Raw genomic sequence first — 57671 nt, 5'->3', positions numbered from 1 at the left:
GTGTCGCCGTCGGCGAGCACGTATGCCCCGAGCACCGGGTACGGCAGCTTGGCCGCGATCGGGCCGACCGCCGCGCGCCGGGTCTCCCAGCGGCCGAACCGATGCTCGATCGCGCCGGGCGAGGACTCGCTCAGGTGCACCCGGCCGACCACCGTCACCGTCCCGGCGGGGGCGGCGGGCACGTCGGGCGCGGCGGTGATGCCCTGCGGGTTGGGCTTGACCCAGCCCCGGTTCACCAGCAGCGCGGTGCCGTCAGCCAGCCGCAGCGGGGTCAGCACCTCGTAGCCGACCTCGCCCTCCACGGTGCGGTTGCGCAGCAGGATCTCCTGGCTGGGGTCGTACTGGCCGGTGGCGCTGACGCGGGTCCAGGCGTGGTCGTCGTCGGGGGCGGTGCCGGGCGGGCCGAGCACGTCGCGCACCGGCACCGGGGCGACCACGGTGCTGGCGTCGATGCGGTCGTTGATGGCCGAGCGCAGCTCGTACCGGCTCCACTGCCATCGGCCGAGCAGCACCATCACGAACGAGGCGAGCACGGCGGCGAGGAGGATTCCCAGCCAGCGGGGGGTCAGGAGGGAGCGCACCCGGGCAGTCTACGGGTATGCCCGAGTTGTGAGTTCTATCACGCCCAAACGGCTGACCCGTCACTCAGACGACCGTATGGTCCACCAGGTATGGTGCAACTTCGAGTCGCCCCGGGCGCTCTACCTGATGCAGGTACGCCCAGGGCAGGCGCGCACCCCCGACGATGGAGTCAGCATGTCGAGCCTCATGACCGCAGGTGTGGCCGGGCGAGGCAATCTCGCCATTCGCCGTTTCCCGACGCTTACCGTGCAGACGCCCAGGCTGGACGTGCGGCCGCTGACCGTCGCCGACGCCGATCCGGTGACCGACATCTTCGCCGACAAGCAGACCCAGCGCTGGCTGCCGTTCCCGCAGGAGTTCGGCGAGATCGAGGGCCGGTCCTGGTGCACCGAGATGGCCGCCGAGCGGCGCGACAGCGGCATGGGCGACCACTACGGCATCGTGCGGCGCGAGGACCAGCAGCTGGTCGGGTGCCTGTGGACCAAGCGCACCGACTGGGTCGGGCGGGTCACCGAGATCTCGTACGCGGTCTCGCCGGACGCGCGCGGCCTGGGCATCGCCCCGGAGGCTGTGGACGTGCTGGCCCTGGCGCTGGTGCTGGAGCACGGTTTCCAGCGGATCGAGCTGCGGGTCGCGCCGGGCAACACCGCCTCGCGCCGGGTGGCGGAGAAGGCGGGCTTCACCTACGAGGGCCTGCTGCGCAACGCCGGATACGTGCACAGCGGCCGAGTCGACCTGGAAGTGTGGTCGATCGTCGCGGCCGACCTGCGCTGACATGCGCCACTGACATGCGCTGCTGACATACGCCGAAGGGGCGCCCCGGTGGATCGGGGCGCCCCTTCGGCGTATCCGCTACTTGCTGCCGAGGATCGAGTCCGGCGGCGGGGTGAACTGCTTGACCGGCTTGCCCTCCAGCGCGTCGCGCAAGGTGTAGGACACGGTCTCGATCGGCTTCCAGGAGTTCCAGTCGCCGGTCACGTGGAACGGGTTGTCCGGGTCGGCCATGAAGCTCGCCGCGGCCAGTTCCTTGGTGAAGCCGACGAACCAGGCGGCGCGGGTGTCGTCGGTGGTGCCGGTCTTGCCCGCCACCGGCCGCTTGACCATGCCGTACACGCCGGGCGCCGTCGACCAGTTGCCGCAGGAGCCCTTGGCGGCGCCGTAGCCGGTGACGCAGCGCATGGCGTCGGTGGCGGCGCGGGCCACCGCCTTCGTGACCTCCTGGCGGCAGCGGGGCGTGGCGACCGGGACCTGCTTGCCCTTGACGTCCATCATCGCCGGGCTGCCGTCGGGGTTGGTGATCCCGATGACCGGCAGCGCCTCGCAGTACTTGCCCTCGGCCGCCATGGTCGCGTACGCGTTGGCCATCTCCAGCGGAGTGGTGTCGGCGACGCCCAGGGTGAACGAGCCCCAGCTCTTGGCCTTGGCCGGGGACGCCTGCAGCTTGTCGATGTCGGTCCGCCAGTGCAGGCCCAGCCGCTCGGCCATGCGGACCGCCTTGTCGGCGCCGACCTTCTGCTCCAACTGCACGAAGTAGGTGTTGACCGACTTGCCGAAGCCGGACCACATCGCGTGCTTGCCGGTCATCGCGCCGCTGGCGTTGACCGGGCACCAGTGGCCGCCGCCGCAGGAGCCGCGCTCGCCCCAGCCCGCGAAGTAGATGGAGCGGTAGCGGTGCGGGGCGTAGAACCAGGTGTTCATCTTCAGGCCCGCGTCCAGCGCCGCGACCATGGTGAAGATCTTGAACGTGGAACCGGCCTGGTAGCCGGGCAGGTTGCCGCCGCCCAGCAGCGGGTTCACCGTGTTCGGGTAGTTGCCCTTGATCTTCCCGCCCCGGGCCGGGTCGGTGTGCGCGCCGTTGTTGGCCTGGTCCAGCGAGTAGTTGCGGTTGACCGCCATCGCCTTGACCAGACCGGTGCCCGGCTGCACCACGACCTCGCCGAGGGCGTACGAGCTGCCGATCGGTTGGCGCTTGGTGACGTGGTCCATCGCGATGTCCTGGACCTTCGGGTCCAGCGACGTCACGATCTTGTAGCCGCCGCGGCGGAGGTTGTCCTCGCGCTCGCCGGGGTTGGCCCCGAACGCGGGCTGCGCGATCCACCAGTTCTTGAACATGTCGCAGAAGAAGCCCCAGCTGTTGTGCTGGGACGACACCGAGGTGCAGTCGTTGGGCGGATCGGTGATCTTGAGGTTGATCGGCTCCTGCTTGGTCTTCTCCGCCACCTCGGGCGTGATGTAGTTCAGCTCGCGCATCCGGTCGATCACGTAGTTGCGCCGCTGGGTCGCCGCGCTGCGGTCGGTGCCCGCCGGGTCGTACGCCGAGGGCGCCTTGACCAGGCCCGCCAGGGTCGCCGCCTCGGCCAGGCTGAGGTCGGCGGGCAGCTTGGAGAAGAAGATCTGCGACGCGGCGAAGATGCCGTACGCCCGGTGGCCGAAGTAGGCCACGTTGAGGTAGCGCTCCAGGATGTCGATCTTCGACATCTGCTGCTCCAGCTTGATCGCGAGGCGGGCCTCACGGATCTTGCGGAGGCTGGTCTGCTCGGTCGCCGCCATGACCTCGCTGGGGGTCTGCGCGCCGTCGCGCAGCGCCATGCGGACGTACTGCATCGTCAGGGTCGACGCGCCCTGCGACACCTCGCCCGCGGTGTGGTTGGCCACGAACGCGCGCGCGATGCCCTTCGCGTCGACGCCGTTGTGCTGGTAGAACCGCCCGTCCTCACTGGCCACGATCGCCTTCTGGATGTTCTCCGAGATATCGGCGATCGGCGCGTACTTGCGGTGCTCCTCGTAGAAGAGCGTGATCAGGGTCTTGCCGTCGGCGGCGTACACGTAGCTCGTCTGCGCCGGCGGCACGGTCTTGAGCTGCGACGGCAGGGAGTCGTAGAAATCGGCGCCGGCCTTGACGCCAAGGCCGCCCACCGCGGCCAGTGGATAGGTGACCGCGGCGACGACGACCCCCGCGATCAGCCCGGAGCGCATGATCGGCGCGAAACGTCCCGTGGCGGAAAGGGCCTCTTTGAGGCGGCTGAGCGGCTTCACCCCATAAAAGTAGAACAGCGTCCCCTTTATCCGGATTCAAAGCGGTAAAAGACGCGGCGTTTTCTCCCCCCGAGTCGGCAAGGCGACACGGGACGTGATGAGCTGGCAAGGTGACGAGTGAGCTATTGGGCCTAACGATCGAGTCCGTACGTCCGCTCGACGGTCCCGCGATCGAGCAGGCCCGCGAGCTGCAGGCCCGGCTGACCAAGCCCGCCGGCAGCCTCGGCGCGCTGGAGGAACTGTCCGAGCGCCTGGCCGGACTCGCCGGGTCCTGCCCGCCGCCGCTGCTCGAACCCGCCGAGCTGGCCATCTTCGCGGGCGACCACGGCGTACACGCCCAGGGCGTCACGCCCTGGCCGCAGGTGGTGACCGCGCAGATGGTGGGCAACTTCCTGGCCGGGGGCGCCGCCGTCAACGCGCTGGCCCGGCAGACCGGAGTAGGGGTCACCGTGGTCGACGTCGGCGTCGCCACCGACGTGCCGCCGGCCAAGGGACTGATCTCGGCCAAGGTCCGGGCGGGCACCCGGGACATGACCGTCGAGCCCGCGCTCACCCGCGCCGAGACCACCGCCGCGCTGGAGGTGGGCATCCAGATCGCGCACCAGCTCATCGACGGCGGCGCCCGCATCCTGCTCACCGGCGACATGGGCATCGCCAACACCACCGCCTCCGCCGCGCTCATCGCCGCGTTCACCGGCCGCGAGCCGGGCCTGGTCACCGGGTACGGCACCGGCATCGACGCGCCCACCCACCTGCGCAAGGTCGAGGTCATCGGCAAGGCGCTCAGCCTGCACGGCCACCTGTGGCAGAACGACCCGGCGCGTGACCCGATCGCGGTGCTCGGCGCGGTCGGCGGGCTGGAGCACGCGGCGCTGGCCGGGTACATCCTGGGCGCGGCGTCGCGGCGGGTGCCGGTGATCCTCGACGGCGTGATCGCGGCCGCCGCCGCGCTGGCCGCCGCGGCGCTCGCCCCCGACAGCCGGGATGCGATGATCGCGGGGCACCGCTCGGTCGAGCCGGGCGCCGACGTCGCGCTGACGCGGCTGGAGTTGGCACCCCTGCTCGACCTGGGCCTGCGACTGGGCGAGGGCACCGGCGCCGTGCTCGCCTATCCGGTGGTGGCCTCGGCGGTACGCGTACTGCACGAGATGGCCACCTTCGACAGCATCGACATCGCCCCCGCACCCTGAGTCCTCACCATCCGCCGACGCCGATCCGACCCGGTTCGTTCGCAAGTCTTAAAGGCTCGCGGGCCCCGTGACGGCGGTGAAGGCGCGACGCTTGAGTGACCCGGCGAGCGCGGCCGGGCGGAAGGCAAGGGGTGGACGTGTCTGAGTTGTACCCGCTGGGGTTGCGGTTGGACGGGCTGCCGGTGCTCGTGGTCGGCGGCGGCGCGGTGGCCACGCGGCGCGTGCCCGCGCTGCTGGCGGCCGGAGCGCGCGTGCGGCTGGTCGCGCCGGAGCTGACCCCGGCCCTGCGCGGCCTGGCCGACGCCGAGCGCCTGGACTGGGCCCCGCGCGCCTTCACCGAGGACGACGTCGAGGGCGTGTGGCTGGTGCAGGTAGCCGTGGACGACCCGGAAGCGGCCCAGCGGGTGTCGGCCGCCGCGGCGGCGCGGCGGATCTTCTGTGTCCGCGCCGACGACCGGCACGCCGCCACCGCGTGGACCCCGGCCGTGGCCAGGCACGGCGCCGTCACCGTGGCGGTGCTCGCCGGGGGCGAGCCGAAGAAGGCGATGGCGGTTCGCGACCGGGTGGCCGAGCTGCTGGCCACCGACGCCGAGACCGTGTCGGAGTCGTACCGGGGGACCGTGGCCCTGGTCGGCGGCGGCCCCGGCGACCCGGAGCTGATCACCGTCAAGGGCCGCCGCCTGCTGGCCGCCGCCGATGTGGTGGTCGCCGACCGGCTCGCGCCCGGCCTGCTGCTCGACGAGCTGCGCCCCGAGGTGGAACTGGTCGACGTGGCGAAGCTGCCGTACGGTCCGGCCGCCCAGCAGGAGGAGATCAACCGCATCCTGGTCGAGGGCGCCAAGGCGGGCCGGTTCGTGGTGCGGCTGAAGGGCGGCGACCCGTACGTCTTCGGCCGCGGCGGCGAGGAGGTGCTGGCCTGCGCCGAGGCGGGCGTATCGGTGACCGTGGTGCCCGGCGTGACCAGCGCGATCTCCGTCCCGGCCGCCGCCGGGGTGCCGGTCACCCACCGCCGGGTGGCGCACGAGTTCACCGTCGTCAGCGGCCACATCCCGCCGGACCACCCGGACTCGCTGGTCGACTGGCCCGCGCTGGCCCGGCTGCGCGGCACGCTGGTGGTGCTGATGGGGTTGAAGAACCTGCCCGCGATCACCGCGACGCTGCTGGCCCACGGGCGCCCCGCCGACACCCCGGCCGCGCTCGTGCAGGAGGGCACCACCGCCCACCAGCAGGCCGTACGCGGCACCCTGGCCGAGCTGCCGACCCTGGCCGAAGGGTTCCGCCCGCCCGCGATCGTCGTCGTCGGCGACGTCGTCGGCGTCCTGCCGGACTGATCAGCTCCCCTGGTAGATCCGGGTCAGGTCGACCAGTACGACATCGTCGCGGGTCGCGGCGGCGGCGTGCAGGTCGGCGGTGAACCCGGATCGTCCGAACAGGATCAGCCGGACCGGATCGGGCGTCGCCTCGGCGGGCAGCATGCCGCGCAGATGCTCCAGCCGCTCCAGCTCCGCCGGACCGACCGGACCCTGCCCCGCCTTCGCCTCGCCGATGGCCAGGATGCGGTCGGCCTGGCCGGGGCGGGCCTCCCAGACCACGGCGTCGAGTTCGTGGCCGGTCTGGTGGGTGCGGCAGGCGAGCTGGCTGGGCAGCACCCGGCCGGCGACGCCGCCCAGCGTCTCGGGCGAGGCGTGCCGCAGGCACCACTGCCGGGCCAGGTCCTCGAAGTGCGGCCCGTAGATCTTCGACTGGACGGTGTCGGCGTTGCGGGCCCACACGTCGGCGGCGCGGCCGCCCACGAGTTCGGCCTCGTGCCGGGCGCTGATCAACTGGTACAGCCGGACCACCGGTTCGGTGATGCGGTAGACGGTGCGCCTGCTCCGCAGCGCGTCGTCCACCGCTTCGACCAGCCCGATGTCCTGCAGCCCGTCGAGCAGGTGCGCCAACGACGTCGCGGGACGCCCGAGGTCGGCGGCGATCTCACTGCGCCGCACGTGGCCCACGCTCAACGCGGTCAGGATCGCCGCGTACGACGTCGGGTCGGCGATGGACGGGTCCTCGCGCAGCAGCAGGCTGCCCTCGCGGAACATGGCCGAGGCGGGGTTGATGATCCGTCGCTGCACCCACCGGTCGAAGTCGCCGCGGTCGCGCGGCCCCGTCCCCCCGCTCATCTCCAGGTAGGCCGGTGTCCCGCCGATCAGTGCGTGCACCTTGAACGCCAGCTCGGGATCGTCGAGCCGCCAGAACGCGGCCGCCTCGCGGTAGCCGAACGGCCGCACCACCAGCTCCAGCACTGCCCGGCCGCGCAGCGGTGCGCTCGCGCTGAGCAGGGTCGCCATGGTCGTCAGCGCGCTGCCGCAGAGGACGAGCCGCGCCTGGGTGTGCTGCTTGGCGTGGCCCAGCGGGCTCAGGGTCTGCTGCAGGTAGGACGGCAACCCGGGGGAGGACGCGACCAGGTAGGGAAACTCGTCGAGGATGACGGGACGCGGGCTGTCCGCGCCGAGGCGCACCAGTTCGTCGAGGGCTTCGGGCCAGCTCTGCGGCGCCAGTGGGGCACCCAGGCCGCGGTGGTCGGCGATGGCCCGGCCGAGGTCGGCGAGGTTCTGGTGTTCGCTCTGCTGGGTGGCGCCGAAGAAGAAGCCGCCGGTCTGCCGGGCGAGCAGTTCGAGCATGAGGGTCTTGCCCTGGCGGCGGCGACCGTAGACCAGCCCGAGCGTGGCGCCCGCGACCTTCGCCGAGACGAAGTCGGTCAGCTCCTCCCACTCGGTGATCCGGCCGTGCAGCTGGTCGGGCTTGGTGAGGTCCATCCGCCGCCTCCAGGCTCGCGATAATTATAGCTAAAACTATAATAGGCGAGACTATAACTTTCGACACGCTGGGTGCGTTAAGAAGGGCCCCGTCTACCTCGCAAAGCGATAAGAAGGGGCCCTTCCTTACCTCAGGGTTACTGGGACAGGAGCTGGGCGCAGCGGATCAGGCCCAGGTGGCTGTAGGCCTGCGGGTGGTTGCCCAGGCCGCGCTCCAGGTCCGGGTCGTACTGCTCGGGCAGCAGGCCGGTCGGTCCGGCGGTGGCCAGCATCTGGTCGTAGAGTTCCTGCGCGTCGGCGCGGCGGCCGGTACGCAGGTACGCCTCGATCAGCCACGCCGTGCAGATGTGGAAGCCGCCCTCCTTGCCGGGCATGCCGTCGTCCCACTTGTACCGGTAGACCACCGGTCCCGAGCGCAGTTCGGCCTCGACCGCGAGCACCGTGTCCAGGAAGCGCGGGTCGTCGTCGGCCAGCAGCCCGGACAGGCCGATCCACAGGCTCGAGGCGTCCATCTCCGGGAACCCGTACGCCACCGTGTACGCCTTGGTGCCCTCGTGCCAGCCCTGGTGCAGCACGTTCTCGGCGATCCGGTCACGCAGCTCGACCCACTCGGGCCGCTCCTCGTTGGTGTGCCGCTCCAGCACCTTCAGCCCGCGGTCCACCGTCATCCAGGACATGACCTTGGAGTACACGTGGTGCCGCGGTGGGAGGCGAGCCTCCCAGATGCCGTGGTCGGGCTCGTGCCAGCGCTGGCTGACCGCCTGCACCATGGCCTCCATGACCCGCCACTCCTCGTGGCGGATCTTGCCCCGGCGGTCGGCGACCGCCATCAGCACGTCGGCGACCGGGCCGAACACGTCGAGCTGGAGCTGCTTGTTGGCGGCGTTGCCGACCCGGACCGGGCGCGAGCCCGCGTAACCGGGCAGGCTCTCGATCACGGCCTCGGGGCCGAGCTCGTAACCGTCGACGGTGTAGAGCGGGTGCAGCCGCTCCGGGTGCCCGCCGGTGCGCTCGACGACGCCGTCGACCCAGCGCAGGAACTGCTCGGCCTCGGTCAGCGAGCCGAGGTCGACCAGCGCCTTGACGGTCATCGCGCCGTCGCGCAGCCAGCAGAAGCGGTAGTCCCAGTTGCGGATGCCGCCCAGCGTCTCCGGCAGCGACGTGGTCGCCGCGGCGATGACGCCGCCGCCCTCGAAGTGGCACAGCCCACGCAGCGTCAGCGCGCTGCGCAGCACGACATCGCGCTCGCTGCCGTTGGGCAGCTCCAGCGAGGCGGCCCACTCGCGCCACGGCTGCTCGACCGCCTCCAGGCGGTCGGTGGTGCTGCGCGGGTGCGGGGTGAGGTCGTGGCTGCGCATGCGCATCTCGAGCAGGGTCTCGCCGCCGAGCTTGGCCAGGTCGATCACCGCGCGGGCGGTGTCGTGCCCGCCGTCGTCGATGACGTCCCACTCCACCCCGGGGGAGTACAGGCTCAGGTGCTCGCTGGTGCCCAGCACCAGCAGCCCGTCACTGAGCGCCTGCAACTGCACCGGCACCTGCCCGAACTCCGGCCGGGGCGCGAACTCGACCCGGACCACGGTGTTGCCGGACAGTCGCCGCATCAGGCTGTCGCCCTCGAGCCAGTCGGTCACGGTCAGGCCGGACCAGCGGGTCTCGATGGTCATCGTGCCGTTGCGGTAGCGCTGGCCCAGCGGGTGGCCGCCGCGCTGCGGGCCGACGCTGAAGTGACCGGCCGGAGCGCCGCCGAGCAGGTCGGCGAAGATCGCCGCCGAGTCCGGGCGCGGGTGGCACAGCCAGCTCATCCGGGCGTCCGGGCTGATCAGCGCCACGGTACGGCCGTCGGCCAGCATCGAGTGGCGCTCGATCGGCACCGCCCGCTCGCCGAACAGCCAGTTGCGGCGGGTGTCCAGCAGCAGCCCCAGGATGCGCACCGCCTGCAGCGGGTCCTGCACCCGGTGGGCCGCCGCCGTCTCGCCACTGCCGACCTTCACGCCGATGTCCTTGCCGGACAAACTGCGGAAGGCGTTCTCGTCGGTGACGTCGTCGCCCATGAACAGCACGGCACCGGCCGACACCTGGCGGCGCAGCTCGTCGATGGCGGTGCCCTTGTGCGAGGCCAGCACCGACAGTTCGAGGACCTCCTTGCCCTCGGTGGTGTGCACGCCGGGCCAGGCGGCCGGGCCGCAGCGCACCGCGTCGGTGATCGCCGAGGCGACCGGGCGGGAGGCGGTGCGCAGGTGCACCGCGATGCTGGCGGGCTTGTTCTCCAGCCGTACGCCCGGATGGGCCGCGGCGATGCGCTCCAGTTCGTGCTGCAGCCGGGTGCGCAGTTCGACCTGGTCGGGCGCCAGCCGCTGCACGAAGCCGACGTCGAACTCCGAACCGTGGCTGCCGACCAGATGGACCTCGCTGGGCAGCCGCGACAGCGCGGCCAGATCCCGCAACGCCCGGCCGGAGACCACCGCCACGGTGGTCTGCGGCAGCGTGGCCAGCGATCGCAACGCGGCGACCGCCTCGGGCAGCGGCGCGGCCGCGGCCGGGTCCTCCACGATCGGCGCGAGCGTGCCGTCGTAGTCGCACGCCACCAGCAGTTGCGGCACTCGGGCCAGCTGGGTCAGCGCGGAGCGGAGGGCGGGGTCGAAACCGTCGCGATCTAGATCGACGGTGGTGCCCAGGGTCATGTTGTGGCTCCCAGTTCGGTCAGGAAGTCGGATGCCCAGCGCGCGACGTCATGGCGGCGCAGATGCCGCTGCATGACGCCCATTCGGCGCCGAGCCTCGTGTTCGTCGACGGTGACCGCCCGCATCAGGGCTTCCTTGACCGCGTCCAGGTCGTGCGGGTTGCACAGGAATGCCTGCCGCATCTCACCCGCAGCCCCGGCGAACTCGCTCAGCACGAGCGCCCCACCGTGGTCGAGGCGGGCTGCGACATACTCCTTGGCCACCAGGTTCATGCCGTCCCGCAGCGGAGTCACCATCATCACGTCGGCCGCGCAGTAGAGTGCGGCCAGCTCACTGCGACTGTACGACTGGTGCAGGTAATGGACGGCAGGCACGCCGACACGGCCGAAATCACCGTTGATCCGGCCCACCTCCCGCTCCACCTTGATGCGCAGCGCCTGGTAGTGCTCGACCCGCTCGCGACTGGGCGTGGCGACCTGGACCATGACCGATTCCGGCACGGTCAGCTTCCCCGCGGCCAGCAGCTCCCGGTACGCCTTGAGCCGGTGCTCGATGCCCTTGGTGTAGTCGAGCCGGTCCACGCCCAGGATGACCGTCTTCGGGTCGCCCAGTTCGGCGCGGATCTGCTTGGCCCGCTCGCGCACGAGCGGGTTGTCGGCCAGCCGTTCCATCTCGCCGGTGTCGATGCTGATCGGGAACGCGTCCGCCTTGACCTGGCGGCCCTCGTACTCGATCACGTTGCCGTGGTACGGGGTCCCGAGCAGGTGCTTGGCCAGGCGCAGGAAGTTCTGCGCGGCCAGCCGCTGCTGGAAGCCGACCAGATCGGCGCCGAGCAGGCCGCGTAGCACCTCGGCACGCTGCGGCAGCTGCATGAACAGCTCGATCGGGGGGAACGGGATGTGCAGGAAGAACCCGATCTTGAGATCGGGGCGCAGCTCCCGCAGCATCGCGGGCACCAGCTGGAGCTGGTAGTCCTGCACCCAGACCGTGGCGCCGGGGGCGGCGACGGATGCCGCCGCCTCGGCGTAGCGCCGGTTGACCACCCGGTAAGCCTCACGCCAGCGCCGCCGGAAGACCGGCGGCTCGACGTTGTCGTGGTAGAGCGGCCAGATGGTGGCGTTGGACTGCCCCTCGTAGTACCGCTCGAGGTCGTCCTCCGACAGCGGCACGGGGTGGATGTTGATCCCGTCCAGCTCGAACGGCTCCGGGGCGTCGCCGGGCGTGCCTGCCCAGCCGATCCAGGTGCCGTGGTGCTCGACAAGCACCGGGTGCAGGGCGGTCACGAGCCCCCCGGGGCTGGGGCGCCAGCGGCGTTGCTGGTCTCCGGTGCCGGTCACCCGGCCGCCGGGCGTGTCCAGGGGGATCTCGTCCACGGGGAGCCGGTTGGCAACCACGACAAACGGGCTGCGATCGACCATCGCGGCCTCTCCTCCGATCGGTTGATCGTTGGCCATCCTTTGAGACTACTGGCGCAATCCGGAAGATGGATCATCGGCACGGTGATGACCGCAATACGTCGCGATAATCCCAGTGGGGGACATTGATCACAACCCACCCGATGTGGGGGTCGGACCGGTGGCCTGGGATGATGGAGCGGAAGTCTGTCTGAAGGGGGTTGGCCCGCCCGTGGCCCAGTTCATATACACGCTCGAAAAGGCGCGCAAGGCACATGGCGACAAGGTTGTGCTGGACAACGTCACGCTCAACTTCCTGCCGGGCGCCAAGATCGGCGTGGTCGGCCCGAACGGCGCCGGTAAGTCCAGCCTTCTGCGGATCATGTCGGGCCAGGACATCCCGAGCAACGGCGAGGCCCGGCTCATGCCCGGCTACACCGTGGGCATGGTGGCCCAGGAGCCGCGGCTGGACGAGTCGCTGACCGTGCTGGAGAACATCGAGCTCGCCGTCGCCGACACCAAGCGCAAGCTCGCCCGGTTCAACGAGATCGCCGAGCTGATGGCGACCGACTACTCCGACGCGCTCATGGACGAAATGGGCCGGCTCCAGGAGGAGCTGGACCACTCCGACGCCTGGGACCTCGACTCCAAGCTCGAGCAGGCCATGGACGCGCTGCGCTGCCCGGAGCCCGACCTGCCGGTCGGCCCGCTGTCCGGTGGCGAGAAGCGCCGCGTGGCGCTGTGCAAGGTGCTGCTGGAGCAGCCCGACCTGCTGCTGCTCGACGAGCCCACCAACCACCTGGACGCCGAGAGCGTGCTGTGGCTGGAGCAGCACCTGGCCAAGTACCCGGGCACCGTCATCGCGATCACCCACGACCGCTACTTCCTCGACAACGTGGCGCAGTGGATCCTGGAGCTCGACCGCGGCCGCGCGTACCCGTACGAGGGCAACTACTCCACCTACCTGGAGAAGAAGGCGCAGCGGCTGGGCGTCGAAGGCCGCAAGGACGCCAAGATGAAGAAGCGGCTGTCCGAGGAGCTGGAGTGGGTCCGCTCCAACGCCAAGGCCCGCCAGACCAAGTCGCGGGCCCGACTGGACCGCTACGAGGAGATGGCGGCCGAGGCGGAGAAGACCCGCAAGCTCGACTTCGAGGAGATCCAGATCCCGCCGGGCCCGCGCCTGGGCAGCACGGTGATCGAGGCGAAGGCCCTGGTCAAGGGCTTCGGCGAGCGGATCCTGATCGACAACCTGTCCTTCTCGCTGCCGCGTAACGGCATCGTGGGAATCATCGGTCCGAACGGTGTCGGAAAGACGACTCTGTTCAAGACCATCGTCGGGCTGGAGCAGCCCAACGACGGCACGGTCAAGGTCGGCGAGACGGTGCAGCTGTCATACGTCGACCAGAACCGAGCCGGCCTGGACAGCGCCAAGACGGTCTGGGAGGTCGTCTCCGACGGCCTGGACTACCTGATGGTCGGCAGGGTCGAGATGCCGTCGCGGGCGTACGTCGCCGCGTTCGGTTTCAAGGGTCCGGACCAGCAGAAGCCGGTCAACGTGCTGTCCGGTGGCGAGCGCAACCGCCTCAACCTGGCACTCACCCTCAAGATCGGCGGCAACGTGCTGCTGCTCGACGAGCCCACCAACGACCTGGACGTGGAGACCCTGTCGAGCCTGGAGAACGCGCTGCTGGAGTTCCCCGGCTGCGCCGTGGTCATCTCCCACGACCGGATGTTCCTCGACCGCGTCGCCACCCACATCCTCGCGTGGGAGGGCACCGACGAGGACGAGTCGAAGTGGTTCTGGTTCGAGGGCAACTTCGAGGCGTACGAGAAGAACAAGATTGACCGCCTCGGCGTCGAGGCCGCCCGTCCGCACCGGGTCACCCACCGCAAGCTGACCCGCGACTGACGAAGATCCACCAGGTCGCCCGGCGGCGGGGTCAGCGGACCCTGGACGCCGGGCGACCATCATGATCATGAGGCGACAACGATGAGGTTCACCTACCACTGCGCGCTGCGCTGGTCCGACCTTGACGCCTACGGGCACGTCAACAACGCTCGCTTCCTCACGCTGTACGAGGAGGCCCGCGTCGCGATGATGTTCGTCGGCGCCCGCGAGGCCGGGGTCACCTCGTTCGAGGACGGGATCGTGGTCTCCCGGCACGAGGTGGATTACCTGCGTCCGGTCGACTACGGCGACCCGGTGCGCATCGAGCTGTGGGTCGACGACCTCAAGGCGTCGCGCTTCACCATCTGCTACGAGCTGTTCGACGGGGACCTGCTGGCGAGCCGGGCTCGCACCGTGCTGGTGCCGTACGACCTCGAGCGCCGCCGCCCGCGTCGGCTCACCGAGGCTGAGCAGTCCTTCCTCAAGCCGTGGCTGGTCAGTTGAGCACCGTGTCCGCGCACCCGAACACGGCACCGACCGCCGACGCGGCCGCGTTCCTGAGCCGCCTGGTCCGGCTGGACCCGGCGGCCCTGGTGCGGCTGCGCCCGGTCGGGGCCGACCGCACCGCGCTGTGGGCGGTGCTGCCGTGGGGCGTGCTGGTGACCCGTACCGTCGACGGCCCCGCCTCCGGCGACCGGGTGACCACGGCCGCGGCACTGCTGGCGGGCGAGCCGCGGCTGCCGGAACGCGACGGCGACTGGCGACAGCCGCTGCCGCCGGCGCCGGGCCGGGTGCTGGAGTCGCTGCCGGTGGCGGTGGTGCGCCAGGCGGCGGAGGCGGCCGCGGCCACCCTGCGCGAGGTGGAGGCCGACGGGCTGCGGGGCCGGGCCGTGGGGCAGCGGGTGTTGCGCGACGCACTCCTTGACCACGTTGTCATCACCGGAAAGTCCGATATAGACGATGTACCCTTTTCTGTACCGCAGCGGCTGGTCCAGGCTGTGGTGCGGATGGGCTTCCTTGGCACATCAGGCCAGGTGAGCGTCGTCACCGCCGGACCGTGGACCGGATTGGCCGCTTCCTTTGGTACGGCTTGGATCCGGGCCACCTCGGCGTTGACTGTCCGACCGATCGCCTCTCGTCCTATTGGTTGATCACGGCTCGTTCATTTAGCCTGGGACGGCCGGTAAGGGGATGACGGAAGGCGGCTGTCCGGGTAGCCTCTCGCCGGGGGATGAACTGAGGGTAGGCAATTGCTCTCCCTCAGCACTTATCTGGTCGGCATCAAGCTACGTCGGACAGGAGCATGAGCGATGGCTTGGTTCTCATGGCAACGCGGATGGCGGGGGCAGTCCGCGGCGGCGAGCACGGCGCGGCAACGGGTCGTTCCGCAGCAGCGTGGGCTCTTCGAAGTGCCGGATGACCTGTCCATGATGGACAGTCTTCCACCGGCCCCGACCAAGCTGGCTGTCAGCGAGACCCCACCGGTCAACCTGCGCCGCATCGCCGCCACGCTGGATCTGCTCGACATCCGGTACCTGTCCGACGGCGAGGAGAGCCTGCTCGCCCTGTGGGAGCGGCACGCCCTGCTGTTCGCGGTCGAGGGGCCCGATGACGAGATCCTGGTGATCCGGGCCCGGCCGCACGCCACCGTCCCGCCGGAGCTGGCCGACCTGGCCTACCGCGCCGTCAACGAGTGGAACCACACCCGCCGGTTCGCCAAGGCGTACGTGGGCGACCCGACCGAGCGGGGTCAGCTGCCGATCTACGCCGAATGGCAGGTGCCGCTGCGGTCCGGGGCGCACGACGCGCTGCTGATGGAGCTCCTGGACTGCGCGGCCTCGGTGTCGACGACCTTCGTCGACTGGATGCACTCCGACGGCGGCCTGCTGCTCTGACCTCGTCCTGCCACCCTCGCACCGTGGCAGGTCGTGCTCAGGCGGCTTTCCGGCAGTTTCGGGAGAACTGCTGGAATCAGCGCCCGCATTCGTGCGGTTTCCCCGAAACTGCACGCGATCTTGACGCAGACCGGCCCGGCACTCGCGCGCTGCGAGGCCGGGCCGACGTCGGTGTACGGGTCAGTTGGGGCGGGGGAACAGGCCGATGCGGCCGTGGAACTCCCGGCCGAGTTCCTCGGTGTCCGAGCCGACCAGCAGGCCCAGCGGGGTCGTCGCGAACGCCTTCACGCCCACCCCGCGGGTGCGGGTCGGGTTCCACGGCAGCGCCACCCCGGTGTCCGGGTCGATCGCGCCGACCCCGGGCCGCGGCACCGCGCCCGGCCCCTCCGACTCGTGGCCGAACGGGTTGTCCAGCCAGCGCTGGTGCCCGCCGACGTACACCGCGCCACCGATGATCTTCACGGCGTAGAGCGAGTCGCCGCCGGTGTGGTTGACCCAGGTCGGATCGGTCCGCCCCGCCGTGTACGTCTCGAACCGCGCCGCCGTGTCGCAGGTCAGCCGCCGCCCGCTGAGCCGTCCCGTGGTCACGATGACCAGGTACGAGCCGTCCGGTGAGAAGTCCGCCCCGCGCATGTAGGTGTCGAACCCGTCGCGGCACAGCGGCATGTACGCGTCGGTCCACCAGGACGCCAGCGCCGCTTTCGGCCTGGTCAGGTCGAACATCGCCGCCTGGACCCGCCGGGCGGAGCCGACCCTCGTGAACGCGCCGATCGCCAGCAGCCGGTCGCCGGCCGGCGTGATCGCGATGTCCTCGACCTTCACCCGACCGATCTCGGGCGCGGACAGCCGAGCGTCCCAGCGGCGGTCGACCGCGCCGGTGCCGGGGTCGATCCGGGCCAGTCCGATCCGTTCCACGGCGCCGATGGCGCTGAACGAGCCGGCCAGGTAGAGCCAGCCACCGCTGGGCACCAGGCCGCGTACGTCACCCCAGTTGATCACGGCGGCGAAGCCGGGGACCGGTTTGCCGGTGGCCAGGTCCAGCCGGGCCAGACCGCGCCGGTGTTCGCCGCCGACCCGCTGGAACGCCCCGCCCACGAACACCGACCCGTCCGGGCCCGCGGCCAGCGACATCACCTCGCCGTCCAGTTGGGGGGCGAAGTCGAGCACGGCGCCGGTGCGCAGGCTGAAGGCGAAGATGTTGTGGCGCTCGTACTCGTACTCGACGTCGCTGTCCACGACGGTGCTGAACTCGCCGCCCACCACGACGGTTTCGCCGACCACCGCGATCGCCTCAACCTCGCCGTCTAGGACGTGCGGCGTCCAGTCGACGGGGTCTTCGCTGACGGTGTCGGTCGCACTCGGTCTGGCGACGGCTTCCGGTGCGGTGATCGCTCCCACGGCGGCCAGGACGGCCAGGGCGGTCAGCGATATGACGCGACGGCGCATCAGGATGTCTCCTCGTTTTCCGGGCATTCCACCCGTCTAACGAAGCTCCCGACCAGCAGAGCGCTCCCGGAGGGTTAAGAAGGGCCCTTCCTCGTCATAAAACGATAAGAAGGGGCCCTCCCTTACCTCAATGCTCCGCGTTGACCATGAAGTAGGCGGCGCGCTCGAGGTAGTCCCACAGCATGCGGTCCAGCTCGGGGGAGAGTTCGAGCACGTCGACGGCGTGGCGCATGTGGTGCAGCCAGGCGTCGCGCTCGGTGCTGCCGATGACGAACGGGGCATGGCGCATACGCAGCCGCGGGTGGCCGCGCTCCTGCTGGTACGTGGTCGGGCCGCCCCAGTACTGGACGAGGAACTTGCGCAGCCGGTCGTTGGCGGGGCCGAGGTCCTCCTCCGGATACATCGGCCGCAGCACCGGATCGGCGGCCACCCCGGCGTAGAACTCGTCCACCAGCAGGCGGAAGGTGTCCTCGCCGCCGAGCAGTTCGAAGTAGTTCGGCGGTGTCTGTGTCGCGGGGGCGGTCTGTTCGCTCACCCGGCCCAGGTTACCCGGCGGCCGGAGCCTCGTTCAGGCGGCGAGCCCGCTCGATCGCGGCGGTGAAGAGGTCCGCCGGGGGCCAGACACTGAGCGCGACCAGCACCAGCACCACCCCGGCCACGCTCCACAGGCCGACGACCTGGTGCAGGGGCCAGTGGTTGGCCAGCATGCCGGTGACCAGCACCGAAGAGCCCTGCACCAACTGCACCCCGGCCTGCATCACCCCGAAGGCACGCGCCCGGTACTGGTTCGGCAGCGCCTGCACGAACAGGCCGTTCGCGGCGGGCATCATCCCGGCGATGCAGAAACCGCAGACGGCGGCCATCAGGCACACGGTGAACAGGGGCGGATCGGTCAGCGCCGGCACCAGCGACAGCGCGGCGAGCAGGGCCAGCGGCCGGATCAGGCGGCGCCGGGTCTCCGCGGCGACCAGGCGGCCGACCAGCAGGCCGCTGAGCACATAGCCGATCGGGCTGGCGAGCATGATCAGGCCCTGGGCGAAGCCCACCTCGGCGGCGGTGCCGGTCGGTTCCAGGTGATGCGCCCAGATGACGGCCAGGCCCTCGGGCACGATCGCGAAGAGCATCGAGGTGAAGACGAGCACCGCGATGCCGCGCAGCGCGGCGGTGCCGAACACGATCGCGAAGCCGTCGCCGGTCTCCCGCACCAGGTTGCGCCGGGTGGCCCGGTCGTTGACCGCGGGACGGCGGCCGACCATGGTCCACAGCACCAGTGCCGAGATCGCGAAGGTGGCGGCGTCGAGGCTCAGCGCCAGCCTCGGGTTGAGCGCGGCGAGCACCCCTCCGGCCAGGTATCCGACTATCTGGGCGGTCTGGTTGAGGCTGAGATTGAGCGAGATGCCCAGCACCAGGCGGTCACCGGAGAAGATCTGCGAGAGCAGGGCGGAGCGGGCGGAGTCGTACGGCGGGTTGCCCAGGGAGGTCAGGAAGAGCAGGCCGATCAGCGCCGGCAGGGGCAGGCCGGGCACGGCGACCAGGGCGATCAGGATCATCCGCGCCACGTCGCTGACGACCATCACGTTGCGGTACGGATACCGGTCGGCGACCGCGCTCAGCAGCGGCCCGAGCAGCAGCCACGGCGCGAAGCTGATGGCGAAGGTGGCCGCCGCGGCGCCCGCCGAGCGGGTCTGGTCGAAGACCAGCGCCGTCACGGCGACCTTGGCCAGGTAGTCGCCGAGCCAGGACAGCGCCCCCGCGCTCAGGATCCCGCGATACTCGCGGTTGGCGAGCACATCACTGAAGGTCGCCCGCCGCTCGGGTTGCGAGACGGCTGCGGCCACCTGCGCCGGGGGGTCGTTCGGCGGTGGTGTGCTGGTGGGGGCGGAGGGGTGCACCACCGGATGGACCTCCATCGATCACGACGTGGGTGTCGAGGAACGTCATCCTGTCGTACGTTCACGTCGAATGGCCGTCCCGGTAGGGATCTCGACGGTAGATTCTGCCCGATCGGTGGATAAAGCGCTAGCCTCTACGGCTGATGCCGTGGTGGTCGGTCAGCTAGCTGACTCAGCCGTGGTGACCGTTCCTTCTTCCGGGGGTACGGCCGCGCGCAGCGTCCGGGCCGCCTGCATCTGTGCGGCGATACCCGACGCCTCCAGCGCCTCGGTCAGCCGCCGGCGCAGCTCCCGCTGCACGATCCACTGCTTGTCGGCCGAGGTCTTGCAGATGGTGCGCAGCACCGCGCCGTCGACGCTGATGCTCTCCACGCCCAGCACCTGCGGCGGGTCGATGAAGTCCCCGGCGAACTCCGGGTCGGCCGCGAAGGTCGCCACGGCCTGCCGGAGCACCCCGGTGGCCTCTTCCACCCCGACGAAGCCGATCGGCACGTCGACCATCACCTGGGCCCAGCCCTGGCTCTTGTTGCCGATCCGGATGATCTCGCCGTTGCGCACGTACCAGAGCACACCGCGCGCGTCGCGGACGGTGATGGTGCGCAGGCCGACCGACTCGACCACGCCGACCGCCTCGCCGGTGTCGACCACGTCGCCCACGCCGTACTGGTCCTCCAGCAGCATGAACAGGCCCGCGATGAGGTCCTTGACCAGCGTCTGCGCGCCGAAGCCGAGCGCCACGCCGGCGATGCCGAGGCTGGCGATGAGCGGGGCCAGGTCGATGCCGAACTCGCTCAGCACGATCAGGAAGGCGATGGAGAACACGCCGACCGTCACCATGCTCTTGAGCACCGAGCCGATCGCCTCGGCCCGCTGGCGGCGGCGCTCCGGGAAGACCGTGGTGGCGTTCATGACCGAGGACGGGATCTTCTCCCGCAGCGGCCGCAGCATCGTCGGCGACTTGCCCGCCGAGGCCCGCTTCACCACGTTCATGATGAAGTGGCTGATCACGGCGCGGGCGATCATCGCGCCGAGGATGATCGCGAGGATGCGCAGCGGCTTGATCAGCAGGTAGAAGCCGCCGTCGGCGAGCCAGATCGAGTCGGTGAGGTCGTAGAGGCTCTTGCAGAGTCCGTCCTTCAGACACTGGGCGGACGGCGTGGGTGAGCCCGCAGGGTCCGGTGCGAGTAGGGCGAGCTTACTGAGCAGCATGTCGGCGTACTACCTCGTCGGTCGGTGGCGAGAGCCCAGGGTATCGCGCCGGTCGGTCACCCCCCGTCGGTGGCTTCCCCGGGCCGCACTAGATTAGCGACCGTCCGCATTGGTCGCGGGGCGCGTAGGCCGTTTTGAGACGGCGAAGGCGGCGCCCGCTGGACGAGCGGCGCACCCCGGCGGCCCCCGGCCCCGCTCATCTCGGCACAGGCGCCCGGGATTTATCTCGCAAATGCCTATGAGCTGGGCGTATTGCGTCCGAGAATTCATGAGAGCGCCGCAAATTGTAGGTGCAATCACACGATCTATCGGGGACGATGGTCACAGTGACAGGTGGGATCTGAGGCCCCGGCGTCAGGCCCTGGCGACAGAGGGTGATACCGATGCCTGACATACGACCCGCAGCCTCTTCCGCCGCGTTGCTCCTCAACGCGACCTATGAGCCGCTGTGTGTCGTATCCGTGCGTCGGGCCGCCATCCTCATCCTCTCCGGCAAGGCCGTCTGCGTCGCCGACGGCGACGGGGTGCTGCACAGCTACCGCCACGACGTGCCGGTCCCGCTGGTCGCCCGGCTCACCCGCTTCGTCCGGGTGCCGTACCGGACCCAGGTCGGCCTGTCCCGGCGGGCCATCTTCGCCCGCGACGGCGGGCGGTGCGTCTACTGCCAGGGCCCGGCCGAGACCATCGACCACGTGCACCCGCGCTCCAAGGGCGGCCCGCACGCCTGGGAGAACGTGGTCGCCGCGTGCGCCCGGTGCAACCACCACAAGGGCGACAAGACCCTGGCCGACCTCGGCTGGCGGCTGCCGGTCAAGCCCGCGGTCCCGCATGGCGTCATCTGGCGAGTGCTCGGCCACCGGGCGCCCGACCCGCGCTGGGCGCAGTGGCTCGAACCGGCCTGACCTTCAGCCTTTGCGGGTGCTGACCAGGCTCGCGAACACCACGATGTTGTCGGCGTAGCCGAGCTTGCCGCCGACCCAGCGGCCCCCGCAGGTGATCACCCGTAACCCGGGGCGGCTGAAGTCCTGGTACACGCGTTTGACCGGCAGAGCGTCCTTGGCGAAGCGCTCGACGGTGTTGACCTCGAAGACCGCGATCCGGCCGTCCCGGCGGGTGATCTCGATCCGCTGGCCCGGCTTCACCTCGTTGAGCCGGTGGAACACGCCCGGACGGTCCTTGGTGTCCACGTGCCCGACGATGATCGCGGGCCCGTACTGGCCGGGCGTCGGGCCCTGTTGGAACCAGCCCGCCTCGTTGCGCAGCAGCAGTGACGGCGTGGCGACCGCGCCGTCGGCGTCCAGGCCCACCCCGTGGACGTACGCCTTCACCTTGATCGACGGGATCTCGATGCGCAGCGGGCGGCTCGGTGCCAGCACCGGGAACTCGCCCGGCGGGGGCTTGCCCTGCCCCCGGAACAGCTCGGCCAGCGACAGGCCGTGCGCGCGCCCCAGTCCGATCCCGACACTGAACAGTCCCGCCAGCACCAGCAGCAGCGCCACCGGGCGGCTCCACCGGCCGCGCACGGTCAGCCCTGCGGGATCGTCCGGCGCCGCCGGGCCAGCAGCGCCACCCCGGCGCCCAGCCCCACCGCGGCGGCGCCCGCACCGATCAGCGTGCTGCCGTCGTCACCGGCCAGGAAGCCGCCACCGGTGTTGGGGCCGCGGTGCGAGGTGTGCTCGCCGACCACCCACAGCGTGGTGGTGGCGGTCTGCCGACTGGGGCAGGTCAGCTTCACGGTGTACCCGCGCGGGGTCTTGTGCTCGGGCACGGTCGCCGCCGCGATCAGGTACGCGTTGACCGGCTCCACGGTGACCTCGCCGAACGCCTCGGAGTGCACCTTGGCGTTGTTCAGCGCGTCGCCGCAGCTCGCCCGGATGGCGACCTGGAACCCCGCCTGGATCGTGCTCGGGTTGACCTCCACGAAGACGCCCTCGGCGTAGGCGGGCGCGGGCACGCTCAGCCCCGCCACGGCCAGTGCCGCGACACCGGCTGCGACCCGGATGGCAGACCGCATGTTTCCCCCATCGTCGGCGATCCCGGCGAAACCCACCGGGCTAGGAGGAATCCTCTCATCACCGACGCCACCGCCCACCGAAACATGAAAAACTCACCGCCTTCCCCGGGCCCGCCTCACCGGGATCGGGCTGCAGTTTCGGGGAAAGTGCTGGAAACTTGGCCGCAATTCGTGCAATTTCGCCGAAACTGCACCTTCCCGAGCCAGAGCGCGACGCGGGGGCGGCGCGGTGCGCGGCGGGTCAGGGTTCGGGTGGGGGCATGGGGGTGATGGGGCGGCGGGACAGCGGGGTGGACAGGACCATGGTGCTGGAGGGGCGGCCGTGTCGGGCCAGCCGGTCGATCACCGCCTCGAACGCCTCCATCGAGGGCGCGGCGACCTTGAGGATGCTGCACGCGTCCCCGGTGATGCGGTGGATCTCCAGGATCTCCGGCCACTGGGACACGGTCGGGTCGCGCAGGATGCAGCCGGGTCCGTAGCAGGACATCTGGATCAGGGCGACCACCGGCCGCCCGACCGCGCCGAGGTCGATCTGGGCGTGGTATCCGGTGATCACGCCCGACTCCTCCAGTCGCCGGACCCGTTCGGCGACCGCGGGCGGGGACAGGTGGACCCGCCGGGACAGCTCGCTGAAGGACAGCCGCGCGTCGTCCTGCAGCTCGCGCAGCAGTGCCCAGTCCATGTCGTCCACGCGGCACCTTCCCTTCGTAAACCGCGATCTCGAACTCGATTATGAACCGAAAGCCGTTCGGCCCCGGCGCCGTTGAAACGGCATTCCGCGTGACGGGTGTCCGGGGACAGGATGTCCGCATCCGTGAACGGAGGATCCACGTGGACGCCAAGACTTCGACGACCGTCGTACGCCCGGCCACCGCCGAGGAGCGTGACGAGCGCGCGGTGGCCAACGGCGGCGAACCCACCCTGGAGTTCGCCGACCAGACGCCGTACGACGCGTACGTGCACGCCTCCACCCTGCACAGCCTGCAGCAGACCCTGAGCAAGGACCCCGGTGAGATGTCCTTCCTCATGATCAGCCAGGTGATGGAGCTCTATTTCGGGCTGGTGCGGTTCGAGCTGCGCGAGGCCCAGCGGCTGCTGGGTGAGGACGACGTTTGGGGGGCGCTTTCGCCGCTGCGACGTACCGTGCTGCACCTGGACGGCCTGATCGCGGCCTGGCAGGCGCTGCACTGGATGACCCCGGCCGACTTCAACCGCTTCCGCAACCTGCTCGGCGAGGGTTCGGGCTTCCAGTCGGCGATGTACCGCCACCTGGAGTTCCTGCTCGGCCTGAAGACCGCCTCCCTGGTCCGGCCGTTCAAGCGGCAGGACGACGTCTACCACGACCTGCTGGCGACCCTGCACGGCGCGAGTGTGTGGGACGACGTGATCGCGCTGCTGGCCCGGCAGGGCTTCCCGATCCCCGCCGACGTGCTGACCCGCGACCTGGCCGAGGAGCACCAGGCGCACCCGGCGGTCGAGGCGGCCTGGGTGGAGATCTACCGCGACGACAGCCCGGACAACCACCTGCGCCAGCTCGGCGAGGCGCTGACCGAGGTGTCCGAGCGCTTCGACGAGTGGCGCCACCGGCACCTGCGCGCGGTCGCGCGCACCATGGGGGCGAAGGTCGGCAGCGGCGGCTCCAACGGGTACGCCTGGCTCCAGCGCAGCATGTCCCGCACCGTCTTCCCCGAACTCTGGTCCGCGCGCACCCTGATGTAAGGCACAGTCGGCTCAGGGCAGCCGCTTTCCACACCGGGGCGCCGTTTCCCCGAGGTGATCACGGCGCCAGGGTTGAAACACGCCGTCGAGCACTCCGCTGGTGGCTCGTCCCGGCGGCCCGCCTGAACGGCGGACCACCGACGACTCGCCACCAGCGTCCATAAATTCATGATCAACGTAGAAGAAGAGTGGCATGAGGTTCAGCGAGGAAGAGGCGCGGGAGCGGGACGCCGCGGACGGCGGGCACCGGGAGTTGTTCCGGGTGCCACCGGCTGAGGGCGGGGCGTACCCGGAGGTGGCGTACCTGGCGGGCAACTCGTTGGGGTTGCCGCCGAAGGCCACCCGGGAGGAGCTGCTGGCCGATCTCGACGAGTGGGCGCGGCTGGGGGTCGAGGGGCATCTCGACGCGGCGCGGCCGTGGCTGCCGTACCACCAGTTCCTGACCGGGCCCGCGGCGCGGCTGGTCGGGGCGCTGCCCACCGAGACCGTCGTGATGAACTCGCTGACGGTCAACCTGCACCTGCTGATGGTGTCGTTCTACCGGCCCGAAGGGTCGCGGAACCGGATCGTCATCGAGGACTCCGCGTTCCCCTCGGACAGCTACGCCGTGCGCAGCCAGGCCGCCTTCCACGGGTACGACCCGGACACCGCCGTGGTGCGGCTGCGACCGCGCGACGGCGAGGACTGCCTGCGCACCGAGGACGTGCTGGACTTCCTGCGGGTCGAGGGCGACACGGTCGCGCTGCTGCTGCTCGGCGGGGTCAACTACCTCACCGGCGAGCTGATGGACATCCCGGCGATCACCGCCGCCGGGCAGGCCGCTGGTGCGCTCGTCGGCTGGGACCTGGCCCACGCGGCGGGCAACGTGCCGCTGCGGCTGCACGAGTGGGGCGTGGACTTCGCCGCCTGGTGCTCGTACAAGTACCTCAACTCCGGTCCGGGCGCGCTGGCGGGCGTGTTCGTGCACGAACGGCACCTGGGCGACCCGCGCGTGCCGCGTTTCGAGGGCTGGTGGAGCACGGCCGAGGCGACCCGGTTCGAGATGACGCCGACGTCGCGGCCCCCGGCGACGGTCGAGGCGTGGCAGGTCTCCAACCCGCCGATCTTCGCGATGGGCCCGGTGCGCACCTCGCTGGAGCTGTTCGACAAGGTCGGCATGCTGGTCCTGCGCGAGCGCAGCGAGCGGCTGACGGGGTACCTGGAGGCGCTGCTCGACGAGGTGCTGCCCGGTCGGCCGCTGGCGCTGGTGACCCCGCGCGATCCGCAGCGGCGCGGCTGCCAGCTGTCGGTGCGGGTCACCGGCATGTCCGCGGGTGACCTGGCCCGGCGGCTGCGGCACGAGCACGGCGTGATCGCCGACGCGCGGCAGCCCGACATCGTGCGCTTCGCGCCGGTGCCGCTGTACTCGACGTACCACGACTGCTGGCGGGTCGCGCAGGCGCTCGCCGAGATCTTCCCGGTGGAGGAAGCGTGAAAAGCAAGGAGATCGCCGTCGTCGGCGCTGGGCTGGCGGGTTGCCTGCTCGCCTGCTTCCTGGCCCGGCGCGGCTACACGGTGCACCTGTACGAGCGCCGCCCCGACCCGCGCACCGGCAAGGTCGAGCGCGGCCGCTCCATCAACCTGGCCCTGTCCGAGCGCGGGCTGGACGCGCTGCGCCGCATCGGCCTGGACGAGACGGTGATGGCCGACGCGCTGCCGATGCGCGGCCGGATGATCCACCCGGTGGTGTCGCCGGGTGTCGCGGGTGAGCAGGCGTTCCAGGCGTACAGCGCCGACGGCGACCGGGCGATCAACTCGATCAGCCGCGGCAACCTCAACAACGCGCTGCTCGCGGCGGCCACCGCGCTGCCGAACGTGTCGGCGAGCTTCGACCACCGCCTGGTCGGCCTGGACCCGAAGACCGGCGAGATGCAGTTCGACACCCCAGTCGGGCGCGTCAGCGCCCAGGCAGACGTCGTACTGGGCACCGACGGCTTCAGCTCGGCGGTACGCGGTCAGCTGCTGGCGCACGTCGGCCTGACCGAGAGCCTGGACTTCCTGGACTACGGGTACAAGGAGCTGACCATCCCGGCCCGCGACGGCGAGTTCGCCCTCGACCCGGGCGCGCTGCACATCTGGCCGCGCGGCTCCTCGATGATGATCGCGCTGCCGAACCCGGACCGCTCGTTCACCTGCACCCTGTTCTGGCCCACCGGCGGCACCAGCGCGTTCGCGTCGCTGACCAGCCCGGCGGCGATCGAGAAGCACTTCGCCGAGCACTACCCCGACGTGGTGGAACTCGCGCCGAACCTGGTGGAGGACTACCTGCTGAACCCGGTCGGCGTGCTGGGCACGGTGCGCTGCGAGCCGTGGCAGGCGTACGGCCGAGTCGGCCTGCTCGGCGACGCCGCGCACGCGATCGTGCCGTTCTACGGCCAGGGCGCGAACTGCGCGTTCGAGGACGTGGTGGAGCTGGACCGGGTGCTCGACGAGACCGGCGACGACTGGGACCGGGCGCTGCCCGAGTTCGAGGCGCGGCGGCGGGCGAACACCGAGGCGATCGCGCAGATGGCACTGGCCAACTTCGTGGAGATGCGCGACAAGGTCGCCTCGCCGGTGTTCGCGCTGCAGAAGAAGGTCGAGCACGCGCTGGAGCGGGCGCTGCCGGGCAGGTATGTCTCGCGGTACGAGATGGTGTCGTTCTCGACCACGCCGTACGCGCAGGTGCAGCGGCGGGTGCGCCGCCAGCAGCGGCTGCTCGGCGCGGCGGCGGGCGTGGCGGTCGTGGCGCTGGGTGCGATCGGCGCGGCGCTGGCGTGGCGGAAGGGGACGGGCGCGTGAACTGGGATCCGATCTTGATGACTGGCGTTCCGGCGGGAGCGCCGGGGCTGCTGCGCAACTACGTCGGCGGCGAGTTCGTCGACACGGGGCGGACGTTCGCCAAGCTCAGCCCGGTCACGGGCGAGAAGGTGTTCGAAGTGTCCGAGGCCGACGCGGCGACTGTGGACGCGGCGGTCACCGCCGCCCGCGCGGCGCTGCGCGGGCCGTGGGGCCGGATGAGCGAGGGCGAGCGCGCGGCGGTGCTGCGCCGGGTCGCCGACGAGCTGGAGCGGCGCTTCGACGACCTGGTGACGGCCGAGGTGGCCGACACCGGCAAGAGCATCTCGCAGGCCCGTACCCTCGACATCCCGCGCGGCGCGGCCAACTTCCGGGCCTTCGCCGACATCGTGGCCAGCGCCCCGACCGAGTCGTTCACCACGACCACGGCGGCCGGGGTGAAGGCGCTCAACTACGCGGTGCGCAAGCCGGTGGGCGTGGTGGCGATCATCGTGCCCTGGAACCTGCCGCTGCTGCTGCTCACCTGGAAGCTCGCCCCGGCCCTGGCCTGCGGCAACACGGTGATCGTGAAGCCGTCGGAGGAGACGCCGAGCTCGGCGACGCTGCTGGCGGAGGTCTTCGCGGCGGCGGGCGTGCCCGAAGGTGTGTTCAACCTGGTGCACGGCTTCGGGCCGGACTCGGCGGGCGAGTTCCTGACGAAGCACCCGGGCGTGGACGCGATCACGTTCACCGGCGAGTCGGCCACCGGCAGCGCGATCATGCGTGCCGCGTCCGACGGGGTGAAGGCGGTCTCGTTCGAGCTGGGCGGCAAGAACGCGGGCCTGGTCTTCGCCGACGCCGACCTGGACGCGGCGATCGCGGGCTCGGTGCGCTCCAGCTTCACCAACGGCGGCCAGGTGTGCCTGTGCACCGAGCGGCTGTACGTGCAGCGGTCGATCTTCGACGAGTTCGCCGAGAAGCTGGCCCGCAAGGCGAGCGAACTGGCCTTCGGCTGGCCCGCCGACGAGGCGACGGTGAACATGCCGCTGATCTCGCGCAACCACCGCGAGAAGGTGCTCGGCTACTACGACCTGGCTCGGGCCGAGGGCGCGACCGTGCTGGCCGGGGGCGGGGTGCCGGTCTTCGGCGACGCCCGCGACGGCGGCGCGTACGTGCAGCCGACCGTGCTGACCGGACTCACCCAGCAGGCGCGCACCAACCGCGAGGAGATCTTCGGGCCGGTGGTCAGCCTGCTGCCGTTCGACACCGAGGACGAGGCGTTCGCGCTGGCCAACGACTCCGACTACGGCCTGGCGGCGACCGTGTGGACCCGGGACGTGGGCCGGGCGCACCGCGCCGGGGCGCGCATCGACGCTGGGCTGGTGTGGATCAACACGTGGTTCCTGCGTGATCTGCGTACGCCGTTCGGCGGTGTGAAAGCCTCCGGGGTGGGACGCGAAGGCGGCGTGCACTCGCTGGCCTTCTACTCGGAACTGACCAACGTGTGCGTGGAGCTGTCATGACCCTGGCCATCTCGAAGGACACCCTCGACGAGGCGGTCCGCCTTCTGCACCAGGCGCAGGAGACGCGCACCCCGTGCCCGCCACTGCGTGAGCGCCTGCTGCCGGTCGGCGACGTGGCCTCGGCGTACGCGGTGCAGCGCGCGATGACGCAGGACGCCGTCGCGCACGGCCGCCGCATCGTCGGCGCCAAGATCGGGCTGACCAACCCGGTCGTGCAGAAGCAGCTCGGGGTCGGCCAGCCCGACTTCGGGGTGCTCTTCGCCGACATGGCCGTCTGGGACGGCGCCGAGGTCGACGTGACCCGGCTGCTCCAGCCGAAGGTGGAGGCGGAGGTCGCCTTCGTGCTCGGCCGCGACCTGCCGTACGAGCAGGTCACCGTCGCCGACGTGATCCGTGCGACCGACCACCTGCTGCCCGCGATCGAGATCGTCGACTCGCGGGTCGCGGGCTGGGACATCTCGATCGTGGACACCGTCGCCGACAACGCCTCCAGCGGCCTGTTCGTGCTCGGCAACCAGCCGGTGGCACTGTCCTCGGTCGACCTGCGCCTGTGCGGCGCGGTGCTGGAGCACCAGGGCGAGCCGGTCTCGGTCGGCTCCGGCGCCGCCTGCCTGGGCAACCCGGTCCACGCCGTCGCCTGGCTCGCCGCCACCATGGCCCAGGCCGGAACCCCGCTGCACGCGGGCGACGTCATCCTCTCCGGCGCCCTCGGCCCCATGGTCCCGGTCACCCCCGGCGCCTCCTACGAGGCCCGCATCACCGGCCTCGGCACCGTCCGCACCGCTTTCACCAGCGCCGCCCCGGTTCGCGGGGAGGTCCGGTGACGCCGCGCGCGGGCTCGGCGCCGACGGCCGCAGGCTCGGTGATCAGGAAGCTGTGCACGGGACACGCCGTCGAGCCGTGCCATAAGTTCATGATCGACGCAGTAAAGGGTGGGCGGCTGTGAAGGCGGGAGTGGCGGTCATCGGGTCCGGCAACATCGGGACCGACCTGATGATCAAGGTGTTGCGGCTGTCGGAGTCGCTGCGGATGGTGGCGATGGTGGGCATCGACCCTGAGTCCGACGGGCTCGCCAGGGCCGCTCGGTTGGGCGTGGCGACGACCGCAGAGGGCGTCGACGGGCTGGTCAAGATGGCGGAGTTCGACGAGGTGGAGATCGTGTTCGACGCGACCTCGGCCAAGGCACACCGCTATCACGACGAGGTGCTGCGCGCGCACGGCAAGACCGTGGTGGATCTGACCCCGGCCGCGATCGGGCCGTACGTCGTGCCGACCGTCAACCTCGACGAGCATCTGCACCAGTCCAACGTCAACATGGTCACCTGTGGCGGCCAGGCCACCGTGCCGATCGTGGCGGCCGTCAGCGCGGTGACCCCGGTGGCGTACGGCGAGATCGTGGCCTCGATCTCGTCGCGCTCGGCGGGCCCCGGCACCCGGGCCAACATCGACGAGTTCACCGAGACCACGGCCCGCGCCATCGAGGTCGTCGGCGGCGCCGCCCGCGGCAAGGCGATCATCGTGCTGAACCCGGCCGAGCCGCCCCTGCTCATGCGCGACACCGTCTACTGCCTGTGCGCCGACGCGAACGCCGACCAGGCCGCGATCGCCGCCTCGGTGGAGGCGATGGTCGCCCGGGTGCAGGGGTACGTCCCCGGCTACCGGCTCAAGCAGCAGGTGCAGTTCGACGTGGTCGAGGTGCCGATGCTGGCCGCGCCCGCGCTGCAGGTGTCGGTGTTCCTGGAGGTCTCCGGCGCGGGCCACTACCTGCCCGCGTACGCCGGAAACCTCGACATCATGACCTCGGCCGCGCTGCGCACCGCCGAGCGCCTTGTGGAGATGAAGAAATGACCGAGGTCTACGTACAGGACGTGACGCTGCGGGACGGGATGCACGCCATCCGGCACCGCTACACCGTCGACCAGGTGCGCACCATCGCCGCCGCGCTGGACGCGGCCGGGGTGGCCGCGATCGAGGTCGCGCACGGCGACGGCCTGGCCGGTTCGAGCGTCAACTACGGCCACGGCGCCGCCACCGACCGCGAGTGGATCGCGGCGGCCGCCGAGGTCATGACCAACGCGAAGCTGACCACGCTGCTGCTGCCCGGCATCGGCACCATCGCTGACCTGCGCGAGGCCCGCGAGCTGGGCGTGACCAGCGTGCGGGTGGCCACGCACTGCACCGAGGCCGACATCTCGGCCCAGCACATCGGCTGGGCCCGGGAAAACGGTATGGACGTCTCCGGCTTCCTGATGATGTCCCACATGAACGACCCGGCCGGGCTGGCGAAGCAGGCGAAACTGATGGAGTCGTACGGCGCGCACTGCGTGTACGTCACCGACTCCGGCGGCCGCCTGCTGATGAAGGACGTCGCGGAGCGGGTCGACGCGTACCGGCAGCTGCTGGACGAGTCCACCCAGATCGGCATCCACGCCCACCACAACCTGTCCCTGGGCGTGGCCAACAGCGTGGTCGCCGTCGAGCACGGGACGCTGGGCAACCGGACCGGCCTGCCGGTGCGCGTGGACGCGTCGCTGGCGGGCATGGGTGCCGGGGCGGGCAACGCGCCGCTGGAGGTGTTCGTGGCGACCGCCGAGCTGATGGGTTGGAAGCACGGCTGCGACGTGTACGCGCTGATGGACGCCGCCGACGACGTGGTCCGGCCGCTGCAGGACCGCCCGGTGCAGGTCGACCGGGAGACCCTGTCGCTGGGGTACGCGGGCGTCTACTCCAGCTTCCTGCGCCACGCCGAGCGCGCGTCGGAGAAGTACGGCGTGGACGTGCGCTCGATCCTGGTGGAGCTGGGTCGCCGCCGCATGGTCGGCGGCCAGGAGGACATGATCGTGGACGTGGCCCTGGACCTGGTCGCGGGCAAGGAGAGCGCAGCATGAGCGAGGAGCGGGCCGAGAAGATCGCGAAGATGGCGGAGCTGCTGGACGACGCGGCCGTCACCGCCACCGCGATCCCGCAGCTGACCAAGAACTTCTCCCTCGGCGTCGACACCGCGTACGCGGTGCAGGAGGCGCTGGTCGCCCGCCGCCTGGCGCGCGGGGAGAAGCTGGTGGGGCTGAAGATGGGCCTGACCAGCCGGGCCAAGATGGCGCAGGTCGGCGTGCACGAGGTGATCTGGGGGCGGCTCACCGACGCCACCGCGATCCCCGACGGCGGCACGGTGCGCACGGCCGGGTTCATCCACCCGCGCATCGAGCCCGAGGTGGCGTTCCTGCTGCGCGGCGGCGAGATCGCGGCGGTCGCCCCGGCCCTGGAGATCCTCGACTCGCGGTACGCGAACTTCGAGTTCACCCATCCGGACGTGGTCGCCGACAACACCTCGGCCGCGGCGTACACGATCGGCCCCTGGTGCCCGGTCCCCGCCGACCTGGCCAACCTCGGCGTGCTGCTGGAGGTCGACGGCCGGGTGGCGCGGACCGGCTCGACCGCCGCGATCCTCGGCGACCCGCGCCGCGCCCTGACCGAAGGCCGCCGCCTGACCGCCCGCCACGGCGTCAAGCTCCAGGACGAGTGGGTGTTCCTGGCCGGTGCCGCGACCGAAGCCGTCTCGCTGAGCCCCGGCGCCCACGTGCGCGCCGTCGTCCAGGGCCTCGGCTTCGCCTCGCTGAAGGCGGCTCTGGCATGAGCGAGCGAAGCGAGCGAATCATGGGCTCAAACGGCATGAGCGGGAAGGTAGTGGCGGGCAAGGCGGTGCCGCGCGGGAAGTTCCCGCACGTCAAGGTCGCCGGCGGGTTCGCCTTCGTCTCCGGTACGAGCAGCCGCCGCCCCGACAACACCATCGCCGGTGCACAGGTCGACGAGTTCGGGACCACCAGCCTCGACATCCGCGAGCAGACCCGCGCCGTGATCGAGAACATCGGCGACATCCTGCGCTCGGTCGGCGCCGACCTGTCCGACCTGGTGCAGGTCACGACGTACCTGGTCAACATGAACGACTTCGGCGGCTACAACGAGGTCTACGGGCAGTACTTCGACGCGACCGGCCCCACCCGGACCACCGTCGCGGTGCACCAGCTGCCGCACCCCCACCTGCTGATCGAGATCCAGGCAGTGGCCCTGCTACCCCCAGAGGAGCAACGATGACGCACATCGACGAGCCGGTGAACTTCCCGGCCTGGGTCGAGGAGAACCAGCACCTGCTCAAGCCTCCGGTCGGCAACAAGCAGGTGCTGCCCACCGGCGACGACTTCATCGTGCAGGTGGTCGGCGGCCCCAACCAGCGCACCGACTTCCACGTCGACCCGTACGAGGAGTACTTCTACCAGATCCAGGGCACCCTGCGGATCAACGTGATGACCCCGGACGGCCCCGAGACGGTGGTCGTGCCGGCGGGGCACATGTGGATGCTGCCGCGCCTGCTGCCGCACTCGCCGCAGCGCGAGGCCGGTTCCATCGGCATCGTGGTGGAGCGGGTCCGCGAGGAGGGCACGCTGGAGAAGTTCCGCTGGTACTGCCCCGAGTGCTCGGCCATCGTGCACGAGGTGGAGCTGCAGGTGCGCGACATCGTCGCCGACCTGCCCCCGGTGTTCCAGGCGTTCTACGACAGCGAGTCCGCCCGCACCTGCGGCGAGTGCGGCCGGCTGCACCCGGGCAAGGGCTGATGGCACCCGTCGTCGACGTGCACACCCACGTCGTGCCGAAGGGCTGGCCCGACCTGTCCGCCGAGTGCGGCGGGACGGGCTGGCCCTGGCTGCGCGTCGACTCCGAGCGTGCCGCCATGATCATGGTGGGGGAGACCGAGTTCCGCCCGATCGGCGCGCAGTGCTGGGACGCCCCGACCCGGCTGGCCGACATGGCCGAGGACGGCGTCGACGTGCAGGTCGTCTCGCCGACCCCGGTGTTCTTCAGCTACGACCGCCCCGCCGCCCAGGCGGTCAAGGTCGCGAAGATCTTCAACGATCTGACCCTGGCGTTGTGCGCCGACCAGCCGGACCGGCTGGTGCCGTTCTGCCAGGTGCCGCTACAGGACCCGGAGCTGGCCTGCGCCGAGCTGGACCGGTGCCTGGCCGCCGGGCACGCCGGGGTCGAGATCGGCAACCACGTCGGCGACCGCGACCTCGACGACCCCGGCATCGTCATGTTCCTGCAGCACTGCGCGCAGGTCGGGGCGCCGGTGTTCGTACATCCCTGGGACATGCCCGCCGGGCCCCGCCTGGACCGGTGGATGGCCCGCTGGCTGACCGGTATGCCTGCCGAGACCCACCTGTCGGTGCTGGCGCTGATCCTGGGCGGGGTCTTCGACCGGGTGCCGGAGACGCTGCGGCTGTGCTTCGCGCACGGTGGCGGCAGCTTCCCGTTCTGGCTGGGCCGGGCCGACAACGCCTGGCACCGGCGCGGCGACGTGGTGCGCGGGGCGTCCGAGCAGCCGCCCAGCGCGTACGTGGACCGCTTCTTCGTCGACTCCGTGGTGTTCGAGCCCGCCGCGCTGCGGCTGCTGGTGGACACGATGGGGGAGGACCGGGTGGTGCTCGGCAGCGACTACCCCTACCCGCTGGGCGAGCGCCCGGTGGGCCAGGTCGTGGCCAAGGCCGACTTCCTGACCGAGCCGCAGCGCGCCAAGCTGCTCGGCGGCAACGCGTTGACGTTCCTGGGCCGGGGCGCCGCATGAGCGAGCGGAGCCGGCGAATCATGACGCAGTCCGCGAAGTGCCTCATGTCGAAAAGGCGCGAAGCGGGTTTTCGACATGAGTGAGGACCGCTCGGTGCTCACCCGCACCGCCACCGCGCCCGACGAGACCCTGCGCTACGGCCAGGAGCCCGAGCACGTCGCCGACGCCTGGCACGGCGACGCCCGCGCCCTGGACCGTCCGCTGGTGCTGATCGTGCACGGTGGATTCTGGCGCCCCGAGTACGACCGCGCGCACACCCACCCGATGGCCGCCGCGATCCGCGACGCGGGCTGGACGGTGTGTTCCACCGAGTACCGGCGCCAGCCGGGTGTGCCCGACGTCACCACCCGTGACGTGGCCGACGCCATCGCCACGCTTCCCAACGCGCTGACCAGGCACGATGGCCGCGTCATTGTGGTCGGGCACTCCGCGGGCGGTCACCTCGCGCTGTGGGCGGCCGCCGCCGCTCCCGCCGCCGGGCTCGCCGGGACGCTCGCGCTCGCGCCCGTGGCGGATCTCGTGCTGGCCGAGGAGTTGCATCTCGACGACGGCGCGGCCGGTGATTTCCTCGGTGTCCCCGCGGCTGAGCGGGCTGACCTCGATCCGGCCAGGCTGTCCACCCCTTCGGGGGAGGTGGTGCTGCTCCACGGGGTGCTCGACGAGGTGGTTCCGATCGCGCTGGCGCGGTCGTACGCGGTGGCGCACCCGGGCAGCCGGTTGGTGGCGGTGCCGGATACCGGGCATTTCGCCGTCATCGACCCGCTGTCGGCGGCGTGGCCGACGGTGCTCGAGCAGCTGTCGCGGCTGGGTGACTGACACGACGGGTTTCACCCCCTGAGCACGTGGGCACCTCCGTTCCGCTAGCGTTGAAGCGTTCGGATCGGACTCGAGCCGGGGAGCTGTACTTGTCCACGCCAGATATCGGAGACCTGCTGGTCTACGTGGGTATCCCGCTCGCGGTGATCGCCACGATATTTGCTCTTGTCTATGTTGTCGGTGGCCGTCGAACCGCCAAGCGCTACAGGCCGGGCCGCCCGTACCCGTACTCGCCGGTGTGGTTCCTGGCCCGCCCCGACGCCGACGGGCCGCAGGCGCGCCACGCCGAGCTGACCGCCGCCGCGCGCGCGGAACTCATCGCCGCGGGTGACGTGACGCCCGTGGTCGACGTGACAGGAGGCGCAAGTGACCGCTGGTGAACTGACCACCGCCCACCACCACCCCGGTGGCGTGGACGCGGTGATCAACGGACCTTTCACCACCCGCCAGCTGCTGCGCCTCGACGACGCGCTGACCAAGGCCGACCACGCCACCGGCTTCACCTTCAGCGTGTACGTCGGTGACATCGCCGAGCCGGTGCGCCAGAACGCCGAGCAGCTGCACGCCCGGCTGGCCAAGCCCGCCGACTCGGTGCTGATCGCGGTGTCGCCGCAGGTGCGGCAACTGGAGATCGTGACCGGGTCGCAGGCGCGCAAGCGGCTGTCGGACCGCGACTGCAAACTGGCCGCGCTGTCCATGGCGGCCGCCTTCGGCGGCGGCGACCTGGCCGGTGGCCTGGTCAGCGGCCTGGCCCAGCTCACCGGACTCGCCGGCAAGTCCTGACCCCGCCCGTGTGCGGCACCTGGTCTTTCTGATCGACGGCGGCCCATCCGGAGGACGGCTCTCGCGAGCCGTTCCCGGATGGGCCGCTGCCGTCCCCCGGTCCGCCGAGGGCGGGTCGACGGTCCCGTGGCCTGCTAACGTGTCGGGGTTTACGAGCGAGTTTCGTCGCGTCACCCCTCCGTGCCGCCGACGGTCGGCACGGGGAAGACGGTCATGGCTGAGCTTGGCAAGGACAGTGCCCCGCGCCCCGGGCACGGGTTTCGTGGCGATATCGAGGGCATGCGGGCCGTGGCGGTCGGGCTGGTGCTGCTGGCCCACGCCGGCCTGCCGGGGGTCTCGGGCGGGTTCGTCGGGGTCGACGTCTTCTTCGTGATCTCCGGTTTCCTGATCACGGGGCTGCTCGTCGCCGAGCAGGACCGCAAAGGTCGCATCTCCCTCACCGCCTTCTACGCGCGGCGCGCCAAGCGGCTGCTACCCGCCGCGGCCCTGGTGCTGGCCACCACCCTGACGCTGACCTACTTCCTGCTCCCGGCGACGCGCTGGCGCGGCACCGCGTTCGACGTGGTCGCCAGCGCCTGCTACGCGATGAACTGGCGGCTGGCCGCCCAGGCGGTGGACTACCTGGCCAACGACGACGCGCCGAGCCTGCTGCAGCACTTCTGGTCACTCGCCGTCGAGGAGCAGTTCTACCTGGTATGGCCACTGCTGCTGATCGTCGGCGCATGGCTGGCCGGGCGCCGGGGCAGCCACCGCCGCAACCCGCTGCGGCGCTACTACCTCATCGGGCTGTCCCTGATCGGCGTGCCCTCGCTGCTGTACTCGGTGTACCTGACCCAGACCGACCCCGCCCGCGCCTACTTCGTGACGCCGACCAGGCTGTGGGAGCTCGCGGTCGGCGCCGCGCTGGCGATCACGACAGCCTCGCTGGCCAAACTGCCCGCCCGCATCGCGGCCGGGCTGGCCTGGACCGGACTCGCCCTGGTGCTCGGGTCCGCTCTCCTGATCAAATCCACCACCCCCTTCCCCGGGTACGCGGCCCTGCTGCCCACCCTGGGCACCGGCGCGGTGCTCGCGGGCGGCTTGGCCGCGGGCAGCCTCGGGCCGGTGCGCCTGCTCGGGCTGCGACCGGTGCGGGCGATCGGCGCGATCTCCTACTCGCTGTACCTGTGGCACTGGCCGCTGCTGATGACCGCCGAGTCGATGTTCGGCAAGCTCGGCGCGTTGCAGGGCCTGGCGGTGGTGTGCGTGTCGGTGCTACCCGCCGTGCTGACGTACCGGTTCGTGGAGAACCCGGTCCGGCTCAGCCCGAGGCTGGCCGCGCGCCCGTCGCGCGCGATCGCGCTCGGCCTGGCCCTTACCCTGCTGCCGACCCTCGTCGCGGTGGGCTTCCAGGCGGCCATGCTGCCCAGCAGCCGTCCCGTCGACGGTGCCGCGGGCGCACAGGCGCTCGACGCCTCCCCGGTCGCGGGCGTGGTGGTGGACCGGGTCGAGGCGGTGACGCCGGATCCGATGGATGCCCGCGACGACGTGGCGCGGGTCTACGCGGACTCGTGCCTGTCCGCCGGTGCCGAAACCGAGGTCAAGACCTGCGATTACGGCCCCGCCGACGCGATCCGCACGGTCGCGCTGGTGGGCGACTCACACGCCGCGCAGTGGTTTCCGGCCCTGGCCGTGGTCGCCGAGCAGCGGCACTGGCACGTGACGACGTACCTCAAGGGGTCGTGCCCGCCGTTCGCCGAGACGGTGGCGCTGCGTGGCAAGCCGTTCGACGCGTGCACCGAGTGGAACGCCGGCGTGCGCGCGGCGCTGACCGGTCCCGCCCGGCCCGACCTGATCGTGGCCACCGCCAGCACCTCCTACCGGATCTTCCGCGACGGCCGCCTGCTGAACGGCGCGGACAACACCGCGGCGCTCGAGAGCGCGCTGCGGGCCAGCTTCAGCGGACTGGCGGGCCAGGGCACCCGGGTGGTGATGCTGCGCGACACCCCGATTCCGGTGATCGACGTCCCGGACTGCGTGGCCCGGCACTGGCACGAGCTGACCAGGTGCGGGTTCCCGCGCAAGCCCGCGCTGGACGCGTCGCTGCCGCAGGTGCGGGCTGCCGAGGGGTTGCCCGGGGTGGACCTGCTGGACCTGACCGGGGCCGTCTGCCCCAGCGACCCCTGTGCGCCGGTCATCGGCGAGGTGCTGGTGTACCGCGACACCAACCACGTCACCGCGACCTACAGCCGTACGTTGGCCGGGCGGCTGGGCGCGGAACTGGACCGGGTGCTGTCGGCGCCCGAGGCGACGCCCGCCCCCTGACAACGAGCGGGGCCCGTCGGCACTATGTGCCGACGGGCCCCGCCGTTCATGCTGGACGGTCTGGAAGACCTGTCAGAAGACCTGTCAGAAGACCTGGTTGAAGAACGACCAACCCGACCAGACCATCACCTCCTGGCCGGTCTTCAGCCCGCCGTTGCCGTTGCCCTTGTGCCACCACATGTCGCCGTTGGCGGCCTTGCGGGCGACCAGGTCGACGTGCCCGTCCTCGTCGAAGTCACCGGTCCCGATGACGGCGTTGTAGGACGACCAGTCGGTCGCGATCTTGGTCTGGGCGCCGGTCTTGAGTCGACCGGTGCCGTCACCCGGGTAGAGCCACAGGTCCTTGGTCGTGCTGTTGCGCACGATCAGATCCAGATGCCCGTCCTCGTCGAAGTCGCCGGGCGCGACGATCATGTCGAACCCGCCCCAGCCGGACGCGGCCACATACTGCTGGCCGGTCTTGAACCCGCCGGCGCCGTTACCCAGGTACACCCAGACGTCCTTGGTGGTGGCGTTACGGGCCAGCACGTCGGGGTAGCCGTCCTCGTCGAGGTCACCGGCCCCGGTGATGGCGTCGAAGGCGTTCCAACCGGTAGCGATCACGATCTGCTGGGAGGCCTTGAACCCGCCGACGCCGTTGCCCCGGTACAGCCAGAGCTCGCCGGTGCTGGGCTTGCGGGCGAGCAGGTCCGGCAGGCCGTCACCGTCGAAGTCGCTGACCGGGACGGTGATGTCGTACATCCACCAGTTCGGCCAGGCCACGTTCTGCTCGGCGAACCTGAAGCTGCCGGCACCGTTGCTCTTGTACAGCCACATGTCGTTCGTGGTGGCATGACGGGCGAAGATGTCGGTGTTGCCGTCCGCGTCGTAGTCCCGGTTGACCGCGTTGTGGCTGTACTGCACCCGGATCTGGTTCGCGGGCAGCAGGCCCTGGTACACCTGGATGTTGTCGATGTCGCCGTTGAAGTTCGAGATCTCGGCGTTGCCGAAGTGCTCGTGGCCGATCAGGAAGTTGCCGCCCGCGTTCCAGCTCACCGTGGAGTTGATCTGACCGACCTTCGCCCCGTTGACGAACAGCGCCATGGTGTGCGCGGTCGCGTCGTACTGGCCAACCACGTACTGCCAGCTGGTGGTGCTGACGTAGGCCATGCCGGAGGTCACCCGGCTGGTGGTCGGGCTGACAGTGTCGGTGAGGTGGTTGGTCAGCGCCCAGCCGGAGCCGGGCACGAACTGCAGCAGCGCGCCGGAGTTCGTGGTGCCCACCTGGCCCAGGATGGCCATGTACCCGGTGGTCGTCGCGGGCTTCACCCAGGCGCCGACCGTGAAGGACCTGTCGGTACGCAGGATCGGCGTGGTCACCGTCGCGGCACCGGCAGTGCCGTTGAGGTGGACCGCGCCGCCGTCCTCGGCGTTGTGCCCGGTCGTGACGAAGGTGGCGCTACCGGACAACGTCGCCTTGCGGCGGTACATGCTGGAGTCGTTGCCGATGCTGCCGGTCTGCTCGCCGAACTCCCAGTCGCCGACAAGCGTCGGGCCCTGCGCGAGCACCGGGTTGCTCACCGCGGTGGCGAAGCTGGTGTCGGTGCTGTAGAGGTAGGCCTGCAGGGCGTTCGCGCCGGTGGTCCGCCACATGTCCGGCCGACCGTCGACGTCGATGTCGGCGCCGACGACCACTGGAGCGCTGCCGGCGGGGTATCCGCTGGTGGACAGGCTGTACGAGGTGCTCGTGGCGTGACCGGCGGGGATGCCCTGCTCGCCGGTGGAGCTGTTGAAGGTGGTACCGGCCCACCGGGCCAGGGCGCCGGAGGTGTCGGTACGGGCGTAGAAGGTGGGGCAGCCGGTCTGGCAGACGGCAGCGGTGATCGTCTTGCCGGTCCAGCCACTGCTGATCAGGACGGGCACGTCGACGTCGCCCGCGGCCAGGCCGCTCGGCGGGTAGAGGTAGAGGTTGTCGCCGACGACGGCGTACAGGTCCTTCAGGTATGGCACGCCGAGCCCGACGCCGTCGAACTGGTTGTCCGGTGTCGCGACCACCTGGGCGACGGTCTGGTAGTTGAAGTTCTGGTCATCGGTGTTCGGCAGGTTGACCGAGATGACCCGGTTGGCGTCCCGGGTGTCGAACGGGGTTCCGTCGCCGGTACCGAGGATGATCTCGGTGTTGCTGCCCGAGATGTTGGCGTTCGGAAGGCGGACCAGGATGTCCTGGGCGCCGTCGCCGTTGAAGTCGCCCGGCGACACGCTGCTGCCCACCCAGTCGCCGGTGGTGCCGGTCCCGCCCTGGAAGGCGGTGCCGACGCCACCCACCTGGATGCCGGTGGTGGTGACGTGCCCGGCCTTGTCGGTGCTGGGGTAGAGCCACAGGCCCGGGTTGGCGGCGTCGCCGACCAGGAGCACGTCGGCCCGGCCGTCACCGGTGAAGTCGCTGTACGGGTCCGGCGTAGACCGGGGCCCGGCGAAGAACTGGTAGGTCTGCAGGGCACTGGTGTTCTTGGCCGCGTCGATGGCGTACACGTAGAGGGTGTTCGGCCCGATGCGGTTCAGCGGGACCGTGACGCTGGGCGTGCCCGCGGTGACGGTGCCCCAGTTGTTCTGCGGCATGACCGGGCCGGTCGTGGTGACCGGCGGGAACATGTTCAGCCCCCACACGTAGGTCGCCGGAGTGCCGCCGCCGCCCGCGCTGAAGGTGAAGGTCGCGGTCGTCCCGGCGTTCGGCCCCGAGGGGAACGAGGCGGAGACGTTCGGCGCGCCCGGAGCCGTCTTCTGAACGGCGAACCGGCAGGTGGGCGTGCTGTCGCTGTCGATGAACCCGTCGTTGGTCCGCACCGACCAGGTGTAGGTGTGACCGTCGACGAAGAACGACGACGGCTCGGTGATCGTGGCGGTCGAGCCGCTGCCGACCGACTGGGTGACCGTGGTGACCACGTCCGGCTCGGCGGTCACGTCGGTGATGGTGAACGTGGTGACCAGCGGGTTGAGCGTGCCGTCGGCGTCGCTGACCTTGGCGTTGAACGTCACCGAGGTGTTGCCGACCACGCTGTCCGGCGTGGCGGTGCACGCGGTGTACGGCTGGGTCAGATAGTTGCTCGGCGTGCTCGGCTTGGAGTTGTACTTGATGACGAGCTTCGGGTTGTTCTCGAACTTGCGCCAGGCGTCCCGGTTGGTCTCGGTCTGGTTGTAGAGCCCGACGACCGTGTACGACCATCGCCCGGCGGCCGCCGACACGATCTCGCTGGTCATGTTGAAGTCGACCTGCATGGGGTTCTCGGTCCCGGCCGCGTTCCAGTCACCCGGAACGGTCTTCGTCGAGATCAGGTTTCCCTTGGCAGGCTGGTTGTCCCAGTTGGTGCCGGAACTGATCGCCGCGCTGGAGTTGCTGATGTGGTTCAGGTCGACGTCGAAGCTCGCGCTGGTCGCGGACCACACCTCCTTGGTCTCCAGTGTCGCGGAGTAGATCTGCTGCGACCAGATCTTGCTCGGGATGGCAAACCTGAAGAACGAGCGAGCCTTGAAGTTCGGGGTGTCCCAGCCCTGGAACCCGACCCTGGCCCAGTCGGAGCTGTTCCAGTACTCGGTGTCGTGGTAGTAGCTGTTGACGTAGGTCCACGCGTTCTTGTTGACCGGCTCCGAGTTCCAGGTCGGGTCCAGGTACAGGGGGTAGTGCACGTTGGCGCCGGTCAGTGCGGCCGCGGGCGGGGTCAGCGTGATCGCATCCTGCTTCGCCGTGACCGCCAGGCGGTCGACCCTGGCGGCCGCGCCCGGCTCGCGGACGCCCGAGCGCGCCGGGGCGACGCCCGCCGTGACAGCCTTGTCGGCGTTGGTCCGGTCGGTGCCGGTCAGGTCGGCTGTGGTGGCCGAGTCCCACATCGTCGGCGTCGGCGCGGAGAAACGCAGGTGCCCGGCCTTGTCGACGGCGGTGATGTTGCCGGCGGTGTCGGCTGAAACGGTCACGCCATCAGCGGTGATCGGCAGACGCAGGCTGCTGACGCGCGCCCCCGCGGCGGCGTCGTGCACGACCAGGACATGCGAGAACCCGCCGCCGACATTCGCGGTGACCGCCAGATCGACGCCGGTCAGCACGTCGTGGTAGGTGGCGGTGGCCCCGGACACGGTCGGCTCGGGCAGAGTGCCCGGCCACGACATGGCCAGACTGCTGTCCTCATTGGTCATCTTGGCGAACGGTGCACTGCCGCCGCCGGAGAGGGTGAGGTTGCTCACCGTCGCCTTCGGGCTCCAGGTGCCGTCGGCGTTGCGGACCAGCGAGGCGTCGAGGCCGACCCAAGCACCATCGCGCAGCACACGCGCGGGCTGCGCGTTGAGCTCCAGGGTCGTGGTGCCGTCAGGGTCGGCCAGCGTGCGGGAGGTCTGGGTGGTCAACGCCGTGACCTCGACGGCACGGCCGGTGGAGCGGGCCTTGGTCGCCGCGACCGCCATGGCGTCGGTGGGCCGGGCGGGCTGTGCCGGTTTGGCGGCGGGTTGTCCGGCCGCGGAGACCGGATTTCCAGTGGCGGCCACGCCGAGCGTGGCCAGGACGAGCGGCAACGCGGCCGACAGCCATCTGCTGCGCCGCGGCACTCCAATGTGAAGTGATCGCACTACATCTCCTCGTGGGTCGGCGGAGCCGTTCCCGCCGTTGGCAGGGTGTAGCCACGAGGGCGTGCATGAGCAGCCATACCGATCGGACCGACCTGAAGGGTCGGTTCAGTCTGATATGGCTTCAATTGTGAATGGCTCCCCCGTGGCGCCAAGCTGCGTCACGATAGAGCAACTGTGCGTGTGTCCGCTAGGCCTTGTTGACGATCACTGTCTCGTATAGCGTGCCGCCCACATCTTGCCTGTATCCGCGGGGGATTTAAATGGCTGAGAATGGGACAACTGCGCCCAGCTCGCATTTCATCGAAACTCTTCTATTCAAGAGATCTGCTCGTCAACGTGCTGGCCGCCTGCTCGGGGTGCTGGTCGCGGCTTCGGTTGTGGTCGGTGGGTCGTTGACGGTGATGCCTGCTCCGCCGGCGATGGCGGAGCCGAGCCGTCCTGATGCGCAGCGGTTTGAGCATCCGCCGTTGGGTACGCCTCCGGCGAAGCCTGCGGTCAGGTCGGCGCGTGACGACACGTCGAGGCCGTGGCGTGCGCCGAAGGTCGAGTGGCCCGCAGCGGGCAGCTCCATCGTCGATCTCGGGACCGACGCGGCCACCGCGACTGCCGCTGGAGCGGCACTCAAGGTTCGGGCCGGCACGCTACCCGTGTGGGTCGCGCATGCCGCAGGCGCCGCTACGCGCGGGGCAGGCAGCTCTCGTATCAAGGTCACACTTGCCGACCGGGAGGCCGCGAAAGCTGCCGGCGTCACCGGCCTTCTGCTGTCCGCGCAGGCGGTGAGCGGAGCAGGCGCGGGTAGGGTGGCGGTCACCCTCGACCTGTCGTCCATCGCGGGTGAGTACGGGGCGGACTGGGTACGTCGGGCGCGGTTCGCGCAGTTGCCCGCGTGCGCGCTGACCACGCCGTCCGAACCCGTGTGCCAAGTGCAGACCCCTGTCCCCACCAACGTGGACGCGCAGTCGCAGACGTTGACCGCGACAGTCACCCTCGGCTCCGCACCGACCGGTGTCGCCCAGCGATCGGCTGCCGCGGCGAGCGCAGACGGCACTGCCGCGGCTTCCGGCATGGTCGTACTGGCCTCGCTGGCCGCGCCGACCAGCAATGCTGGTGACTACACGGCGACGTCGTTGGCGCCGAGTGGTTCGTGGTCGGCTGGTGGAAACTCGGGTGGGTTCTCGTACTCGTATCCGGTTGCGGTGCCGCCGGTTCCCGGTGGTGGCGGTCCGTCGGTGGCGTTGTCGTACAGTTCGCAGTCGGTCGACGGGAAGATGGTGTCGACCAACAGCCAGTCCTCGTGGGTGGGCGACGGTTGGGACTACACGCCGGGTTTTGTTGAGCAGACGTATGTGACGTGCAAGGACAATCCGCAGGGCACGGCGAAGAACACCTCGGACAGTTGCTGGGCCGGGCAGGTCGTGCACGTCAGCTTCGGCTCGACGTCTGGCGACCTGGTGTACGACGCGAGTCTGCCGACGAAGTGGAAGTTGTCGTCGGACAACGGTGAGAAGGTCGAGCAGGTCCGGACGCTGGGGATCAACGGGACGTTCGACGGCCTGTACTGGAAGATCACCACGCAGGACGGGACCCAGTTCTACTTCGGCCGCAACCAGCTGCCGGGGTGGGTGTCGGGTAAGCCGGTGACGAACTCGGCGTGGACGCAGCCGGTGTACAGCCCGTACTCGGGCGACCCGTGCTACTCCAAGACCAACCACCTGTGCACGATGGCGTACCGCTGGAACCTCGACTACGTGGTCGACACGCACCACAACGCCACCGGCTACTTCTACAACGCCTACACGAACTACTACGGTCAGGACGGCGGCACGACCGGGGTCTCCTACATCCGTAGCGGCGAACTCGATCACATCGACTACGGCATGGTCGACCCGACGCCGTATTCGACCAGCGCTCCGGCGCGGATCAAGTTCAACACCTCCGAGCGGTGCGTGGCCACCGGCACCGCCTGCAACGCCGGCAACATCACCACCACGCCGTCGAACTGGCCCGACACCCCGTACGCGGACCTGAACTGCAACTCCGGCGCGGTCTGCAACGTGCACTCGCCGACGTTCTGGTCCCGTCTGCGGCTCACCTCGATCGTCACCAACATCTGGAACGGCACCGCCTACAGCCCGGTCGACACGTACGCGCTGACCCACACGTTCCCGGCCAGCCAGGACAGCACCAGCCCGTCGCTGTGGCTGTCGACGATCACCCGCACCGGCAACGTCGGCGGCAACCTGTCACTTCCGCAGACGACGTTCACCGGGTCGAACATGCCCAACCGGGTGGACACGGCCGACTTCGCCCCGGCGATGAACCACCAGCGCATCACGGAGATCAAGACCGAGACGGGTGCGAAGATCCTGGTCGGTTACACCGGCCAGCAGTGCACCGCTCCGGTCACGATCAACCCGGCGACCAACACCAGCCTCTGCTACCCGGTCTACTGGACTCCGGAAGGCCAGACCCAGCAAAAGCTCGACTGGTTCAACAAATACCTGGTCAACACCATCGCCGAGCAGGACCCGACCGGCTATGCGCCGCCGAAGGCCACCGCGTACGAGTATGTCGGCGCCCCGGCGTGGCACCTCGACGACAACGAGCTGACCAAGGCCAAGTACCGCACCTACGGCCAGTGGCGCGGCTACGCCGCAGTGCGAACCCGCACCGGCGAGGGATCGGACCAGAAGACGCTCAGCGAGACCCGCTACTTCCGCGGCATGGGCGGCACTGTCAGCCTGTCACCCGATGTCACCTGGCCTACGGGAGGTCCTGCCGTCAGCGTCACCGACAGCGAAGAGCTCTCCGGTACCGTCCGTGAGGTCGTCACCTATCTCGGCGACGGCGGCCCTGCCATCTCGGCTTCGGCGAGCGATTTCTGGATCGGCGCCGCCTCGGCGATTCGGACCCGCAGCGGTGTGCCCGACCTGACGGCGAAGATCCAGCGCACCGTCGCCACCTATGCCACTACCGCCATCACCTCGCAGACGCCGACGACATGGCGTACGACGAAGAGCGAGACGACCTACGACACTGCCACCGGCCTGCCGAAGGTGGTCTTCGACCATGGTGATCTGGCGGTGCCGTCACAGTCGACGTGTACCACCATCACGTATGCGGCGGCGAACACCGGTCTGAACCTGGTCAACCTCGCCTCGGAAAGGGAGAAGGACGCCAAGCCGTGCGGCGGCGGTGGCGTCAACGGGCTCACCGCACCGACCAGCCTGAACCGGCCTGCCGATGTGGTCAGCAAGGTTCGCAACTACTACAACGATCCGGCGTTCGACACCACCTGGCCGCAGGCCAACCCGCCCTCGAACGGCGACGTCACCATGGTCAGAACTGCCTACGACTACACGGGTGGCAGCTGGCAGTTCCAGACCGGCTCGAAGACGAGCTACGACAGCCGGGGCCGCAGCATCGCCGTGACCGACGCCAACGGCAACGCGCCCGCGACGGTCACTTACACCCAGACCAACGGTCTCACCACCCAGGTGAAGTCCACCAACGCGCTCGGCCAGTTCGTGACCACCACGCTGGATCCGGCGCGCGGTGCCATCACCAAGGTTCTCGACCCGAACAACCTTGAAACCGACCTCGGCTACGATCAGCTCGGTCGTCGGACCGGCGTATGGCTGCCGGGCAACAACAACACCGCCAACCCGGCGAGCATCGTCTTCCAGTACGACATCTCCAACACGGTGCCGTCGGCGATCACCACGAAGACGATGAACGACAACGGCTCGTACCGGGTCTCGGTGTCGCTGTTCGACGCGCTGACCCGGCCGCGCCAGGTGCAGAGCCAGTCGCCGACGGGCGGCCGGTTGGTCGACGACACCTTCTATGACAGCCACGGCTGGGTGGTCAAGACCATCCACAAGTACCACGACGCCAGCGCGGCGAGCAGCACCCTGGTGGACCTGCGCGGCCAGGACAACCTGATGCTCGATGAGGACCTGACCACCTACGATGGCGCCGGCCGCGTGGTGCTGGGTCAGTCGCAGCGGGCGGGGGTGGTGAAGTGGCAGACGCAGACCGTCTACGGTGGTGACCGCACCACGGTCTTCGGCCCGCCCGGTTCCACGCCGGTGACCTCGATCGCGGACGCGCTCGGTCGCGCGGTGGAGCTGCGCTCCTACACGGCGGCGCCGTCGGTGGTCGGAGGGCAGGTCACCGGTGGGTCTTTCACGAAGCTGACCTACGGCTACGACCTGCGTGGCAACCAGTCTTCGGTCACCGACGGCGCGACCCCGGCCAACACCTGGACATCGACGTTCAACCTGCTCGGCCAGGTCACGGACAAGACCGACCCTGACACCGGCGCGACACATCTGACCTACGACGCCAACGGCAACCTGCTCATGAGCAAGGACAGCCGGAATAAGACTGTTTCTCACACCTACGACGCGCTCAACCGCCAGACCAACCTCTACGACGGCCCTGACGCCTCATCACCGCTGCTGGCGTCGTGGTCCTACGACTCAACGACGATCACGAACGGGCTGGGGCAGCTGGCGTCGTCGACCAGCTACGACAACGGCTACGCCTACACCACCACCGTCGGCGGCTACACCAACCGGTACAAGCCCACGTCGACCACGGTCAACATTCCTGCCGACCCGCGCAACGGCACCCTGGCGGGTAGTTATCTGTTCACCAATACGTACAGTCTCACCAACGGTCTGCTGACCAAGGTCGCGTTCCCGGCGACCACCGGTGCGCTGCCGGCGGAGACGGTGAACTTCGGCTACAACGGGCTGGACCTGCCGACCAGCACGAGCAGCCTGCTCGGCGCCTACATCAACACCACGACGTACAACGACTTCGGTCTGGTGTCGCAGGTGCAGATGAACACCGGCACCAACGCGTCGTACCTGACCCCCATGTACGACGACCATGACCTGCGTCTGGCGAGCACGCACGTGGAGCGCACCGGCGGCGTCCACGTCGACGACGTGACCTACCGGACGCTGCCCGGGGGCACGGTCACCGCGATCGTGGACAAGCGCAACGACACGGTCACCGAGACCCAGTGCTTCGACCACGACCTGCTCGGCCGCCTGACCGCGGCGTGGACGGCCAACGACGACTGCGCCGCCGACGTGGCGGTCACCGGCTCGAACGCGACCGTGGGCGGGATCGACCCGTACTGGACCAGCTGGACGTTCAACGACCGGGGCGACCGGTCGCAGGAGGTCCAGCACGCGCTGGTCGGGCAGAGCGGTGGGGACACGACCTCCACCTACAACTACCCGACCAGCGGCGGCACCCAGCCGCACGCCCTGACCTCGGTCACCGTCCAGGGCCCGAACGGCTCACCCAGCAGCTACACCTACGACGCCGCCGGTAACACCGCCACCCGTACCACCACCGCCAACGGCAACCAGGCGATGACGTTCAACAGCGTCGGCAAGCTGGCCGCCGTCGACAAGAACAGCGGGTCGGCGGTCTCGACCTACACCTACGACAGCAGCGGCAACACCCTGGTCCAGCGCGGACCCGGCATGGTCACCGTGTACCTGCCCGGCGAGGAACTGACCCTCAACACGCTCACCGGCGTCACCAGCGGCAAGCGGTACTACTCCGGCGCCGGCGTGACCGCCGTCCGCACCGGCACCACATCCACCGCCTTCAGCTACCTGATCAGCAACAATCAGGGCACCGCGACCCTGTCGACGGACCGCACCGGCCAGAACCCCAGCTGGAAACCGTTCACCCCGTACGGCGGACCCAGAGGCACCCAGCCGGCCCTGTGGCCGGACACGCACGGGTTCCTCGGCAAGCCCACCGACAGCACCACCGGGCTCAACCTCATCGGCGCCCGCCAGTACGACCCGACCACCGGCAGGTTCATCAGCCCTGACCCGGTCTTCCAAGCCACCGACACCAACCAGCTCGGCGGTTACTCGTACGCGGGTAACAGCCCGATCAGCCACAGCGATCCCACCGGCTTGTGCCGCGACGACCCGGGAACCCCCTGCGGCGACGGCCATCTGCACGACGGTAACGGCCTCGACGGTAAGGGCACCGGAGGCCCTGGCCATAAGTGCGGAACCGCCTGCGGAGGATCGGGCCCGCCACCCGCAAACAATGTCGATCCGTGTGACAAGCACTTCGATATCTGTAATGCTGGTGACCCGAATTCGGAGTTCGAGTGGTGGCTGAAGGAGTGCGGTACGACCGCTGCCGTATTCGGGTGCAAGCCGATTGAGTTGCCGACGCAAACGGGTGAGGTGGGCGTCAAGGACTACCTCGAACTCTTCGGCATGGTCTTCATGATGGCGGAGGGTGAGGGGCCTCCGCGGGTGAAGCCGCGCGAATATAACGCCTATATGAATGGCAACTACGGCATATTGGCAGAGCTCGACGCGGAAGATGTGGTTAATCTTTACATCAAGGCGGACAAAGAAGGCGGGACGACGCCGAGCGGCGGTACCATGTTCCGGGAAGCCGTTGAGGCATTCGGTGTGAACGGAATCAAGGGCATCCGGGGCGTCTGGCGAAATGGCGAAGGGCTGAAGGACAACACTCTCGCATTCAATCAAGCGCTGCGAGACGGCGCGTCACCGCAAGCAGCTGCGCAGAGTACGTTCACAGGGCGGATGGCGGCGAAGTACGGCTTCACCGAAGTCCGTTTCGAGAGCTTGGTGTGGAGCAAGGAACAAGGTTCGTTCACATCAATCAACGTAGTGTTCGAGCGACCGCCCACCATGATTCCAGTAACCATTGCCGCGTACTGAAGGACTGGGCTATGGAACCGTATGAGCAGCTGAAGTCAGAAGTCGCCGCGATGGCCGCGGGAGAGGTTTCCGTGGTCACCTTGATGAACAAAGTGCTGCCGAAGCTCAAGGCAGGCGACACGGCCCCGCAGTTGATGTTTCTTCTGGTTCCCACATTTAATATTCCGCTCTTGGTCATGCACGAAGCATTGGAATGGCAAGGGTTCGCGCTTGGAGGCCAGCTGTCGGACAGGCGGCTGGAAGAACTGTTGGCGCCTTACATACTCGGCCGCTGATCGCCGATTGGATCGGTTCACGGATCGGGCGAGCCTGGACGTGGGTGCGGGGGACGGTACTGCCTCCTCACCCACGTCCCCGTGACGGCAATGAGTGGCCGCGGATACAATCGATGGGCCACTCATTGCCAATCTTCAACCATGCTTCCGGCGGAGTCCTGTTCGCAGGAAGCATTGATCATCCTTGCGCAGTGTCGCGGGTCCGGGCGCTCAACGCCCGTAGAACCCGGTCGTTTCCCTCGGCCACCAGCCGCCGCAGCGGCGTTGCGTGCCCCTCTTCGGCCGCCCACTTCTCGTACGCCGCAACGCCTCCGGCGACACGTCCATCACCGGGTACCCCAGCACCATGAACTCCTGCGCGGGCTCGCTGTCCCGGGCCGCCCACACCGCATCGGCGTCGGCGAAGAACTTCGCCGTGTAGGGCCGGGTCAGCTCCACCTGCACGGGGTGCTGGAACCCCATCACCAGCGCCCGGTTGCGCCAGTTGGCCGGGTTCTGCGAAGCGGTCAGCTCCGCCCACACCTTGGCCTTGTTCTCCGCGCTCGGGATCAGCGCGTACGCCAGCGCGGCCCGATGTCCCCGGCCGCGGTCCGGTCCGCGTCGTGCTCGGCCTGGATCGGCCTTGCTGCGGGCCGCGCTGATGAACGCCCGCGCCCACCCGAACTGAAACCGCTTCCCACCTCCACAGGCTCCGCCGCCCCCGCGCGGCGTCACCCGCTGTTCTTCGATGGATACGAAGATGCTGGCGGAGGTTCACACTGCTCCATTGTGGTGCGGCGGCGTACTCCCGCCGGCCTCGAAGGCCTGCGGCGAGGAGTGAGTGGTCCTCGATGTCGTTTGACCGAATGCGGTCACGCTGAACTGCGTGACGACTTAGCAACCGTGTGCTGATCGGTAGGCCTTGTTGGGCGATATGCGGGTGAGATAGCGTGCCGTCGACATCTTGCCTGTATCCACGGGGGATTTAAATGGCTGAGAATGGGACAACTGCGCCCAGCTCGCATCTCATCGAAACACTTCTATTCAAGAGATCTGCTCGTCAACGTGCTGGCCGCCTGCTCGGGGTGCTGGTCGCGGCTTCGGTTGTGGTCGGTGGGTCGTTGACGGTGATGCCTGCTCCGCCGGCGATGGCGGAGCCGAGCCGTCCTGATGTGCAGCGGTTTGAGCATCCGCCGTTGGGTACGCCTCCGGCGAAGCCTGCGGTCAGGTCGGCGCGTGACGACACGTCGAGGCCGTGGCGTGCGCCGAAGGTCGAGTGGCCGGCGGCCGGCACCTCGATCGTCGACCTCACCGCGGGTGTGGCGGGATCTGCGGATGCCGCACCGCTGAAGGTGCGTGCTGGTGGCCTGCCGGTGTGGGTGGCTCGGGCGGCCGGCTCGGGTTCGCACTCGGCTGCCGGGTCGCGGATGAGGGTCGCGCTGGCGAGTCGGGATGCGGCGAAGGCGGCCGGTGTGACCGGTCTGCTGGTGTCGGCGCAGGCGGTGGACGCGTCGGGTGCGGGTCGGGTCGCGGTGTCGGTCGATCTGTCGTCGATCGCGGGTGAGTACGGTGCGGACTGGGTGCGGCGGGCGCGGCTTGCGCAGTTGCCCGCATGTGCGTTGACGACGCCGTCGGTGCCCGCGTGCCAGGTGCAGACTCCTGTTCCCACGAGTGTGGATGCGAAGTCGCAGACGGTGACCGCGACGGTGACCCTGGACGCGCCGATGAGCGCGGCCCGGCGGACGGCTGCCGTGTCGAGTGCTGATGGCACGGCCGGGGCTTCCGGCATGGTGGTGCTGGCGTCGCTGACCGCGCCGACGAGCAACGCCGGTGACTACACGGCGACGTCGTTGGCGCCGAGCGGTTCGTGGTCGGCCGGTGGCAGCTCAGGTGGGTTCTCTTACTCGTACCCCATCGCGGTGCCGCCGGTTCCTGGTGGCCCTGGTCCGTCAGTCGCGCTGTCGTACAGTTCGCAGTCGGTCGACGGGAAGATGGTGTCGACCAACAGTCAGTCCTCCTGGGTCGGTGACGGCTGGGACTACACCCCGGGTTCTATCGAGCAGACGTATGTGAGCTGCAAGGACAACCCGCAGGGCACGGCGAAGAACACCTCCGACTCCTGCTGGGCAGGGCAGATCGTGCACGTGAGTGCTGGTTCGATCTCTGGTGACCTGGTCTACGACGCGACGTCGGCGAAGTGGAAGCTCTCCAACGACAATGGTGAGAAGGTGGAGCAGGTTCGAACGTTGGGGATCAACGGGACGTTCGACGGCCTGTACTGGAAGATCACTACGCAGGACGGGACGCAGTACTACTTCGGCCGTAACCAGCTGCCCGGCTGGGTGTCGGGCAAGGCCGTGACGAACTCGGCGTGGACGCAGCCGGTGTACAGCCCGTACTCGGGTGATCCGTGCTATTCCAAGACCAACCATCTGTGCACGATGGCGTACCGCTGGAACCTCGACTACGTCGTGGACGTGCATCACAACGCGACGGCGTACTTCTACAACGCGCGGACGAACTACTACGGTCAGAACGGCGGCACGACCGGTGTCTCCTATGTCCGTAGCGGCGAGTTGGACCACATCGACTACGGGATCGTGGACCCGACCCCGTATGCGGGCAGTGCTCCGGCGCGGGTGCAGTTCAACACCTCCGAGCGGTGCGTGGCCACCGGCACGGGGTGCAGCAACATCACCTCGACGCCGTCGAACTGGCCTGACACCCCGTACGCGGACCTGAACTGCAACTCCGGCGCGGTCTGCAACGTGCACTCGGTGACGTTCTGGTCCCGGCTGCGGTTGACCTCGATTGTCACCCAGATCTGGAACGGCACCGCCTATAGTGCCGTCGACACCTACGCCCTGACCCACACCTTCCCGGCGACCCAGGACACCACCAGCCCATCACTGTGGCTGTCGACGATCATCCGGACCGGCAATGTCGGCGGCGACCTGGCGGCACTCCCGGTGACGTTCACCGGGTCGAACATGCCCAACCGGGTCGACACCGCCGACTTCGCCCCGGCGATGAACCACCAGCGCATCACCGAGATCAAGACCGAGACCGGCGCCAAGATCCTGGTCGGTTACACCGGCCAGCAGTGCACCGCTCCGGTCACGATCAACCCGGCGACCAACACCAGCCTCTGCTACCCGGTCTACTGGACCCCGGAAGGCCAGACCCAGCAGAAACTCGACTGGTTCCACAAGTACCTCGTCACCTCGATCGAGGCGCAGGACGTGACGGGTGGCGCGCCCCCGGTCTCCACCGCGTACCAGTACGTGGGCGATCCGGCCTGGCACATCGACGACAACGAGCTGACCAAGGCCAAGTACCGCACCTACGGCCAGTGGCGCGGTTATGCCACCGTTCGCACCCGCACCGGCTCCGGAACCGACCAGAAGACGCTGTCGGAGACGCGCTACTTCCGGGGCGTTGGCGGCACCGTCGCCCTGTCTTCAGACGTGACCTGGCCGACCGGCGGGCCGGCGACCAGTGTGACCGACCAGGAGGAACTGGCCGGTTCGCCCCGAGAGACGGTCACGTACCTCGGCGACGGCGGCGTGCCGGTCTCGGCTTCGGTGACCGATTACTGGGTCGGTGCCGCGACGGCGACCCGCGCCCGTACCGGGCTGTCCGCGCTGACCGCGAAGCTCAACCGCACGGTGGCCACGTACGACACCACCGCGATCACCTCGTCGACCCCGACGACCTGGCGCACCACCAAGACCGAGACCACCTACGACACGACCACAGGTCTGGCGAAGTTCGTGTACGACCACGGCGACCTCGCGGTGCCGTCGCAGGCGACCTGCACGTCCTTCACCTACGCGCCCGCCAACATCAGCCTGAATCTGCTGGGCCTGCCCACCGAGACGGAAAAGGACGCCAAGCCCTGCGGCGGCAGCGGAGTCAACGGGCTGACCGCGCCCACATCGGTGAGCCGTCCCGCCGACGTCGTGAGCAACATCCGCAACTACTACGACGATCCCGCCTTCAACACGACGTGGCCGCAGGGCACCACGCCCACCTTCGGCAACGTGACCATGATGCGTACCGCCACCGGCTACAGCGGAGGTGCCTTCCAGTACCAGACCGTGGCGAAGAAGGGCTTCGACAGCTTCGGGCGGGTCGTGTCGGTCATCGATGCCAACGGCAACGCTCCGGCCACCACCACCTACACCGAGACCAATGGCTTGACGACCTCGGTGCTGGCGACCAACCCGCTCGGGCAGGCGAACACCACGACCGTGAACCCGGCTCGCGGGCTCAACACGAAGACGGTGGACGCGAACACCCTCGAAGTCGACTTGGGTTACGACCCGCTGGGTCGGCTGACCGGCGTGTGGCTGCCCGGCAACAACACCATGACGAACCCGGCGAACCACGCCTTCCAGTACGACGTCTCCAACACCGTGCCGTCGGCGATCACCACGAAGACGATGAACGACAACGGCTCCTACCGGACGTCGGTACAGCTGCTCGACGCGCTCGTCCGACCGCGTCAGGTGCAGTCGCAGTCGGTGACCGGTGGGCGACTCATCGAGGACACCAGCTACGACAGCCACGGCTGGGTGGTCAGGTCTGTGCACAGCTACTACGACGCCTCCGCACCCAGCACCACGCTCTTCCCACTCGCGGGCCAGGACAACCTGATCCCCAACCTGAACCTGTTCACCTATGACGGGCTCGGGCGAATCGTCCTGGACCAGTCGCGGCGGATGGGCGTCACGAAGTGGCAGACCCAGACCGTGTACGGCGGTGACCGCACCACGGTCATCGGCCCGAACGGCTCGACGCCGGTGACTACCATCGTCGACGCGCTGGGACGCACGGTCGAGCTGGACTCGTACACGGCCGCTCCGAGCGTGGTGAACGGTCAGGTCACCGGTGGCGCCTTCACCAAGCTGACCTACGGCTTCGACCAGCGCGGCAACCCGTCCACCGTGACCGACAGCGCCACGGTGCCCAACACCTGGACCACCACCTTCGACATGTTGGGCCGGGCCACCGACAAGGCGGACCCGGACGCCGGCGCGACGCACATGACGTACGACGCCAACGGCAACCTGACCCTCACCACCGACAGCCGTGGCAAGAGCATCTTCCGGCAGTACGATGCGCTCAACCGGCCGGCGGCCACCTACGACGGCACGAACGCCTCGGCGCCGTTGCTCTCCTCGTGGTCCTACGACTCGACCAGCATCACCAACGGCATCGGGCAGCCGGCCTCGTCGACCAGCTACGACAACGGCTACGCCTACGTCAACACCGTGAGCGGCTACACCAACCGGTACCAGCCGAAGTCGACCACCGTCAGCATCCCCGCCGACCCGCGCAACGGCGCCCTGGCCGGTGACTACACGTTCGCCAATACGTACAGCCTCGTCAACGGTCTGCTGAAGAAGATCGACTACCCGTTGACCACCGGGGCGCTGCCCGCGGAGACCGTCAACTTCAACTACAACCTGCTCGACCTGCCGACCAGCACGACGAGCCTGCTCGGCAGCTACGTCAACACCACCACCTACAACCAGTTCGGCCTGGTCTCCCAGGTGCAGATGAACACCAGCACCAACGCCTTCTACCTGACGCCCACCTACGACGACCACGATCTGCGCCTGAACAGCGCGCACGTCGACCGGACCGGCAACATCCCGGTGGACGAGGTCACCTACCGTACGCTGCCCGCGGGCACGGTCTCCGCGATCGTGAACAAGCGCAACGGCACCACCACCGAGACGCAGTGCTTCGACCATGACCTGCTGGGCCGCCTGACCGCGGCCTGGACAGCCACGGACGACTGCGCGGCCGACGTGGCGGTCACCGGATCGAACGCCACCGTCGGTGGCATCGACCCGTACTGGACCAGTTGGACCTTCAACAGCCGGGGGGACCGCGCCGCTGAGACCAAGCACGCGCTGGTCGGCCAGTCCGGCGGTAACACGACCTCCACCTACGTCTACCCGACCGGAGTCACCCAGCCGCACACCCTGAACTCGGTTAGCGTGGTCGGGCCGAACGGCTCGCCCAGCAGCTACACCTACGACACCGCGGGCAACACCGCCACGCGTACCACGGCGGCGGGCACCCAGACCATGACCTGGAACAGTCAGGGGAAGCTCGTCAGCGTCGACCCAGGCGGCGTCAACCAGGCGTCGACCTACTCCTACGATGTCAACGGGCAGACACTGGTCCAGCGCAGTCCCGGCAGCGTCACGGTGTACCTGCCCGGTCAGGAACTCACCCTCAACACCACCAACGGGGTGAAGACCGGGAAGCGCTATTACACCGGTCCCGGGGGTGTCAGCGCTGTCCGGACCGGAACGACCGCCACGGCGTACAGCTATCTGGTCGCCAACACTCAGGGCACCCAGTCGTTGTCAGTGGACCGTAACGGTCAGAACCCGGCCTGGCGATCGTTCACGCCGTTCGGCGGCCCGCGCGGCACCCAGCCGACCCAGTGGCCGGACAGCCACGGCTTCCTGGGCCTGCCGGTCGACACGAGCACGGGCCTCAACCTGGTCGGCGCCCGTCAGTACGACCCAGCCATCGGGCGATTCATCAGCCTCGACCCAGTCTTCGAGCCGACGGACGTCAACCAGCTCGGCGGCTACGCCTACGCCGGTAACAGCCCTGTCAGTCACGCCGACCCGACCGGTCTGGCGGTCTGCGAGGACGACGACTGCCTGTCGACGAGGATCACCAAGTCGGACGGGTCGCACCAGTACATCGACCGTCACCCGAAGCGCAACCCGGTGCGCGATCTTCGCATCTTCGGAAAGAAGCTGACTCCCGAACAGTACTGGCACTTGAAGAGTAACTGGGGATATCGGGGGTCTATGGACTTCACCATCGGTGATGCGATGACCCAGCTCAAGTGCATGGAAGCTGGGATCTGCGTCGGCAGAAGTGTCGGTGTCGAGGGGCCGCAGGGATTCCAGGCGTTCGTGTGCAGCGCCATGGGAGGTATGTCGGTGAGCGCCTGCGCCGGCACTCCGAACACTCCGATCGACGTGGTGGGAAACACGCTCATCGAATCCGCTATTGCTCCCAGCGAGCCGTTCCTTCAGGTGGCAGCTGCATTGAATAGCTTCTACAAAGGCGACGACCAGGCTGGAGTAGAGCATCTATCCGATGCGGTGGGCGGCGTGAGCGTCGGCAATGTGCAACTCGGGGTTCCGCTCGCGGCAATCGGCAAGGGTGTTGCGGCCGGCATGGACCCCAAGGATAGCGGCGATGGACCACCCTATGTCTACGTGCGCGGTAGTGTCATCATAGAAAATGGGAAATCCATTATAGACGGACAAATCCGGTACACCACGGAACACTGGTATGAGCGCAAGGTCCTATTCCCGCTGCCTTCGAATCTGTTCGCTGTTTCAGAGAAGCTAAACATTGACCTGGACGTGTTCCTGGATGGACTGGCGGAGATAGGGTTCGTCTCTTCCAGGACTCCCTTGACCTAGGAAGTGACGAGAGTGGCCGCAGGCGGAATCGGAGCCACTCTCAAAGGCGATTGAACCAACGCTCCGCCCGGATCCGGATCCGGGCGGAGCGTTGGCTTATCCGTGTGCGGTGTCGCGGGCGCGCGCCCAAGGGTCGCAGGACCCGGTCGTTGCCTCCTCCGCCAGTCGCCGCAGCGGCGTGGCGTGCCCCTCCTCGGCGGCCCAGGCTTCGTACGCGGCCACGGTCTCGGTTGACACGCGAAGTGACCCGGCTCTTAAGTCCGAACTTTCCGCTATGTGGTTTTGTTGCCGGATGCGGCCGCGCTGAACCGTGTGACGAGTTGGCAGCCGTGTGCTGATCGGTAGGTCTTGTTGGGCGATATGTGGTTGAGATAGCGTGCCGTCGACATCTTGCCTGTATCCACGGGGGATTTAAATGGCTGAGAATGGGACAACTGCGCCCAGCTCACTGTTCATCGAAACTCGTCCATCGAATAGATCTGCTCGTCAACGTACTGCGCGCCTGCTGGGTGTGCTGGTCGCGGCTTCGGTTGTGGTCGGTGGGTCGTTGACGGTGATGCCTGCTCCGCCGGCGATGGCGGAGCCGAGCCGTCCTGATGTGCAGCGGTTTGAGCATCCGCCGTTGGGTACGCCTCCGGCGAAGCCTGCGGTCAGGTCGGCGCGTGACGACACGTCGAGGCCGTGGCGTGCGCCGAAGGTCGAGTGGCCGGCGGCCGGCACCTCGATCGTCGACCTCACCGCGGGTGTGGCGGGATCTGCGGATGCCGCACCGCTGAAGGTGCGTGCTGGTGGCCTGCCGGTGTGGGTGGCTCGGGCGGCCGGCTCGGGTTCGCACTCGGCTGCCGGGTCGCGGATGAGGGTCGCGCTGGCGAGTCGGGATGCGGCGAAGGCGGCCGGTGTGACCGGTCTGCTGGTGTCGGCGCAGGCGGTGGACGCGTCGGGTGCGGGTCGGGTCGCGGTGTCGGTCGATCTGTCGTCGATCGCGGGTGAGTACGGTGCGGACTGGGTGCGGCGGGCGCGGCT

General features: G+C 69.4%; 41 protein-coding genes (1 of these 41 running past the window's edge). 27 read left to right on the top strand and 14 right to left on the bottom strand.

Translation table 11 applies throughout. The features are described from left to right. On the bottom strand, positions 1 to 581 hold the 5' portion of the coding sequence (locus KUA19_RS28860; RefSeq protein ID WP_308167700.1) for an SURF1 family cytochrome oxidase biogenesis protein. The gene continues 193 nt to the left of window position 1, outside the view; the window shows 581 of its 774 coding nt (coding positions 1–581); it begins with the start codon at positions 579 to 581; the stop codon falls past the left edge of the window. Positions 582 to 756: 175 nt separating this feature from the next. On the opposite strand from KUA19_RS28860, the gene KUA19_RS28855 reads away from it, so the two are divergent. Next, positions 757 to 1356: a GNAT family N-acetyltransferase gene (locus tag KUA19_RS28855; RefSeq protein WP_254550257.1), complete on the top strand. Its 600-nt coding sequence runs from the start codon at positions 757 to 759 to the stop codon at positions 1354 to 1356. Between the two features lie 78 nt (positions 1357 to 1434). On the opposite strand, the gene KUA19_RS28850 is transcribed toward KUA19_RS28855, so the two are convergent. Further along, positions 1435 to 3558 (bottom strand): transglycosylase domain-containing protein, encoded by a 2124-nt coding sequence (locus KUA19_RS28850; protein ID WP_217401071.1) that lies wholly within the window; start codon positions 3556 to 3558, stop codon positions 1435 to 1437. A 170-nt stretch (positions 3559 to 3728) separates the two neighbouring features. Here KUA19_RS28850 and cobT point away from each other — a divergent pair, with 170 nt between their 5' ends. After that, the gene (gene cobT, locus KUA19_RS28845) at positions 3729 to 4808 is read left to right on the top strand and encodes a nicotinate-nucleotide--dimethylbenzimidazole phosphoribosyltransferase (protein WP_217400844.1); all 1080 of its coding nucleotides are present in this window, start codon (positions 3729 to 3731) and stop codon (positions 4806 to 4808) included. A gap of 137 nt (positions 4809 to 4945) precedes the next feature. Continuing rightward, positions 4946 to 6139 carry a uroporphyrinogen-III C-methyltransferase gene (cobA, locus tag KUA19_RS28840; RefSeq protein ID WP_217400842.1) on the top strand — a complete coding sequence of 398 codons (1194 nt, stop codon included), beginning with the start codon at positions 4946 to 4948 and terminating at the stop codon, positions 6137 to 6139. Here the strand turns inward: cobA and KUA19_RS28835 are convergent, their stop codons facing one another. The 3 genes from KUA19_RS28835 to KUA19_RS28825 form a co-directional block, all read right to left on the bottom strand. Further along, positions 6140 to 7609, bottom strand: coding sequence for an AAA family ATPase (locus KUA19_RS28835; protein WP_254550256.1), 1470 nt, complete (start codon positions 7607 to 7609; stop codon positions 6140 to 6142). It abuts the gene before it with no gap. A gap of 137 nt (positions 7610 to 7746) precedes the next feature. After that, complete coding sequence (gene otsB, locus KUA19_RS28830; protein ID WP_217400840.1) at positions 7747 to 10290, bottom strand: trehalose-phosphatase; 2544 nt, start codon at positions 10288 to 10290, stop codon at positions 7747 to 7749. Further along, on the bottom strand, positions 10287 to 11708 hold the full coding sequence (locus KUA19_RS28825; protein ID WP_217400838.1) for an alpha,alpha-trehalose-phosphate synthase (UDP-forming): 1422 nt from the start codon (positions 11706 to 11708) through the stop codon (positions 10287 to 10289). Before KUA19_RS28825 ends, otsB begins: the two co-directional genes overlap by 4 nt. Positions 11709 to 11916: 208 nt before the next feature. Here KUA19_RS28825 and ettA point away from each other — a divergent pair, with 208 nt between their 5' ends. The 4 genes from ettA (at position 11917) to KUA19_RS28805 (ending at position 15467) form a co-directional block, all read left to right on the top strand. Then, positions 11917 to 13593, top strand: coding sequence for an energy-dependent translational throttle protein EttA (gene ettA, locus KUA19_RS28820; RefSeq protein WP_217400836.1), 1677 nt, complete (start codon positions 11917 to 11919; stop codon positions 13591 to 13593). Between the two features lie 81 nt (positions 13594 to 13674). Beyond that, on the top strand, positions 13675 to 14076 hold the full coding sequence (locus tag KUA19_RS28815; protein ID WP_217400834.1) for an acyl-CoA thioesterase: 402 nt from the start codon (positions 13675 to 13677) through the stop codon (positions 14074 to 14076). Beyond that, on the top strand, positions 14061 to 14723 hold the full coding sequence (locus KUA19_RS28810) for a DUF8185 domain-containing protein (protein WP_308167699.1): 663 nt from the start codon (positions 14061 to 14063) through the stop codon (positions 14721 to 14723). Before KUA19_RS28815 ends, KUA19_RS28810 begins: the two co-directional genes overlap by 16 nt. 276 nt (positions 14724 to 14999) lie before the next feature. Further along, positions 15000 to 15467 carry a type III secretion system chaperone family protein gene (locus tag KUA19_RS28805; protein ID WP_212829158.1) on the top strand — a complete coding sequence of 156 codons (468 nt, stop codon included), beginning with the start codon at positions 15000 to 15002 and terminating at the stop codon, positions 15465 to 15467. Positions 15468 to 15647: 180 nt separating this feature from the next. Here the strand turns inward: KUA19_RS28805 and KUA19_RS28800 are convergent, their stop codons facing one another. From KUA19_RS28800 to KUA19_RS28785, 4 genes are all read right to left on the bottom strand, one after another. Beyond that, positions 15648 to 16913, bottom strand: a complete 1266-nt coding sequence (locus tag KUA19_RS28800) for a PKD domain containing protein (protein ID WP_217400832.1) — start codon at positions 16911 to 16913, stop codon at positions 15648 to 15650. A 127-nt stretch (positions 16914 to 17040) separates the two neighbouring features. Next, entirely contained in the window at positions 17041 to 17457 is a 417-nt protein-coding gene (locus KUA19_RS28795) for a globin (RefSeq protein ID WP_217401065.1), read from the bottom strand. Position 17458: 1 nt separating this feature from the next. Beyond that, the gene (locus tag KUA19_RS28790; RefSeq protein WP_308167696.1) at positions 17459 to 18808 is read right to left on the bottom strand and encodes an MFS transporter; all 1350 of its coding nucleotides are present in this window, start codon (positions 18806 to 18808) and stop codon (positions 17459 to 17461) included. A 156-nt stretch (positions 18809 to 18964) separates the two neighbouring features. After that, positions 18965 to 20014, bottom strand: a complete 1050-nt coding sequence (locus KUA19_RS28785) for a mechanosensitive ion channel family protein (RefSeq protein WP_217400830.1) — start codon at positions 20012 to 20014, stop codon at positions 18965 to 18967. A 383-nt stretch (positions 20015 to 20397) separates the two neighbouring features. On the opposite strand from KUA19_RS28785, the gene KUA19_RS28780 reads away from it, so the two are divergent. Beyond that, entirely contained in the window at positions 20398 to 20916 is a 519-nt protein-coding gene (locus KUA19_RS28780; RefSeq protein WP_217400828.1) for an HNH endonuclease, read from the top strand. A gap of 3 nt (positions 20917 to 20919) precedes the next feature. On the opposite strand, the gene KUA19_RS28775 is transcribed toward KUA19_RS28780, so the two are convergent. The 3 genes from KUA19_RS28775 to KUA19_RS28765 all read right to left on the bottom strand — a co-directional run bounded on the left by KUA19_RS28775 (position 20920) and on the right by KUA19_RS28765 (position 22719). Further along, entirely contained in the window at positions 20920 to 21513 is a 594-nt protein-coding gene (locus KUA19_RS28775) for a class F sortase (RefSeq protein WP_308167694.1), read from the bottom strand. A gap of 26 nt (positions 21514 to 21539) precedes the next feature. Further along, positions 21540 to 22028: a hypothetical protein gene (locus tag KUA19_RS28770; RefSeq protein WP_217400826.1), complete on the bottom strand. Its 489-nt coding sequence runs from the start codon at positions 22026 to 22028 to the stop codon at positions 21540 to 21542. A 241-nt stretch (positions 22029 to 22269) separates the two neighbouring features. Then, a complete protein-coding gene (locus KUA19_RS28765) occupies positions 22270 to 22719 on the bottom strand; it encodes an Lrp/AsnC family transcriptional regulator (RefSeq protein ID WP_217400824.1) in 450 nt (149 codons plus the stop codon). Positions 22720 to 22853: 134 nt separating this feature from the next. Here KUA19_RS28765 and KUA19_RS28760 point away from each other — a divergent pair, with 134 nt between their 5' ends. The 15 genes from KUA19_RS28760 (at position 22854) to KUA19_RS28690 (ending at position 37586) form a co-directional block, all read left to right on the top strand. Continuing rightward, on the top strand, positions 22854 to 23747 hold the full coding sequence (locus KUA19_RS28760) for a tryptophan 2,3-dioxygenase (protein ID WP_372451876.1): 894 nt from the start codon (positions 22854 to 22856) through the stop codon (positions 23745 to 23747). Between the two features lie 193 nt (positions 23748 to 23940). Further along, positions 23941 to 25221, top strand: coding sequence for a kynureninase (gene kynU / locus KUA19_RS28755; protein ID WP_217400820.1), 1281 nt, complete (start codon positions 23941 to 23943; stop codon positions 25219 to 25221). Beyond that, the gene (locus KUA19_RS28750; protein ID WP_217400818.1) at positions 25218 to 26567 is read left to right on the top strand and encodes an FAD-dependent oxidoreductase; all 1350 of its coding nucleotides are present in this window, start codon (positions 25218 to 25220) and stop codon (positions 26565 to 26567) included. Before kynU ends, KUA19_RS28750 begins: the two co-directional genes overlap by 4 nt. A 17-nt stretch (positions 26568 to 26584) precedes the next feature. Further along, positions 26585 to 28066, top strand: coding sequence for a 2-hydroxymuconic semialdehyde dehydrogenase (locus tag KUA19_RS28745; protein WP_217400816.1), 1482 nt, complete (start codon positions 26585 to 26587; stop codon positions 28064 to 28066). Further along, positions 28063 to 28890: a 2-keto-4-pentenoate hydratase gene (locus tag KUA19_RS28740; RefSeq protein WP_217400814.1), complete on the top strand. Its 828-nt coding sequence runs from the start codon at positions 28063 to 28065 to the stop codon at positions 28888 to 28890. Before KUA19_RS28745 ends, KUA19_RS28740 begins: the two co-directional genes overlap by 4 nt. Before the next feature lie 118 nt (positions 28891 to 29008). Continuing rightward, complete coding sequence (locus tag KUA19_RS28735; RefSeq protein ID WP_217400812.1) at positions 29009 to 29914, top strand: acetaldehyde dehydrogenase (acetylating); 906 nt, start codon at positions 29009 to 29011, stop codon at positions 29912 to 29914. Then, positions 29911 to 30954, top strand: a complete 1044-nt coding sequence (dmpG, locus tag KUA19_RS28730) for a 4-hydroxy-2-oxovalerate aldolase (protein WP_217400810.1) — start codon at positions 29911 to 29913, stop codon at positions 30952 to 30954. The genes KUA19_RS28735 and dmpG overlap by 4 nt, the downstream gene beginning before the upstream one ends. Then, a complete protein-coding gene (locus tag KUA19_RS28725; RefSeq protein WP_217400808.1) occupies positions 30951 to 31700 on the top strand; it encodes a 2-keto-4-pentenoate hydratase in 750 nt (249 codons plus the stop codon). Before dmpG ends, KUA19_RS28725 begins: the two co-directional genes overlap by 4 nt. Before the next feature lie 35 nt (positions 31701 to 31735). Further along, positions 31736 to 32158: a RidA family protein gene (locus KUA19_RS28720; RefSeq protein WP_217400805.1), complete on the top strand. Its 423-nt coding sequence runs from the start codon at positions 31736 to 31738 to the stop codon at positions 32156 to 32158. After that, positions 32155 to 32676, top strand: a complete 522-nt coding sequence (locus KUA19_RS28715; RefSeq protein ID WP_217400803.1) for a 3-hydroxyanthranilate 3,4-dioxygenase — start codon at positions 32155 to 32157, stop codon at positions 32674 to 32676. The genes KUA19_RS28720 and KUA19_RS28715 overlap by 4 nt, the downstream gene beginning before the upstream one ends. Continuing rightward, entirely contained in the window at positions 32673 to 33683 is a 1011-nt protein-coding gene (locus tag KUA19_RS28710; protein ID WP_217401059.1) for an amidohydrolase family protein, read from the top strand. Before KUA19_RS28715 ends, KUA19_RS28710 begins: the two co-directional genes overlap by 4 nt. 75 nt (positions 33684 to 33758) lie before the next feature. Continuing rightward, positions 33759 to 34499, top strand: coding sequence for an alpha/beta hydrolase (locus tag KUA19_RS28705; protein ID WP_217400801.1), 741 nt, complete (start codon positions 33759 to 33761; stop codon positions 34497 to 34499). 89 nt (positions 34500 to 34588) lie between these two features. Beyond that, on the top strand, positions 34589 to 34879 hold the full coding sequence (gene ctaJ, locus KUA19_RS28700) for an aa3-type cytochrome oxidase subunit CtaJ (RefSeq protein WP_217400799.1): 291 nt from the start codon (positions 34589 to 34591) through the stop codon (positions 34877 to 34879). Beyond that, positions 34866 to 35282 (top strand): DUF5130 family protein, encoded by a 417-nt coding sequence (locus KUA19_RS28695; protein ID WP_217400797.1) that lies wholly within the window; start codon positions 34866 to 34868, stop codon positions 35280 to 35282. Before ctaJ ends, KUA19_RS28695 begins: the two co-directional genes overlap by 14 nt. Positions 35283 to 35495: 213 nt before the next feature. Further along, positions 35496 to 37586 (top strand): acyltransferase family protein, encoded by a 2091-nt coding sequence (locus KUA19_RS28690; RefSeq protein ID WP_217400795.1) that lies wholly within the window; start codon positions 35496 to 35498, stop codon positions 37584 to 37586. 84 nt (positions 37587 to 37670) lie between these two features. Here the strand turns inward: KUA19_RS28690 and KUA19_RS44680 are convergent, their stop codons facing one another. After that, positions 37671 to 42179, bottom strand: coding sequence for an FG-GAP-like repeat-containing protein (locus KUA19_RS44680; RefSeq protein ID WP_217400793.1), 4509 nt, complete (start codon positions 42177 to 42179; stop codon positions 37671 to 37673). A gap of 800 nt (positions 42180 to 42979) precedes the next feature. On the opposite strand from KUA19_RS44680, the gene KUA19_RS28680 reads away from it, so the two are divergent. Together KUA19_RS28680 and KUA19_RS28675 are read left to right on the top strand one after the other, a co-directional pair. Beyond that, the gene (locus KUA19_RS28680; RefSeq protein WP_217400791.1) at positions 42980 to 48922 is read left to right on the top strand and encodes an RHS repeat domain-containing protein; all 5943 of its coding nucleotides are present in this window, start codon (positions 42980 to 42982) and stop codon (positions 48920 to 48922) included. Between the two features lie 11 nt (positions 48923 to 48933). Continuing rightward, a complete protein-coding gene (locus KUA19_RS28675; protein ID WP_217400789.1) occupies positions 48934 to 49197 on the top strand; it encodes a hypothetical protein in 264 nt (87 codons plus the stop codon). Between the two features lie 210 nt (positions 49198 to 49407). Here the strand turns inward: KUA19_RS28675 and KUA19_RS28670 are convergent, their stop codons facing one another. Beyond that, positions 49408 to 49911 carry a hypothetical protein gene (locus KUA19_RS28670; RefSeq protein ID WP_217400787.1) on the bottom strand — a complete coding sequence of 168 codons (504 nt, stop codon included), beginning with the start codon at positions 49909 to 49911 and terminating at the stop codon, positions 49408 to 49410. 737 nt (positions 49912 to 50648) lie between these two features. Between KUA19_RS28670 and KUA19_RS28665 the strand changes: the two genes are divergently transcribed. Together KUA19_RS28665 and KUA19_RS28660 are read left to right on the top strand one after the other, a co-directional pair. Beyond that, the gene (locus tag KUA19_RS28665; protein ID WP_217400786.1) at positions 50649 to 56648 is read left to right on the top strand and encodes an RHS repeat domain-containing protein; all 6000 of its coding nucleotides are present in this window, start codon (positions 50649 to 50651) and stop codon (positions 56646 to 56648) included. 415 nt (positions 56649 to 57063) lie between these two features. Next, a partial coding sequence (locus KUA19_RS28660; protein WP_217400784.1) for an alpha-amylase family protein occupies positions 57064 to 57671 on the top strand: 608 nt, incomplete at its 3' end.

The organism is Catellatospora tritici, assembly GCF_019083965.1.
GTDB classification, from domain to species: Bacteria; Actinomycetota; Actinomycetes; order Mycobacteriales; family Micromonosporaceae; genus Catellatospora; species Catellatospora tritici.
This window is presented reverse-complemented; position numbering and strand designations above follow the sequence as displayed.

Bases quoted from the DNA above. Each gene is read 5' to 3' on its own strand.
- KUA19_RS28800 (WP_217400832.1), bottom strand. From the start codon at position 16,913: ATGCGCCGTCGCGTCATATCGCTGACCGCCCTGGCCGTCCTGGCCGCC.
- otsB (WP_217400840.1), bottom strand. From the start codon at position 10,290: ATGACCCTGGGCACCACCGTCGATCTAGATCGCGACGGTTTCGACCCC.
- KUA19_RS28825 (WP_217400838.1), bottom strand. From the start codon at position 11,708: ATGGTCGATCGCAGCCCGTTTGTCGTGGTTGCCAACCGGCTCCCCGTG.
- KUA19_RS28780 (WP_217400828.1), top strand. From the start codon at position 20,398: ATGCCTGACATACGACCCGCAGCCTCTTCCGCCGCGTTGCTCCTCAAC.
- KUA19_RS28675 (WP_217400789.1), top strand. From the start codon at position 48,934: ATGGAACCGTATGAGCAGCTGAAGTCAGAAGTCGCCGCGATGGCCGCG.
- KUA19_RS28805 (WP_212829158.1), top strand. From the start codon at position 15,000: ATGATGGACAGTCTTCCACCGGCCCCGACCAAGCTGGCTGTCAGCGAG.
- KUA19_RS28815 (WP_217400834.1), top strand. From the start codon at position 13,675: ATGAGGTTCACCTACCACTGCGCGCTGCGCTGGTCCGACCTTGACGCC.
- KUA19_RS28745 (WP_217400816.1), top strand. From the start codon at position 26,585: ATGACTGGCGTTCCGGCGGGAGCGCCGGGGCTGCTGCGCAACTACGTC.
- KUA19_RS28785 (WP_217400830.1), bottom strand. From the start codon at position 20,014: ATGCTGCTCAGTAAGCTCGCCCTACTCGCACCGGACCCTGCGGGCTCA.
- KUA19_RS28835 (WP_254550256.1), bottom strand. From the start codon at position 7,609: ATGGACCTCACCAAGCCCGACCAGCTGCACGGCCGGATCACCGAGTGG.
- kynU (WP_217400820.1), top strand. From the start codon at position 23,941: ATGAGGTTCAGCGAGGAAGAGGCGCGGGAGCGGGACGCCGCGGACGGC.
- KUA19_RS28720 (WP_217400805.1), top strand. From the start codon at position 31,736: ATGAGCGGGAAGGTAGTGGCGGGCAAGGCGGTGCCGCGCGGGAAGTTC.
- KUA19_RS28715 (WP_217400803.1), top strand. From the start codon at position 32,155: ATGACGCACATCGACGAGCCGGTGAACTTCCCGGCCTGGGTCGAGGAG.
- KUA19_RS28725 (WP_217400808.1), top strand. From the start codon at position 30,951: ATGAGCGAGGAGCGGGCCGAGAAGATCGCGAAGATGGCGGAGCTGCTG.
- KUA19_RS28705 (WP_217400801.1), top strand. From the start codon at position 33,759: ATGAGTGAGGACCGCTCGGTGCTCACCCGCACCGCCACCGCGCCCGAC.
- KUA19_RS28740 (WP_217400814.1), top strand. From the start codon at position 28,063: ATGACCCTGGCCATCTCGAAGGACACCCTCGACGAGGCGGTCCGCCTT.
- KUA19_RS28850 (WP_217401071.1), bottom strand. From the start codon at position 3,558: ATGCGCTCCGGGCTGATCGCGGGGGTCGTCGTCGCCGCGGTCACCTAT.
- KUA19_RS28855 (WP_254550257.1), top strand. From the start codon at position 757: ATGTCGAGCCTCATGACCGCAGGTGTGGCCGGGCGAGGCAATCTCGCC.
- KUA19_RS28690 (WP_217400795.1), top strand. From the start codon at position 35,496: ATGGCTGAGCTTGGCAAGGACAGTGCCCCGCGCCCCGGGCACGGGTTT.
- dmpG (WP_217400810.1), top strand. From the start codon at position 29,911: ATGACCGAGGTCTACGTACAGGACGTGACGCTGCGGGACGGGATGCAC.
- KUA19_RS28770 (WP_217400826.1), bottom strand. From the start codon at position 22,028: ATGCGGTCTGCCATCCGGGTCGCAGCCGGTGTCGCGGCACTGGCCGTG.